This is a genomic window from Pseudoalteromonas sp. SWXJZ10B, assembly GCF_015864475.1.
Taxonomy (GTDB): domain Bacteria; phylum Pseudomonadota; class Gammaproteobacteria; order Enterobacterales; family Alteromonadaceae; genus Pseudoalteromonas; species Pseudoalteromonas arctica.
On record NZ_JADYXD010000007.1, the window covers coordinates 173,015 to 219,842 of the forward strand.

Consider the following 46,828-nt stretch of genomic DNA (forward strand, 5'->3'; position numbering starts at 1 on the left):
TATCCAAATATTAGCTAATAACCACATAAATAACAGTGATTTAAAGCACTAGACTGTGTTTAACAAAAAGCCCCGCAAATGCGAGGCTTTTTAACTTTTAAATAATTAACGTAAAGCCTATTGAGCTTTAGCGCCTTTCATATATTGGAAGAAGTCGCTATCTGGTGAAAGCACCATAACGTCTTGCTTATTTTTAAAAGTCTTTTTGTAAGCCTCAAGCGAACGCACAAAACTAAAGAACTCAGGGTCTTTGTTATACGCGCTTGCATAGATGCCTGCGGCATCAGCATCGCCTTGACCACGTACAGAACGCGCATTACGCTCTGCATCGGCAAGCATTACTGTTACACGACGGTCAACACCCGCACGAATAGTCTCGGCTTTTTCCTGACCTTCAGAACGATGCTCTTTTGCAACAGCAGTACGCTCAGCGCGCATACGTTGGTAAATAGAGCTACTCACTTCTTGTGGTAGGTTGATTTGCTTAACACGTACGTCTAGTACTTCAATACCTAGCTCACGTGCACTTTCAGAAGCTTGTACTAACGCTTCTTCCATCAACTCGCTACGCTCACCTGATACAATTTCACGAATTGTACGTGTACCAAAGTTTGTACGAAGACCATTATTTACTTTTTGTTTAAGTAGCGTTTCAGCATATTGCTTATCGCCACGGGCACGTAAGTAAAAAGCGCTAAAGTCATTAACACGCCATTTTACAAACGAATCAACAATTAAGTCTTTTTTCTCACTAGTAACAAAGCGATCCGGCGCACCATCTAGCGTTTGAATACGTGCATCAATACGACGTACTTGGCTAAAAAATGGCACCTTAAATTGTAGGCCTGGGCCATATACAATCGCTTGATCGTCACTGTCTTTTTGTACTTTACTAAATAACATTACAATTGCTTTTTGCCCTTCAGGTACAACAAATACCGATGAGAAAGACATAACAATGGCAGCTAATAGTATTACTAAACTAAAGTTTTTCATTATGATTATCTCCCATCATTGAAGCGGTCGTTGTTAAAGCGGTCATTGCCACTATTAACAGAGCTATTGCGCGACGTATTTACTTTATTGCGTAAATCTTGAATATCACTAGAGCTTGGAAGTGCAACACGTGTTGCTGTCCCTTGCTTATCCATGATCTTATCAAGTGGTAAATAAAGCATGTTATTACCGCCTTTAACATCAACCAATATTTTAGAACTACTCCCTAACACTTCTTCCATTGCATCAATGTATAAGCGCTCACGAGTAACTTCTTTAGCTGCTTGATATTCAGGTAGTAGCTTTTCAAAACGAGCTACTTCACCTTGTGCTTCTAATGTAATACGCTCTTGGTAACCTTCCGCTTCTTGAGTCATACGCGTTACTTGACCACGAGCACGCGGTTCAATTTCACGAGCATATGCTTCTGCTTCACGAATGAAACGTTCTTCATCTTCTTGTGCAGCAATCGCATCATCAAATGCATCTTTAACTTCAGTTGGCGGACGAGAGTCTTTAAAGTTCACGTCAGTAACAATTAAACCTAAGTTATATGGTTCGATAATCTTATTAAGCTCATCCCATGTATTTTGACGAACAACCTCACGGCCATTAGTTAATACTTGGTCCATTTTTGCATGGCCCACAACGTAACGTAGTGCACTATCTAGTGCTTCTTCTAAGCTACTATCAGCGTTAGTTACGCTAAATTCATAAAGGTATGGGTCAATAACACGGTATTGCACCTGAAACTCAACGCTCACTACGTTTTCGTCTTCAGTAAGCATAAAACCAGAAGCCGATAATGAACGAACTGCTTCAATATCTACTGGGATTACCGTTTCAATAAACGTCATTTTCCAACGCAGACCAGGATCAGCAATTCGGTCATATTTACCAAATTGAAGAACCACACCACGCTCGGCTTCTTTAACCGTATAAATACCACTTAACGCCCATACAATAACGGCGATAATAAGTATGAATGAAATACCGGCTCCGCCAAGTCCACCGCCGCTACCATTGCCGGATTTTTTCCCGCCAAATAAGCCACCGAACTTGTTACTAAACTTGCGGAACACCTCGTCTAAATCAGGTGGGCCTTGATCACGTCCGCCTTTATTATTCCACGGATCTTTGTCATTGCCATTATTACCCGGTTCATTCCAGGCCATAGCTATACTCCATTGTTATCTAAATAAATTAGGAAATTGTGTTAAATCTAACAAATCTACCGCGTTTCTCATACAAAAACCGACATTAAAACGTCAATTTTTAATTACGGTTGATAAAACCAGCAATTTCAGGACCAAATTCTTTAATTAAACGATTCCACTCAACCATTGGCATTCTAACATCTAACAGCCAATTACCTTGCTCATCAAATCGCTCTTCATGTACTGCATTTAAACTAAACAATGCAGCCCTTAGGCGACCATACAATGGCGTAAGAAATAATGTTTCGTTAAACATCTTCTTAGCAAGCAGTTCACTAATAGCCTCACTAAGTAATTCACACCCTTCACCAGTCTGAGCGCTAAGCCATACTCTTATAGGTTGGCCTTCGTCATCTCGATCAATACGTGGGCTTACGTTATCCAGCGCATCAATTTTATTATAAATTAATAGCTGTGGTACTTCATCGGCTTCAATTTCTTTAAGCACCGATTGTACTTGTTCAATATTTTCTTGAAGACGAGAGTCTGCTGCGTCAATTACATGTAACTGTAAATCAGCTTCACGAGTTTCAGTTAGCGTTGCTTTAAAAGCAGCAACTAAGTCGTGCGGTAAATGACGAATAAAGCCCACTGTATCAGCCAAGATAACAGGACCAACATCACCTAATTCAAGCTTACGTAGAGTCGGGTCAAGCGTTGCAAACAACTGATCGGCCGCGTATACATCTGAATTCGTAATTCGATTAAATAATGTAGATTTACCCGCATTGGTATAGCCAACTAACGATACCGTAGGTATTTCGTTACGAGTACGAGCTCGCCTACCTTGTTCGCGTTGCACTGCTACTTTAGCTAAACGCGCACGGATATTTTGAATTCGGGCACGAAGTAATCGTCTATCTGTTTCAAGTTGGGTTTCACCAGGTCCACGTAAACCAATCCCGCCTTTTTGGCGTTCAAGATGGGTCCAGCCCCGAATTAATCGAGTCGACATATGGCGAAGTTGTGCCAATTCAACCTGCAGCTTACCCTCATGGGTACGTGCACGTTGGGCAAAAATATCAAGAATTAGCGTCGTTCTATCAAGCACACGACACTGACAAACACGCTCTAAATTACGCTCTTGTGACGGCCTGAGTTGATGATTGAAAATTACGACATCTGCATTGTGGATTTTGACAATCTCAGCTATTTCTTCTGCTTTACCGGTACCGACGAATAGTTTCGGATGTGGTGCTTGACGGCTGCCTTGCACAACCGCCAAACTACTAACACCAGCAGAAGATACCAACATTTCTAATTCATGAAGATCTTCACGATCCCCTTCTTTAGGTAAGTCGATATGAACTAAAATTGCCTGTTCGCCGGATTCATAGCGGTCAAACAAACATTATGCTCCTAATTAAAAGTTACCAGCTTCTGGTTCTTCAGTGTCTTCACTCCCTTGAACTGCTTGGAAGTTAACTGCGCGAGCAGGGACAACTGTTGAAATTGCATGCTTATAAACCATTTGATTTACGGTGTTCTCTAGTAAAATAACAAATTGGTCAAATGACTGAATTTTGCCTTGTAATTTTATGCCATTTACCAAAAAGATTGATACTGGAATGCGCTCACGTCGTAGTGCATTCAAAAATGGGTCTTGTAACGATTGGCCTTTTGCCATGTTATTGTTCCTTCGTTCTAGGTGTTATTATAATTAAGTGGCTGAACTTATTTGATAAAAAACAATATTCAACTACTACTAGCTTAGCGAACTTACTACACGATGCAAGTTTTCTTCGTCACCCGTTGTTAACCAAGTAACATCAGGCCAGCTACGAAGCCACGTTAACTGACGTTTTGCCAATTGACGTGTTGCTGCGATGCCACGAAAAACCATTTCATCATGGCTTGTTTCACCCGCAAGGTAATCCCACATTTGTCTATAACCAACACAACGAATAGAAGGCATATTGGGGTGTAAATCCTTACGTAGATATAGGGTCGAAACTTCATTTTCAAACCCCTGATCAATCATTATTTTAAACCTTTCTTCAATTCGGCGATGTAATTCGCTACGTTCTTGCGGTGCAATCGCAAATTGATGAAAAGTATAAGGTAAAGCCGGCTGTTTTTGCTTTTGCAACTCAGTCATGGTCTTACCAGTTAACCTGTAAACCTCTAAAGCTCGATTAATTCTTTGTGAGTCATTCTCACTTATTTTTTCGGCTGCTTTTGGGTCAACTTTAACTAATTCTTTATATAAATGAGGCCAGCCAAATTCTTTAGCTTGTGCTTCTAGCTCTGATCTTATTACTGTATCTGCTTCAGGCAAAGGCGATAAACCATCAATTAAAGATTTAAAGTACAACATTGTACCTCCAACCAATACAGGCACTTTACCTTGTCTATGAAATTCGTCAATTTTTTGTACTGCATCGCGCCTAAAATCAGCAACTGAATATGTTTCACTCGGGTCAAGTAAGTCGATCAGATGATGCGGAGCTTTAGCAAGTTCTTCTGCATCGGGTTTTGCAGTACCAATGTTCATATCTTTATACACTAACGCTGAATCAACGCTGATTATTTCTGTATTTAAATGCTCGCACAGTGAGATTGCCAATGCTGTTTTACCAGCAGCAGTTGGACCCATTAAAAATATGACTGGTAAATTACTCAACACTGATACCTTAATCTAATTGCATTAAATAGTGATTTAGCTCTATTTTAACTGCTTTTTCGCGTAAGCGTTCAATAGTTTGCGGATTATTTTGTAAGCGCATTTGTTGCGCTAAAAACACATTGCTTAAATAAAACCGGGGAGGTACACATTTTATCTGCCACTCTAACCAATTCTCTATATTTTCAAGATCTGCTTTACACCCATCAAGTAGCTCACCTATCGCTGTACTTACATCAAGTAAATATAAGCACGCTGGCAATTTTTTAACCATTACAAACTGTTTTTCTATTACGAGTTCAAAACCAAGTAAAGTAAACCACGATTGCTGAGCTTCTATAAGTAAGCAATCTTCTTTTGATAAGTTTACTCTTACGGGCAGCAAAAGGGCTTTCCCTTCTAAACTTCCGGACTCTTTAATTTGATTATGCCAATCATCTACCAATGCATATTTGAAATGTGAGCAATACAATTGCTGCTCAACACTAAATACACACGCACCTTCATTAACACTGATGATTGAAACTGTCTTTAAAACATTATGCGCAGACTCTAACTGGTGTTGTGCTACGGGTATGTTTGCTACATTATCAAAATGCGCAGCGTGTTGCTCACTCACACCTTGATAAAACGCGTTTACATCATGATGGCTCGTACTTGGTGTAGCCCGATATCCCCCATTACCTCCACCAGTTCTAGTGCCTGATGATGAGCTACCAGCACTTCCAGAATAAGAGGGCTGTAATGGCGATTTAGGATAATCAAACACAGCCTCGCTCTGAATATTATTAGCAGTGCTATGCGTTGTTCCCATGAATACTGGCACAGACTCTGTTTCTGTGTTCACAGGTTCGTTACTAAATTCGCCTTGCAGTGGTACTACTACCTGCTTAATGGCTTGCAATATAAAATCATGAATTAAGCGCCCTTGATGAAAGCGCACTTCATGCTTAGCAGGGTGAACATTTACATCAACCTGTCGTGGGTCAATATCAATATAAATAACAAACCCTGGAAGCTCTTGAGTTCCACTTACTTCTTCAAATGCTTGGCGTATAGCATGCAGAATAAGTTTATCGCGCATCATACGATTATTAACATAAGTATACTGAGTCGTATTAGCTGAACCTACAGGCAGTACCCAACCATGCAGCTGTAAGCCACCCTCTCCTGATTGAATATGCAGACCTTGCTCAGCAAAAGCCTTACCTGCAACTTGCGCTACACGTGTAATAGCCTGAGAGGGATCTGTCTTCGCACGATACTGCCTTACTACTTTTTCGTTGTGAGTTAGTGTAATAGAGACATCAAAGCGACTAAGCGCAATACGCTTTATCAACTCATCAATGTGGCTAAATTCAGTCTTTTCGGTGCGTAAAAACTTACGCCTTGCTGGGGTATTAAAAAATAAATCTTTTACTTCAATCGTTGTGCCATCAGGGTGCGCTACAGGCTTTACTTGCACGGCCATATCGCGACCTTCTGCAAATGCTTGCCAGGCTGCTTCTTGCTCTTTAGGTTTTGAGCTCAGCGTTAAACGCGATACAGAGCTAATTGACGCAAGCGCTTCGCCCCTAAAACCAAGTGAACAAATATTTTCAAGGTCATCTAGAGATTTTAATTTACTCGTAGCGTGACGAGAAAGTGCAAGCGTTAGCTCATCTTTACTTATCCCTGAGCCGTTGTCGCGAATACGAATAAGCTTATGACCACCACGCTCTATATCTATTTGAATACGTGTAGCGCCAGCATCTAAACTGTTTTCGACCAACTCTTTTACTACCGACGCTGGGCGCTCTACCACTTCGCCTGCGGCAATTTGGTTAGCTAAACGCGCGGGTAATATTTCAATATTCATTAATTTCCTAACAGATATATTTTAGTGATGATTTAGCTTTGCGGTATATCGAGCTCTTGCCCAATAAATAAAGTATTAGAGCTAAGCTTATTAACTTGTTTTAATTTAGTGACCGTAATGCCATAGCGACTCGCTAACATACTTAAAGACTCACCCGGGCGGACTTTATGCTTTGTTGGATATTGCGATTTTAATTTGGCAAATAAAGAATCATCGGGTGGATTTTTTAAATAATAATTTTTAATTGAAGTAAATATAGCTTTAGCCAAACGCTCTTGATGGTTAGCACTTTTAAGCAGCTTTTCTTCTCGTGGGTTAGATATAAACCCTGTTTCTACTAAAATTGATGGGATATCTGGTGATTTAAGTACAGCAAGACTCGCATGTTGGGGATCTTTTTTATGCAGCTTAGCAACTTTACGTAGCTCTTTAACCACTTCGTCAGCTACGTTTAAGCCGGTTTTCATAGAGTGATCCATCGACATATCAAGTAATGCTTGCGCTAAGTATTTTTCGTTAGCGGCATCTTTCATTACATCCGCAGCGCCACCTAAAAGCTCAGAGTGCTTTTCTTTATCTTCTATCCATTTACCTATCTCTGAATTAGCACGCCTTAACGACAACACCCAAACAGAGGCACCATTTGGTCCCGGGCTCGTAAATGCATCAGCATGAATAGAGACAAAAAAGTCGGCCTTTTTTTCACGAGCACGATTGGTACGCGTATTAAGTTTTACAAAGTAGTCACCGCTTCGTACCATGCGCGAAATCATCCCACGTTCGCCATCAATCATGCGCTCTAAACGTTTTGCAATTTGCAGTGTTACTGTTTTTTCGTACGTGCCAGATGGACCAATTGAACCTGGATCTTCGCCGCCATGACCCGCATCAATTGCAATCACAATATCGCGCTCTTGGCTTAACTGGCGGTTTTTAGCTGCTGTTTGAGCAGGAGAAACAACTGTGGCAGCTTGGCTTTTATTGTATAAATCAACAACGAGCCTGTTTTTATAAGGGCCTGTAGGCGCTAAAGCAAATACAACTGGCTTTACTGGTGCGTTTAATTCAAACACTAACCGAACACTGTGCTTATTTTTAGGTTTTGAGTAGCGTAGCTTGCTCACTATTTGATGTTTTGGTGGTACACCTGGTAGTATTTTTAATTCACTAGTGTTTTCTAAATCAATTACTAAGCGGCTTGGGTTTTTAAGCATGAAATAGCTAAAGTCAGGCTTATCATTTAAATCAAATACCACACGCGTACTATCAGGGGACGGCCATACGCGTACACTATTAATTGTATTTTTGGCCCACAGCGGCAAGCTTATGGTAATAACCATAAGGTAAATAAAGAGTTTAACTACACCTCGGCTCATTTGATAATTACTGCCTTAACTATATTATTATTTGTTATTTAGTTTTTCGACAATTGCTACACCACGCTCACTGGCGCTATTAATAACAATTTTACGTTCGTTACCCATATAGCTTAGAGTAATATCTAAATCAGGCACAGGAATAAATTCACCACCTTTTTCTGGCCACTCAACAACGCAAATTGCATCTGGTGAAAAATAATCGCGTATTCCCATGTATTCTAGTTCTTCAGGGTCACCTAAGCGGTATAAATCAAAATGATAAACATTTGCGCGCTCGAGTTCATAAGGTTCAACAAGTGTATACGTTGGGCTTTTAACTTTGCCTGTATGTCCAAAGCCTTGCACTACACCTCGAGTAAACGTTGTTTTACCAGCGCCTAAATCACCATGTAAATAAATAACCGCACCTTGCTCTATAATATCAGCAACGCAATTACCCATTGCGACCGTGGCTACTTCATCAGTCAAATGAAATTCAAAACTACGCGTCATTACTACCTCAAAAATTCATTCAAAAGCGCATATTTGCTAATCATACCAGAATATTAATTTAAGGCGATAAATTGAGGTTTTAGACATAAAAAAACAGATAAGCTGATAATGAAAGTTGTGTATGGATGTCTATTTTCGATACTTTGAAACTGTATTATTGTAATAAAATAAGGTAAGTGAGTTCTCAGACTAAAAGACTGTAAAAGAAAAGTAACACCACGAATTAGATGACCCCATATTGGCATTAAATTAACTGAGATATGTAAGTTTATTATCTAACTTCTTCTGATTCAGCAGATGGTTCTGCTAGCAAAAAAGTAACTGGTAAATGAAACTCTCACTACTCCCCAAGATAACTTTGTATTTTCAGATAGAAGACTAATCCAGGTGACCCGCTCATCCTAGTTTACTGTTTGCAGGTGCTTTAAAAACAAAAAGCCCCAGCTAATGCCGGGGCTTTTTTACAAAACTAACTTAATTAAAAAATTAAGCTTGTTTTGGACTAGAAATAACGTCTACTAAAGTCCAAGATTTATTCTTAGAAATTGGTGCGCATTCACGGATAGTAACTACGTCACCCGCTTTTGCTGTGTTATTTTCGTCATGTACGTGTAACTTAGTCGTACGTTTAATGAATTTCCCATAGATTGGGTGCTTCACATAACGTGCGATAGCGATAGTGAAAGATTTTTCCATCTTGTCGCTGATTACACGGCCTTGAAGAGTACGAATTTTATCGCTCATTATTGACCTGCCTTCTGGTTAATAACTGTTTTTACACGCGCGATATCGCGGCGTACTGTTCTTAGCGTGTGTGTCTGAGCTAACTGACCAGTGCTAGCTTGCATGCGCATATTAAATTGCTCACGAAGTAGTCCTAGAAGTTCAGCATTAAGCTCTTCTACGCTTTTGTCTTTTAGTTCGCTAGCTTTCATCACATTACCGTCCGAGTTACGAAAGTTGTTTTGAATGGCAATTTACGAGCAGCAAGGTCGAATGCTTCACGAGCAAGCTCTTCTGAAACACCTTCCATTTCGTAAAGTACTTTACCAGGCTGAATTTCAGCAACCCAATATTCAACAGAACCTTTACCTTTACCCATACGAACTTCAAGAGGTTTTTCTGTAATCGGTTTGTCAGGGAAGACACGAATCCAGATTTTACCTTGACGTTTCACGTGACGCGTCATAGCACGACGAGCTGCTTCGATTTGACGAGCAGTCATACGGCCACGGCCAGTTGCTTTCAATCCGAAAGTACCGAAGCTTACTTTGTTACCGTTTTGCGCTAAACCGCGGTTGCGGCCTTTGTGCATTTTACGGAATTTTGTACGTTTTGGCTGTAACATTAGTCGCTACCTCTACTTAGCACTTTTCTTGGCTTTCTTTGGTGCGCGTTTAGCTGGCTTCTCTTGCTCTTGTACTAGTGGTAAACCACCAATAACTTCGCCTTTGAAGATCCAAACTTTAACACCAATGATACCATAAGTGGTTAAGGCTTCAGAAGTTGCGTAATCGATATCAGCACGAAGAGTATGTAGAGGTACACGACCTTCACGATACCATTCTGAACGTGCGATTTCAGCGCCGCCAAGACGACCGCTAACTTCAACTTTAATCCCTTTAGAACCGATGCGCATTGCATTTTGTACCGAACGCTTCATAGCGCGACGGAACATAACACGACGTTCTAGTTGAGAGGCAATGCCGTCTGCTACTAGTTGTGCATCTAGTTCTGGTTTACGTACTTCAGAGATATTAATCTGAGCAGGTACACCAGCGATTTTAGTTACCGCTTGACGTAATTTTTCTACGTCTTCGCCTTTTTTACCGATAACAACACCCGGACGAGCCGTGTGGATTGTTACTCGGATTGATTTTGCTGGACGCTCAATAACGATTTTAGACACAGAAGCCGTTTTCAATTCCTTTGTAAGGAATGTACGAACTTTGTGATCGCCAAAAAGCTGTGCAGAGAAATCTTTTGAACTCGCGTACCAGGTAGAAACCCAAGGTTTAGATATACCTAGGCGAATACCAGTAGGATGAACTTTTTGTCCCATTACTTATACTCCTAGCTATCTGAAACCATAACAGTGATATGGCTTGTACGCTTAAGGATGCGGTCTGCGCGTCCTTTAGCACGAGGCATAATACGTTTCATTGTAGGACCATCGTCCACAAAGATCGTTGTTATACGAAGCTCATCAATGTCAGCACCTTCGTTATGCTCTGCGTTAGCAATAGCAGACTCAAGTACTTTCTTAACTAATACAGCGGCTTTCTTAGGGCTGTACGCCAGGATTTCTAGTGCGCGATCTACAGGTAACCCGCGGATCTGATCTGCAACTAGACGTGCTTTTTGCGCCGAACCAGAGGCGAATTTATGTTTAGCTAATGCTTGCATTTATCTTCCCCTCTTATCGTTTCTTCGCTTTCTTATCCGCAGCATGGCCACGGTAAGTGCGAGTTGGTGCAAATTCACCTAGTTTGTGACCGATCATTTCGTCAGAAACGAAAACTGGTACGTGCTGGCGACCATTATGGACAGCAATGGTCAATCCGATCATGTTAGGTATGATCATTGAACGACGGCTCCAAGTTTTAATTGGCTTTTTCTCACCGCTTTCCAAAGCTTTCTCTACCTTCTTCAGCAAGTGTAGGTCTATAAAAGGACCCTTCTTGAGAGAGCGTGGCATGGCTATTCCTCAATATTACTTAGTACGACGACGTACTATAAATTTATCCGTACGCTTGTTCTTACGCGTCTTCGCACCTTTAGTCGGTTTACCCCATGGAGACACAGGATGACGACCACCAGATGTACGACCTTCACCACCACCGTGTGGGTGATCTACCGGGTTCATGGCAACACCACGAACTGTCGGACGAATACCACGCCAGCGATTTGCACCTGCTTTACCAAGTGAACGAAGCATATGCTCAGCATTGCCTACTTCACCTAGAGTCGCACGACAATCAGATTCAACTTTACGAACTTCGCCTGAACGAAGACGTAATGTTACATATTGACCATCACGAGCAAGGATTTGAACGTATGCACCAGCAGAACGTGCTATTTGAGCACCTTTACCTGGTTTTAATTCTACGTTGTGAACAGTCGAACCTACAGGCATATTACGCATTGGTAATGCATTACCAGGTTTGATTGGTGCATCAACACCAGACTGGATTGCATCGCCAGCTTTTAAGCCTTTAGGTGCGATAATGTAACGACGCTCACCGTCTGCATATAATACAAGAGCGATGTTTGCGCTACGATTTGGATCGTATTCTAAACGTTCAACAGTAGCTGGAATGCCATCTTTAGTACGTTTAAAATCGATTAAACGGTAGTGTTGTTTATGACCACCACCGATATGACGAACCGTAATACGACCATTGTTATTACGACCACCTGATTTAGAGTTTTTCTCTAAAAGTGGTGCGTATGGCTTACCCTTATGTAGATCAGAGTTAACCACTTTAACTAGGTGACGACGGCCCGCAGAAGTAGGCTTACACTTTTGAAGTGCCATAATTCTATCCCCTTATTACTCGGCGCCGCCGACAAAGTCTAGCTCGCTGCCTTCTTTAAGAGTAACGTAAGCTTTCTTCCAGTCGCTACGACGACCGAAACGTGCGCCAGTACGTTTTGTTTTACCCTTAACGTTAAGTGTGCGAACACCAGTTACTTCTACTTCAAAAAGCTTCTCAACTGCTACTTTAATTTCAGCTTTAGTTGCGTCATTTACTACTTTAAAAACAATAGTATTGTTTTCTTCAGCAGCAATTGTGCTTTTTTCAGAGATATGTGGAGCAAGGATCACTTTTAAAAGACGTTCTTCGCGAATCATGCTAGCGCCTCCTCAAGTTGCTTAACAGCAGCGGCTGTAATAAGTACCTTATCGAAAGCAATTAAGCTTACAGGATCGATACCAGCTACATCACGTGTGTCAACCTTATAAAGGTTACGTGCCGATAAGAAAAGATTTTCATCTACTTCTTCAGTCACGATAAGAACATCTTTAAGCTCAAGTTCTTTAAGCTTAGCAACTAGTTCTTTAGTTTTTGGTGCTGCTAGAGCAAAACTTTCAACAACGATTAAACGCTCTTGACGAACTAATTCAGATAAGATGCTTTTAATCGCACCACGGTACATTTTACGGTTTACTTTTTGGCTGTGGTCTTGTGGTTTAGCTGCAAAGCTAACGCCACCTGAACGCCAAATTGGGCTACGGATTGTACCGGCACGTGCACGGCCAGTACCTTTTTGAGCCCATGGTTTTTTACCACCACCGCTTACTTCAGAACGTGTCTTCTGAGCACGAGTACCTTGACGAGCGCCTGCTGCGTATGCAACAACTACTTGATGTACTAATGCTTCGTTAAACTCACGTCCAAAAGTAGCTTCAGAAACTTCAAGACCGCCAGAAGCGTCTTTAATTGCTAATTCCATCACTAAATCTCCAGGACTTATGCTTTAACAGCTGGTTTAACGATAACGTCACCGCCAATAGCTCCAGGTACTGCACCCTTAACTAAAAGCAAATTACGCTCAGCGTCAACGCGAACTAGTTCTAAGTTTTGAGTCGTTACACGCTCAGCACCCATATGACCGGCCATTTTCTTACCTTTAAACACCTTACCAGGTGATTGGTTTTGACCGATTGAACCAGGAGCACGGTGAGATAGAGAGTTACCATGTGTAGCGTCTTGCATGCTGAAATTCCAGCGCTTAACACCACCTTGGAAACCTTTACCTTTAGAAGTACCGGTTACGTCAACCTTGTTGATTTCGTTGAATAATTCAACAGTAAGCTCAGCGCCTACTTCAAAATCGCCTTCACCACCGTTAAGGCGGAATTCCCACAGACCGCGACCCGCTTCAACACCAGCTTTAGCGAAATGACCCGCTTTAGCTTTGTTTACACGACTTGCTTTTTTAGTGCCTGCGGTTACTTGAAGCGCGTTATAACCGTCTGTTGCGTCAGATTTGATCTGAGCAATGCGGTTAGGTGTCGCTTCAATAACTGTCACAGGGATAGATACACCATCTTCAGTGAAGATTCGTGTCATACCCACTTTACGACCGACTAGACCTAATGCCATTTTCCTAAAACCTCTCTAATCTTTCGATTAACCCAGGCTGATTTGAACATCAACACCAGCAGCAAGATCTAAACGCATAAGCGCGTCTACAGTCTTGTCAGTTGGTTCTACGATGTCAATCAGACGTTTATGGGTGCGGATCTCGTACTGATCACGCGCATCTTTATTAACGTGCGGTGAAGTTAGTACAGTAAAACGTTCAAAGCGTGTAGGTAGTGGAATTGGTCCACGTACTTGTGCGCCAGTGCGTTTCGCAGTTTCCACGATTTCTGCCGTTGATTGGTCAATCAAACGGTGGTCAAAAGCTTTTAGGCGAATACGAATGCGTTGATTTGACATTCTTAACCTCAATATAAAGAGCATATAAAAGAGCATAAAAAAACGACCGAAACAATCTTAAAACTTAAGATGCCGGCTGTTTGATTATATCTACGTTGAGTTCCAAATCGGAACTCCTGTTTATTAGCTTGAAATCCAAGCTTAATTTATCCTTTCTAATTCCCAGAGGAATTTTGAAAGCCTGCGTATTATAGAGGTATTGGTGATAAATGCAACAACTATTTAGAAACAATGCAATGGCTGTAAATTTGATTAAATAAGCGCCCATAAATGCTTATTCGCTATACTTGAACTAATAGCTCTACTTGCTAGTCAATAAACAAGTTAACACCTTAATTACGCAAACTAAGTGATTTTTAGATATTATGGTATCCTACTGCGCTAATTTTGCCCTTAATACTCTCAATATGGTGAGTCGATGCGTATTTTTAATTATTGTTTAAATGTTATGTCTGCTGGATTTAGCCGCTTATTTGTGAAAAGCAAAGTGCTGCCAGAAAATCCTATTAAACAGTATGATCTAAACCCTGAGTATCCTACATTTTATATAGTGCGCCTAAATTCGCGATTTGATTTAGCCGCCCTTGCACATGCTTGTAAAAAAAATGGCCTACCTAGTCCAACCGAAGAGCAAGTATTAGGCAACCAAAATTTAGACCGCTTTATTGGCATTAAAAACCCGCCGCCACTGTTTGGTGATGAAGCTAAGCCAACCAATGCTTTAGCTCAAGGTAAGCAAATTATTGAGTACCTCATACAAAGCGGACAGCAAAATGTACAAGTTGTTCCGGTAACTATTTTATGGGGACGCGACCCAGGCAAAGAAAAGCCAGGATTGCGCACTTTAATCACGCACTCCCTAACTCCTAGCTGGTTTAGAAAGATTTTTGTCGTGTTGTTTTCAGGTCGCGATAACTTTATTCGCTTTAGTCAGCCTCTCGACTTATCGCTGTTAGTGAATGAGAAAGCAGACGTAAGTGAATTACCACATAAGTTGTTACGTGTTGCACGTGTACATTTTAAGCGTCAAAAACTTGCAGCTACGGGCCCTAAAATGCCCTCTCGCGAGCAATTATTTAATTCATTATTAGCATCACCTACAATAAAAAAAGCAATTCAAGATGAAGCTAAAGCTAAAAATATCAGTCAAACCGAAGCGCGCCAAAATGCACTTAAGCTACTTGATGAAATAGCGGCTAATTACTCTGAGGCGATGATACGTGTAGCTGAAAGGTTTTTAACCTGGTTGTGGAATAAGCTTTATAACGGTATAGACATTAAACATGCTGAACAAATTCATGAGCTAACCGATAAAGGTCATGAAATTATTTATATGCCTTGTCATCGTAGCCACATGGACTACTTACTGCTTACCTACTCTATTTATCATTTAGGTTTAGTACCACCGCATATTGCTGCGGGTGTAAATCTTAATTTTTTCCCTGCTGGCGGTATATTTAGACGCTCAGGTGCATTTTTTATTCGTCGCTCGTTTGCCGGTAATAAGCTTTACTCAGCCATATTTAAAGAGTATTTAAGCCAGCTATTTATTAAAGGCTACTCTGTTAAGTTTTATACAGAAGGCGGACGAAGCCGCACTGGGCGTTTGCTACCGCCTAAAACCGGCATGCTCTCAATGACCTTACAAGCCATGCTACGCGGAATAGACAGACCTATATCTATTGTTCCTGTGTATATTGGCTATGAGCATGTAATGGAAATTAATACTTATCTTAAAGAACTAGATGGTAAAGATAAAAAAGGCGAATCTATTTTTGGAATTTTTAAGGCAATCAAAAACCTTAAAAACTACGGTCGTGGTAATTTAAACTTTGGTGACCCAATCTCTATAAACCAATATTTAAACGATAACCAACCAGATTGGCGTGATTCAATACACCCAACCGACGTGCAAAAGCCGCAATGGTTAGCGCCACAAGTAACTAAGCTTGCCGACCAAGTGATGGTTAAAATTAATAATGCGGCGGCGCTTAATGCGGTTAACTTACTAGCGATGATATTGCTGGTTAACGATAAACAAGCATTGAGCAAACCAAAGCTATTAGCACAACTTGATTTTTACCTGCGTTTACAACGCGATGCAAGCTATAGCGATAAAGTAACCGCGCCAGACGAAACACCAGAGCAATTACTAACGCATGCATTAAAGCTGAATAAGTTTGAAGTTATCAGTGATGAATTTGGCGAAATTATTACTATTAGCGATAAAGAAAAAGTACTGTTTAATTACTACCGAAACAACATTTTACACTTGTTTGCAGTACCAAGCTTAATTGCACTACATCTATTTAAACAACACAGCACAACTATTGAGCAATGCCAGCAACTTGTAAAAACGTTTTATCCGTTATTTGCTAAAGAATGGTATTTACAGCCTCTTGATGAAAACTACATTACACGTATTTTAGCGAACTTTGCAGATCAAAACTTAATTGAGTTTGATGGTGACAATATTCATATAACAAACGGTAATGACTGCTTAGCTAAGCTAGAGATGCTTGGGCGAGCACTTAGCTTTACTCTGCAACGATACGCTATTGTGATTGGTTTTATTCAAACAAGTGATGGCATTGAAAAAGCTGAGTTAGAGCGAGAAAGCCAAGTGTTAGCGCAACGTTTAGGCACACTGCATGGTATTAAAACACCCGAATTTTTTGACAAAAAAGTACTTGTTAGTTTTATTGAAAACTTGCGTGGTGAATCATTAATAACAGAAGGTGATAAGGGCTTAGTAGGTAGTACACAACTTTGTGAAACCTATGCACACCTTAAAACATTACTGCCAGCACGCGTCTGGCAGTCAATCAGCGATATAGTACAAGATCAGTGTAACTAGCACTATATCTATAAAAGGGGGTTAGCGCTGACGCATAACCCCTTCTTGCATTGTTGAGGCAACCAAGTTGCCTTGGCGATCAAAAAACTGCCCGCGTACCAAACCACACCCATTACTCGCACTTGGACTATCAATTGAATACAAAATCCAATCATCCATTCTAAATGGGCGATGAAACCACATTGCATGATCAATAGTCGCTACTTGCATATTTGGCTGCATAAACGATACACCATGTGGCTGTAATGCAGTTGGCAAAAACTCAAAGTCAGACGCATAAGCAAGTAAATAATTATGAATGCGTTGATCGTCTGGCATTTCACCATTAGCTTTAAACCAAATATGCTTTACCGGCTCCATAGCTTCTGGTTTAAATGGATTATGAAAAGTAACTGGTCGCATTTCAATCGGCATTTCACGCGTAAACTTATTACGGATCACCTCTGGAATATGCGCAGCATTTTCTTGATAAAACTCAAGCGATGAACGCAGGTCTTCAGGTGCGGGTACATCAGGCATTGTTGCTTGATGCGACAAACCATTTTCTTCACCCTGAAACGACGCTGTCATATAAAAAATTGGCTTACCGTACTGAATCGCTTTTACTCGGCGAGTACTAAAGCTCTTTCCATCGCGAATAGTTTCTACATCATAAACAATCGGTTTAGCTGGATCGCCTGGGCGTAAAAAGTAAGAATGTAATGAGTGAACTATACGCCCCTCAGGTAGAGTTTCTTTAGCGGCAGAAAGCGCCTGCCCCATAACTTGACCGCCAAACACAGCACCAAAGCCTAAATCTTGGCTTTGTCCTCGATATAAACCTTGCTCAATTTCTTCAAGTGTTAACAACGACAATAAATCATCTAATACTTGGCTCATTACTTCTTCCTCATTACCCTAGTATCCAAATGATACTATACAATAGTGGGAAGTAAATATTTGTTAGGAATACTGTTATGGCTTACTGGCTATTTAAAACTGAACCCGATGCGTTTTCATTAGATGATTTAAAAAACGCACCAAAACAAACGACTCTTTGGGAAGGCGTGCGTAATTACCAAGCGCGAAACTTCATGCGTGATGGCGTTAAGGTCGGTGATTCAGTGATGATTTACCATTCAAGCTGTAAACACGTAGGTGTAGCGGGTATTGCCGAGGTTACAAAAGAAGCCTACCCAGACCCCACTCAATTTGATTTAAGTAGCGACTATTACGATGCAAAAGCCACCAGCGACAAACCACGCTGGGTTGTTGTTGAAGTTACTTATCAAAGCCATTTAAAAAAATTAATTAGCCTTAAAGATATTAAAGCCAATAATAACATTACTGAAATCGCACTTAAAAAAGGCGGACGACTATCAATAATGCCTGTTACTAAAAATGACTGGGATGAAATAATCAAAATGGCGCAGTAACACCCTCTCGGTTTGACCTAATTTCATTGAGTTTGATATGATCTATGCTGACTTATAGCTGGAGGATTAATGAAATTACTGTATTGGTTAGATGAATGGTTAACTCTCCCGCGCAATGAGCAACAAACTCGATTACCCATGACGGGTAGTGATTTACTCGGCGATGTATTTGTTAAGTATGATTTTGTTGACGTTAATAAGCCCCTGCTTTTTACCTTTTCACCCGCAGGCACTAACGTGCAAGAGCAAGATCTTCACCCTGATTTTGCACCATGGGGTTATCACTTGGCTCAAAAACAAAACGTAAACGTAATCGCTTTTCAGCATTTAGGTAAAAGTAATTGGTTTCGTAATCGTAATTTAATCTTTTTTCTCGAGCAATTATCAACATTACTTACGCCGTTTAATTGTCGATTAGGCTATGGCTTAAGCCGTGGCGGATTTGCTGTTGGCGCTTTTGCTAAACTATTAAAGCTAAACCAAGTACTGTTCTTTCACCCGGTAAGTACTAAAAATAAAGAATTAGTACCCTGGGATGACCGCTCTAGTACCGATATAGCTCAGCAGTTTGACTGGCAACAAGATTATCACGATCTAGATTTAGGAGATGCCCAAGGCTATATTATTTACGATCCTACTAATCGTATAGACCGCATGCACGCCAAGCGCTATAAGCAGTTAACTCACTTGCGAGTATTTGGTATGGGACATGGCACACACGCTACATATTTGAATAAGTTTGGGTTTTATAAGCAAGTAGCCGTTGATTTCATTCAACATCAGCAAATCGATATTGCACAGTTTCGCCTGCAAACCAAAACCTTACGCTTAAAAGAAGATTATTATCAAAGTCTCAATACGGCTAATGCAGACTCCCCCCATCGTTTAGCATTATTGAGTACAGCGCATAAAATTTTAGCTGATGAAAAAGAAGTGTATGTACAAGAGCATCAAGCAAAAATTGATATTCAGCCATTAATAGATGTGGCACTTAAGCACCAAGATGAGCACCCTAATGATGCTATTCAGCTATTAGAAGTCGCCCAGCAACTTCTACCTGACGACCCTCTAATTGAGCATAAACTCAAACAGTTGGAAGAGTAATTATTCCAACTAAAACGGCTATAAAGGCTAACTACTCTATTTAGCCTTTTTCTTTTTGTGCCTATGCTTGGGCACAATGGTAAAGTACATCATTAAACCTAACCAAGAAAATATAATGATTCCCATTAGCCAGCCATTCTTTTCATGACCCTGTGTACGCTTACTGTTGAGTACAATAACGACAGGTAATATGTAAGCACTTAAAACAACAATTAAAAATACAACTTCATTCATTATTTTTCTAGGCTCGACCAGTCTACTTCACTACTTAATACTCGATCTACCGATATATAGTGCAAAATATCGCCTTCACTTACTTTGTAATCTAATGGTGGGTTTAAATCCATATTTTGCGCACTTAAATTATGGGCAACACCTAACAGTATTGCATCATGCTCAAGCTTAAAATGATGAAACAAAGTACCAAACTCCATATCTTTGCAGCCACTTGGTACTTTCAAGCTAAATTGTGTATCGCCGTGCAAAGTAGATAGCAGCTCCTCTTGCACACGGCTCGAACCTGGATCTTGCATTGAGCGTACTAATATCTCAGCTGATTTTGCACTACTACATTCTACATTTTGGCAATGCTCTAACATCATCTCAACTTTAGTTTCATCTAAAAAGTGAGCACTTATATGACAATCATCTTTTACTAAGCGACTTATGCGCAGTGCTGTGGTAAATGTTTGGTCATCATCTTGCCCATCAATAATCACTTTATCGGCACGGCGAATAGCAACACGCTCTAACTCTCCTAAGTTTGTAAAACTGGTTAAACGTGCAAAATCGACGCTTTCGTTAGCTAAAAAAGGATGATCCATTTGCTCGGTTACCGCAAGTAAAATACGACGATCGGTTCGTTTCGTATCTGCCAAAATGTAATCAATCATCTTTTTTGTACGAGTGTCGTGCCAACCAAAAATAATAATATGGTGGTTACTGTGGGCAAAGTTTTTATCACCAGTCATAGCGCGCCTAATTAAGTAAGTAACAGTTTGTCCTGCTTTTCCTAGCAAAACACCAAATAAAGCTAAACCAAATGGAATTTGTATTAATGCTACCACCCAACGACCAAGATCAGTAGTTGGACTAAAGTCACCATATCCCACTGTTGATGTTGTTACTGTGTAATAGTAAAAAAAGGTAGTAAGCGAGGTTAACGCTTTCTCATTCGCTATAAATAGTAAGCTCCATGTTAATAGCATATGAGTCAAAATAGCTAATGCCACTGCTTGCCAACTCAACTGATCTATATGAGCGCGAACAAGTAACGCTAGCCTTTTAAATATCACCGGCATAATACAAAGTCTTCGTTAGTAAATTATCTATAAACAGTACGTTACTGTAAGCGATGCTTTTAAGCAATGTTTAAGCTTTTAACCACAAATATAAGACTAAATGCTGTTTGCCAATGGTGATTTTTCATGATTAATTAGCGTTAAAATAATAACCAAAACAGTTGTGCTTATGCTTAATAAAATAGCCCGCCCTTTTACTAAAATTGTAGAGCGCTATCTTCCCGACCCTTTTATATTTGTAATTTTACTTACAATAATTACTCTTATTAGTGCGAGCTTATTTACAACCGCAACCAACATTGAAGTATTACAAGCGTGGGGAGGTGGATTTTGGAACTTATTAAGTTTTGCTATGCAAATGCTACTAGTGTTAATTACAGGCTACATGTTGGCAAGTACGCCACCTATAAGTAAGTTATTAGAAAAACTAGCAACACTCGCAAATACAGCACCTAAAGCAATTATATTGGTAACGCTTATTTCGCTTTTAGCGAGCTGGATAAATTGGGGATTTGGCTTAGTTATTGGTGCTCTTTTTGCCAAAGCAATTGCTAAACATACTCGTGTAGATTATCGATTATTAGTAGCCAGCGCTTACTCAGGTTTTGTTGTATGGCATGGCGGATTAGCCGGTTCGATTCCTTTAACTATCGCAACCGATAGTCACTTTTCAGAGGCCAGCATTGGTATTATTAGTACAGAGCACACTTTATTTGCGGGCTTTAATATAGCCATATTAGTTGGTTTATTCATTATTATGCCGCTCGTTAATCGCTATATGCTGCCAAGCGAGCAAGAAAGCGTATATATCGACCCAGCTCTTTTACAAGAGACAACACCTAAGCCCACAACAATAACCAGACCCGCCCAACATTTAGAACAAAGTAAACTACTCGGTATGACAATTGGCTTATTAGGTTTGGCATATTTAGGTTATTACTTTTTTATTGCTGGCGGAAACTTAAACCTTAATAGCGTTATTGCCGTATTTTTGTTTTTAGCTATTACGCTGCATCAAACACCCCATAATTTACTTAACAGTTTGCAACAAGCAATTCCAAGCGGGGCTGGCATTGTTATTCAATTTCCTTTTTATGCCGGCATCATGGCGGTAATGGTTGATAGCGGATTAGCACAACAGATATCACGTGGCTTTATTGCCGTTGCAGATGCTGATAGCTTGCCATTTTTTAGTTTTATAAGTGCAGGACTCGTTAATATGTTTGTTCCCTCTGGCGGTGGCCAATGGGCTGTACAAGCACCCATTGTAATACCCGCAGCGCAAGAGCTAGGCGCCGATATATCTCGCGTTGCAATGGCCGTTGCATGGGGTGATGCGTGGACTAATTTAATTCAACCTTTTTGGGCATTACCCGTCCTTGCTATCGCAGGCTTAAAAGCAAAAGATATTATGGGATTTTGTGTTGTGCAGTTATTTGTAACTGGGGTTTTTATATCGCTGGTATTGAGCTTTTATTAAATGTAAACATAATAAAAAGGCGTGTAAAACACAAGCACTGGTCATTTTATGCACTCTCGTTCTGCTGTTGTAGCTCCACCAACCTACCCTCTTTCAGTTGATAGACTTTGCTGGCCATGTTAATGGTTTCTTGGCGATGAGCAATCATAATCCGCGTGATGGGTAAGTGCTGAATTTGTTCACTTATTTTCGCTTCGTTGTCTTTATCTAAATGACTAGTTGCTTCATCCATAAACAACACGCAGGGCGATTGATACAATGAGCGAGCAAGAAGTAAACGCTGTACCTGCCCGCCCGATAAGTTTGATCCCATGTCCCCAACTAATGAGTTATAGCCCATAGTCATTTTGGTAATATCATCATGAATAGCCGCATGACGAGCACACGTCTCTATTTTTAAATAATTCGGCTGTGGGTCAAAAAAACTGATGTTATCAGCGATTGAGCCAGCTAACAGTGTGTCATCCTGCATTACTGCAGCTATTTGTTTGCGGTAGTTTTTAAGGCCAAGCTGAGTAATATCTTTGCCATCAAGCAACACAGTCCCTGAGGTTGGCTGTAATAACCCTAGCATTATTTTCATCAACGTAGTTTTACCCGCACCTGACGGACCCGTAATCGCAATCGAGTCACCGGAATTCAGCGTTAAATTAACATTGTTTAAAATCGGCACTTGCTCTTCACTGTAACTAAAGCAAATATTTTCGAGCGTAAGCTGACCTCTCACTTTACCTTCGTCATCACCTGTATAGGCCATTTCACCGTCACGATTAGCTTCTTGTTTCGTGAGTGCTATATCTGCAATACGGTCTAAGTGTAAGCGCATCATTTTGAATTGAATGATTTGTTCAATTAAGTTGGCAAAGCGGCTGGTTAACTGGTTTTTATAAGCAATAAACGCCAGTACCATACCAATAGACAAGCTATTGCTCATAACTAGTAATGCAGCAAAGTAAATCACTAATACATTTTCAAGGCCAAATAACAGCTTGTTAAATGAATCAAAGCTAATGTTTAAACGCCCTAAACGAATTTCACTGTTTATTACCTCTGCATAACGGTTTTGCCAAATTCCTTGGCGCTGCGATTCATTACCAAACAATTTTATAGTTTGCATACCCCGAATATTTTCTAAAAAGTTCGATTGCTCTTTGGCAGATGATTGAATCATTTCTTCGGTGGCTTGATGTAGTGGACGATACAGCGCTAAACGTACCAAGGTATACAGTACAATTGCACCAACAACTACCGCAGTGAGTTTTAGCGAATAAATTAGCATCATAATCAATACGGTAATGCCCATTACGCCATCGACCAGTGTTTCTACAAACCCTGTAGTTATGCGCTCCCGTATTTGCGCTAATGAGCCAAAGCGCGAGACAATATCGCCAATATGGCGGGACTCAAAATAGTTCATTGGCAAGCGCAATAAGTGCCTGAGCAAATTCACGCCCATTTGCATATTGAGCAAACTCGAAAGCCGTAAAATTAGCCAACTTCGTACCGCATTAGTCACCACTGAAATTATCGCAATCAGAGCAAAACCCATGGCAAGTACCGTTAATAACGATTCATCAAAACTAATGAGTACTTCATCCACCACCCACTGCATATAATAAGGGGTCATCAAAGCAAATAATTGCAATACCAGTGACAACGCAATCAGTTTTATTAGCCCTGCTTTTAAGCCCTTCATTGAGCTCCAAAGTTGGGTAAACTTCATCTGTGCTTGTTCTTGTTTGGCTTCAAACTGACTGGTTGGAGTCAGCTCTAAACAAATACCGGTAAAGTGTTTACTAAACTCATTACTATTTAAACTGCGTTTACCAACAGCTGGGTCGTTTATAGCAAACTTAGTTGAAGATCCTTTACCAGAGACTTTGGTCAATACCACAAAGTGATTCATATCCCAGTGCAATATACACGGCGTTTGCAGTTTATGAACTTCATCAAGCGGGCATTGTAGCGCACGGCTAGCTAGCCCTAAATTATCACCTAGCTCAATCAACTGCTGTAAGTTCATACCCTTTAGATTAGCCGAAAAGCGTTTTCGCATGGCAGGCATATCCAGCTTATGACCGCGATAACATGCCACCATAGCCATTGAGGCAAGGCCGCATTCGGCTATTTCGGATTGGAGAATCACTGGGACTGGTTTTGAGAATGAAAAAGTTATAAGTCCATTTGCAGAGTTCATAATTACCTTAGTCAAACAACATTTTATTAATCAAGCTCATTTTTTGAGAAAATAGCCATTGAATCTAACTTCAGCATAACTCGTATTACTATCGCGGAGACACCCAAAGTACAAGTAATAATCCAAAAATCAACTAGCTCTAAGGCACCATTGAGGCTTAATCTTAAAATAATAAAATTACCTCCCATAAAGAAAACCATAGAGATAAAAATATATAACGCCCATTTTTTATTTTTATATATACCCGTTAGAATAGCTAAAGAAAACCCAAGAGTTACAGTAAAGAAAGCTAGCTCACCGTATGAAATTACATTATCACTAAGCAGCAAATTTACGTCTTTTATAATTACATATACAGACCCTAGGACTATCAAAGAACACATTGCAAAAATTGATACGATCGCGGATAGCTTCATTTTAAATAAAGAAGGGAATAAATCCCCTTCTATCCCCTCTATTATAATTACTCAGCGGCGTTATGATATACTGCAGCTATACCACCTACAATTGCACCAAAACCAGCTCCAATCCCAATTGCAGTAGCCAAACCGCCTGCAGTAATCGACGAGCTAGCATATAGACCAGCAATAATAAAAGGTAGTGGGCCACCATTTATTTCTTGTATTTCATTACTTGTTAATTCTCTCATTGCAAGACCCTCCTATTTTCTAATTGCATTATAAGTTGCTATACCACTAATGATTGCAGCAAAGCTTGCAACTTCTCCATAGACTGCTATTGCTACAAACAGGGGGAATGGACCACCACTTACTTCTTTAAGTTCATTTACATTTAATTCACGCATAATGTTATACTCCATAAATCCGATGCTTTTTAGTTAAGTCATCGGGTTGTTAATATGCTCCCCTTCAATAAAGGTGAGCGATTAATAGGCTAGCTTTAGCTGCTCGCTAAAGTTAACTAAAGCTGGCCGTCTTTTTCGGTTGTTTGCATTTAGCAAACCACCAAAACTTTCAAATTTTTCTTTATTTTATAAAACGCTACACTTAACTTACGCGCCCTTTTAGGCTGTACAGTGGCTCTAGTAACCACTCGATTAATGTGCGCTGCTCCAACATAATATCTGCCTCAAACAACATGCCACTTTTCAACTCAAACGCCTTACCATAGGCCTGCATTTGTTGTTGGCTGAGTGTCGCTCGCAAACGGTACACTGGCTCTTGCAGGGTAATAGGCAGGCGTATTTCATTTGGAGTAATGAGCGCCTTGTCGATGCGGATAATTTTGCTGTTAATAAAACCAAAGCGTTGGTAAGGGAAAGCATCAAAACGCAGGCGCGTATCGTTACCTAGTTGTATAAAGCCTGCTGAACGTGTTGGTAGCAGCAACTCTGCTACTAGCTCTGAGCCTTCGGGAATAATATGCAACAGTGGTTTGGCTTGGGTAAGTGTTTCGCCTTCAACCACTTGAATGCCAGTAACAACACCGCTGTTACTGGCTGTTATGGAATATTGATAGTTACTTTTAATTTGTGTGAGCTGGTTTTGAATATCCGCTTGTTGGCGCTTAAGACTATTTATACGCAAAGTATACTGCTGGGGCACGTTAGCAATATTAAAACTAAGTTGACTTAATTGATTTTCTTGCTGCATAAGCAAGCGCGCTAGGTTTTGTTTTTCTTGCTTAGCATCTAAGAGGGCTTGCTGCTGTTGCTCTCGCTCGATGTTTGATAAAAAGCCATTTTTATTAAGTTGATTAAGGTTGCTTTGTTGGCGGTTAAGTAGCCCTAATTTTTCATCAGCTAGAGCAAGTTGACTTTGTAATGCAGCTTGCTCATTAGTAAGTGCACGTTTTTGCGCGTGCAAGTTAAGTGACTCTTGCTTTTGTAGGGTAAGGTTTTGTGTTATCTCATCATTGAGCAACTGTATTTGCATACTTAGCTGCTCAACAAGCTGGGTACTCAAGGCTATGCCTTGGCTGTTATTTTGCTGCACAATAATGGTCGCCAACGGCTGACCTTTAGTAACGGCATCACCCTCTTGTACAAATAGCAGCTCAATCATACCACCTTGACTAGCAAAGGTTTGGATTATCCCTTTATTGGGTATTAAAAACCCCCGTACTGTTTCCTTGCGGGAATACTCTGCTGTAAATAAAAAGCTTATCACTACAATCGCAATACATACCAAAACAAATACGATAAGTTTTATTGATAGTGGTTGTGCTAGCGTAATCACACCAGTTAAACGCTCACTTTGCTGAGCGACAGCTTCCTTTCTAAATAACATCCAGTTGATCCGCTAAGATTGTTCTAATTTATATTACACTAGAATTCAATTAACAATAAATCAACATAAAAGTCGAAAAATAAAATATTAATGCAAAAAACTAACTTATTTAGTTAGAAAAAATAAAAATACTAGCTCGATAAAATAGTCATCGGCAGGCTCAATATTGGATTTTCCGAATCGGCAAAGTGCATCATTACAGCTACATGCCCAGCTACTACAATTGCATACATAACCGCTGAAAAACCTTGGCCATATTTATCTAGTGGCATTAAATGTGAATAGTGACGGCCTCGCCATTCAAATACAATTTCCAGCGCACCTACAAACAAAAAGAATACCAGTAACATTAAGCCAAATGTGTAGCTCAGCCATAAACCAAACAGTACACCGAGTAAACATACACTTAAACCAATCCATGAACGCATTGAAAAGCTAATACTTTTTAATACATGCCCGCCATCAAGCGGTAAAATAGGTAACAAGTTAAATAAATTTAATAACGCACTAAGAACTGCCACACCTGCAAATATTTCCATCTCGGTGGCGTAATATAAAACGACACCCAGTACCGAGGTAATTAAACCAAATGCGGGTCCCATTAATGATATAACGACATCTTGCCAACGAGTTGTTATTTTGTCGTCACTTACAGCGAGCCCACCTACAAATGGGATTAAGTAAATACCTTTGGTTTTTATGCCAAAGTATTTCATTGCTCGCACATGGCCGTACTCGTGTACGACTAAGCAACCAATTAGCATCAGTGCAAATTCAATACTAAATAACCACGCATAGCCTGCAACAGAAGCCCCCGCAAGCACTACTTTAATGACCTTAGCACTTTTAAAAAGCTTAAAGCCTAATGCAGCCAGGCCTAAAAAGCCTTTTTTAGGTGAGCCATTTGTAGGTGCTGGTAGCGCAAGCTGTGTTGCAAATTGCTCATCCACAAAAAGCGAAATACTTTGCTCTTCCGCCGCTCCAGTATCAATACCAATTACTTTGTTGTCGTAAGTAAACTGATAATAGTTTTCACGAGGGTTATCAAAGGTAATGGCTTGTTGTCCATGAAACACTTGCACAATTTTTTGCCCAGACACCATAAGCGAAAATGGTTGCTCGGCTAAAGTAAGATCTATTCTTATCATAATTAAGACCGTTTAAAATAATGGCGCTAGTATACCTAATCAGCTTAAAAACACGAGTGAAGGTGCTAGGTAACTATTTTCAAAATAAAAGTATTTGATACTGACAAAATAAAAAAACACTACTACTTTTATAGTAACTCCAAGCGATACATTGAAAGGGATAACAGTGGACAAAATAGTGCCTAATATTTTAGTTGTTGACGATTCAAAAGCAATTTTGATCGTTATGGAAGCTATACTTAACGAATTGGGTATGTCTAACACTATAACTACGTGCCTGAATGCAAAAGAAGCTCTTGAAAAAGTAAAAGAAGATGTTAACTACTTTGATGCTGTTTTTACTGATCTCAATATGCCCGAAATGGACGGCATGGAACTAATCCGCCACTTAGGAGAGTTACATTATCAAGGCGGTATTATAATTGTTTCTGAAATGGACCATAAAGTTATTAGCTTAGCTGCCAATCTCGCGAAACAACATAACGCTCACCTCATTGGTAATATTTCAAAGCCAGTGCAACTGTCTCAGGTTAGTAGGTTACTTATTAAAGTGGCGCAATTAAACAGCCACACTTTATTAAAAGAGTCGGCCATTTCAAAAGATGAGCTTATTGATGCATTAAAAAACGATGAAATAACGCCTTTTTACCAACCAAAAATAAACGCTGATAACAATAAAATTGAAAGCGTTGAAGTCTTAGCACGTATTTTATCAAGTAAAGACGGCAATATTATTTTACCTAACCGTTTTATAAACACTGCCGAACAACACAACTTAATTAATCAAATTACATTTTCTCTTTTTGAAAAGGCCACCAGCGAATTCAAAAATATGAAAGCGCAACTAGGTCATGATTTTAAAATGGCATTTAATTTATCGCCAACTCAGCTCGACGACTTAAACTGCCCTAATAAATTACTGCTCATTTTAGAATTAAACCAACTCACGCCTAGTAATATAATTATAGAAATAACAGAACAACATGCACTCTCAAGCCTCATGCAATTAGAAACACTAAACAGATTAAGAATGCATGGCTTTGGTATATCGCTAGACGACTTTGGTGTTGGTTTTACTAATATGAATCAGCTTCGAAATCTTCCTTTTACTGAAATTAAAATAGACCGTTCACTTATTAGCCATATAGAAACAGATTTATTTTCTCAAGTGGTCGTAAGTTCGTTATTTAATATTACGAGTAAAGATAATTTAGACTTAGTAGCAGAAGGTGTTGAACGACCAGAAGAGCTCGTTTATTTAAGGCATTATAGAAGAAAACTAGCCATACAAGGTTTTTTATTTAGCCGCCCTAAACCACAAAACGAATTTATATCTTGGGCTAAAGATTGGCTGAAAACTGATGGCAGCCCCGCTTAAAGCGGTATTAATATTTAATCGGGGCTGGTTAACTAATTATCACCCCGAGTGTGTTTATCTTCTTCACTGACTATATGCGCACTGCTTGCTAAACGTTTGTGCCAACGCTGCCTTGCTACTGCGCGCATATTAGTAGATTGGTCACGCTCATCTACAATCTCTAGCCCCATTAAAGCTTCAATCATATCCTCTAGCGTTACAATACCTTGCACGTCACCGTACTCATCTACAACTAGGCATATATGCGTGCGCTTTGTTAAAAGAGTTTGCAGTAACGACGATACATTTTGAGAACTCGGCACCGTATAAATAGGCTTAATCAATTTGCTAATTTTGTAATCGGTACCTAAACGGTGAAATGCCAGCATAATATCGTTTTTATGCACAAACCCAACAATATCGTCGCTGTCTTTATCAAATACCAATATACGAGAAAATGACGACGAGCCGTGATCGTTTAAATACTGATTTACTGTTAAGTCTTTGTGGATTTTAAAAATTACAGTTCGAGGCGTCATTAAGTCGCATAATTTTGCATGTCTAAAATGCAATAAATTACGAATTATTTCGGACTCATCCTGATGTAATGCACCCGACTCCGTACCTATATCAGCCATTGCCTCTATCTCTTGACGAATATAGTATGCCTCATCGTGCTTTGGACCCATTAAATTTGTTAGCTTTTGTGCAAACCATACAAAAGGCTTTAGCAATATAACTAAAAACCTCAAAGCGTAAGTAACACTTGGCGTTAGAGCTCGCCAGTAATTAGCCCCCAAGGTTTTAGGAATAATTTCAGAAAGAATTAATACGAGGAATGTCATAATGGCTGATGCAATACCTACAGCCGCATCGGAAAACACGACAGCTGCCTGTGCGCCTACCCCAGCAGCACCCGCAGTATGGGCAACCGTATTTAAAGTTAAAATAGCAGCTAAAGGCTGATCTATATTGTTTTTAAGTTTTTCGAGCTGTTTAGCAAGCTCAGGATGATCTTTCCTAAGTGATGCAACATAGCTGGGCGAAATACTTAATAACACAGCCTCCATCACAGAACATAAAAACGAAATAACAATCGCCACTACCATATAAACTATCAGTAAAGTCACTTTCTCTCCTCTATATTGGATATGTGAGCATGGTATCAATACATGCTATATTTGGCCAAACTTCCAATAATAATAGGCATAATAATGAAATTTAGCGCACCATGGTGTCATCAAAATAAGCTATTTAAGTACGCAGCGACTCTTTTGACGCTTAGCAGCTTAAGCTTTGCTGCAATAGCTGCACCATTGGATAAATCAAAAATTCAGTTTATCGGCCCACTTGCCGAAGATATGCAGTTAAAGCCTTTTCAGACACCTCATGGCAGTGCGATTATTAACAACCTATTGCCGCAACTACAAGCAGACTCAGATAGTTTTTCTGTATTTGGGAAAAAACAAAACTGGCAGCCGTTTAATAAAATCAATGCGCTCACTTTAGGTGGGTTACAGGCACTAAAATTTAATATTGAAACTACCCGCTTTACACAAGGTACGCTTACCTTAAAAGGGATTGAGCAAGGTCAGTTATTTATTAATGGCGAACTACAAACAGGCGATAAAAATAGCTATAAGTTAGCTTTAAATAACAGTACTCACTCTATTTTAATAGTAGCCCAACAAGTAGCTAATTGGCACGATGTAATGCTTGATTTTGCACCTAAAAGCGACGTTGATAAAATTACGCTTAGCGCCTCAAAAACAAAACGCTTATCTGCAAAACAATTGTTTGATGCCCCTACAATCAGCCAATTATCACTCGCACCTAATGCTAAGCAGTACGTTACTACTACTCGCACTTATAGCGATAAAACACAAAACCAAGCAAATACAGTTACTGTACTTAAAGATTCAGATAATCAAACGCTTTATCGCTTCGAAGCAGGCCAACCAAGTAACATTATTTGGAGTCCAGATAACCAATATTTAGTGTATTTGTTAAATGGTGAGCTTAAACAACTTAGCCGTAAAAACTTCTCAATAAAAACATTAGCAAACGATTTAGAAGGAGCCAATGGCTTTACCTTTTATAACGACACCAGTCTTTTGTTTAGCTGGTCTAAATCACCTGAGAGCACTAACAGCTTAACCAAGCACTATAAAGGTCTACAAGATCGTTGGTCGTATGCACGTACCACCAGCCAAATTTACATGCTTGATACTAAAAGTGGTTTAACAAAAGCACTTAGCCAAGGTCCTCTTTCTTACAGCCTTGAAGATTCAAATAGTAACCGTGGCAAAATATTAATGAGCCGCCCAGTAATGGCAATGCAAGCATCAACCCACCCTGAAACAGAGTTAGTCGAACTCGATTTAAAATCAAACAAGCTTTCATCGCTTGGTAAATTCAAAACGTTTAATTTAGCTAAATACGCAAATAAAGATATTTATGTAGTTGCAGGCCCTGACTTTAAAAATGGCGCAGGCAGAGCTCTACCAAAAGCAATGCTTGCTAATAACTACGACGGGCAACTTTACCTACTTACTGAAGGCGGTAAAAACGTAAAAGCACTCAGTAAACAATTCGATTCTGCTATTGGCCAACTGCACGTTTTAGAAAACGGCGATGCGCTCATTAAAGCAACAGAGCAAGACACTCAACCACTTTACCTATTTGATTTAAGTAAACAGCGCTTTAAAAAGTTAAATACAGGATTGGATATTGTTGAACAATTTAGTTACTCACACGACCGTAATACCGAAATTTTATTAAGTGGCACTAACGCTTTAGCGCCACAACAGCTAAAGCGCCTTAACGTAAGTAAAAATAAAACAGATTTAATATGGGATTCAAAACCAAGTAGCTATGCAAATACACGACTCCCTACATTAGAAGAGTTTAATTTTAAAAATAAACATGGTGTCGAAATCACTGGCCGCGTTTATATTCCTAGCAACTTAGATAAAACTAAAAAGCACCCGGCGCTCGTGTATTACTACGGCGGCACTTCACCAGTTACGCGTGGTTTTACAGGTCGTTATCCGTTTAACTTATGGGCAGAAAATGGCTACGTTGTTTATGTAGTACAGCCTACTGGCGCAACAGGGTTTGGACAAAAGTTTTCAGCGCAGCATGTTAATGCCTGGGGCGACTACACTGCAGACGATATTATCGAAGGCACGCAAGCCTTTTTAAAGAAATACAACTATGTTGATAGTGAAAAGGTAGGAAATTTAGGGGCATCATACGGTGGCTTCATGACCATGTTATTGGCAACTAAAACCGATATATTTAGTGCTTCAATAGCTCATGCGGGTATTTCTAATATTACCTCGTATTGGGGTGAAGGTTGGTGGGGCTACTTATATTCTGGCGAAGCATCAAAAAATAGCTTTCCGTGGAATAACCCTGAGCTTTACAGCAAGCACAGCCCTGTGTTTCATGCCGACAAAGTAACAACACCTATGCTACTTCTTCATGGTGATAGTGATACCAATGTACCTGTTGGCGAAAGCTTAACAATGTACACTGCGCTTAAACTGCTTAATAAGGACGTAGAGTTAATCGAATACAAAGGCGCCGACCACCAAATTTTTGCACGCGATAAACGATTTGATTGGTGGAACACCATGCTCGCATACTTTGATAAAAAGCTAAAAGATGAACCTCAATGGTGGGACTCAATGTATAAAAATGACTGAGCCTGAACCTTTAAAATAACGACTTAATACAGATTTATTAATAGTAGTATTAATTATTTAGCACCTTTTAATTAGTTTAAAGGTGCTAACCTCATCCTCTAATAACGTCTTATACACCTTTGAAATATTAAGTTACTTAAAACTAATAAACCCCCTTCTCAGCATTTACCTAATGGTGCTACCATACAGAGCTATAAGCATTCAAAATAAAGTACTATGGCTATTAATGTTTTATTGGTTGAAGACGATGAACTACTCGTTAAACGCATCCAAAATCACTTTGCAGATACCGAATTTACAATAGAGGTAGACCCAACTGGCGCTGATGCACTTAACATTGTAAGGCAGCGGGTAAACCTGCGCGGTGCTATATCATTAGCCATAATTGACATTGTTTTGCCAAAGCGTGATGGGCTTCAGCTGGCAAAAGAATTAAACACACTTACCGATATTGGCGTTATTGTATTATCGAGTCGTGACTCCCAAGCCGATCGTATTGCAGGCCTTGCACAAGGTGCTGATGACTATATTTGTAAGCCTGTCGATTTACTTGAGTTAGAACTTCGCATGCGCGCGCTCTATAAGCGTGTTGCCGTTAACCTAGAAGACGACGAAAGCGAAGAATTTATAGAATATGCTGACTTTAAGCTTCACCCCGATAACCGCACACTAATTACTGCTGCGGGCGTTGAGTCACGCTTAACTGAAGCCGAACATAAAGTGCTTATTTGCTTAATTAGTAATGCAGGTAAAGCCACATCCCGTGAAAAAATATCAGAAGAAATAGGCCAGCCCGATTGGAGCCCAAACGATCGTACTGTTGATGTGCTTATTGGTCGTTTACGTAAAAAATTAAATGACGAAAAAGATCAAAAACGTATTGTTACCGTTCGCGGTAAAGGCTATATGCTTTCTATTTAATACTTAGTTAATTGCGCAATAAGGCGCTCAAATGCGCGGTAATTAAGTGCTTCTTTAAGCTCATTTAAACTAATGTTTTCAGCGCCTTTTAAATCACTAATTGTACGCGCCACCTTAATTACTCTATGGTAAGAGCGTGGCGATAAAGATAACTTCTCGCTTGCTCTAGCTAAAAACTGCAACTCTGCTGGCGCCAGTACACAGTGCACACTCATTTCTTTATTATTAAGCCTCGCATTAACCTTACCTTGGCGTTTTAGCTGTAGGTAATAAGCCGCTTCAACTCTTGCTCTAACCTCAGCACTACTTTCCTCTGGCTGAGTACTTTGTAGTTCAACGCTCGTTAGACGAGGCAGTTCTATTTGCAAATCAATACGGTCAATAAAAGGTCCTGATACTCGCGATAAATAACGCATAACTTGATCGGGAGTTGCCCGCTTATCAGTATGGCTCCCTGTTGGGCTTGGATTTAATGCTGTAATAAGCTGAAACTGCGCCGGAAACTCCATTTGCCTTGCTGCACGTGAAATAGTAACCGTGCCGGTCTCCATTGGCTCACGCAGTGAATCAAGCACCTTACGCTCGAACTCCGGTAATTCGTCCAAAAAAAGTACGCCATTATGCGCCAATGAAATTTCACCGGGCTTCGGGTTTGAAGAGCCACCCACTAAAGCAACAGCTGAGCATGTATGATGCGGATTACGAAATGGCCGCTGTCGCCAATTAGTTAAATCTATGGATTGCCCAATAATGGAGTAAAGCGCGGCAGTCGAAATAGCTTCATCGTCCGACATAGTAGGCATTATAGTTGCCATTCGCTGAGCAAGCATTGATTTACCAGTGCCTGGTGGACCTAAAAATAATAAATTATGCCCGCCAGCTGCAGCAATTTCGAGTACTCGCTTTGCACCGGGCTGACCTTTCACATCGCTTAAATCAAGTAAAAAGTCAGGGGCTTGTGTGCAGTCGGGATACTCTATATTTAATGGTAAGGGTTGTTGATTAAGTAAATCCCCCCACACTTCTTGAATAGAGCTTACGGCTTTGCGTTTAACGCCATTAACTAGGCTTGCTAGGCTGTCGTTTGCAATAGGTAAAAAGCAGCAACGATCTTGCTCTTTTGCAGCAAGTACCGAAGGTAAAATAGCGTTTACACCACGCACCTCACCATTAAGAGCAAGCTCACCATAAAACTCGTACTTGTGAATATCAGGACACACTATTTGCCCAGAGGCGACTAAAATACCCACCGCAATAGCAAGATCAAACCGTCCGCCATCTTTTGGCAAATCGGCAGGGGCTAAATTTACAGTTATTCGTTGATCGGGAAAACCAAATTGTGAGTTTTCGAGTGCGCTACGTACTCTATCTTTTGATTCTTTAACGGACGCTTCGGGCAGGCCTACTATATGAAAAGCGGGTAAACCATTTCCTAGGTGAACTTCTACAATAACTTCAGGGGCATTTATACCCACTTGAGCACGAGAAAATATACGAGCTAACGACATTCCTTATCCTAGTAAATGGTGTGATTACACCAGTTTAGTCAGGATATTTAAAAACGTGTAATGTGATTTGCCATTTTATAGCAGCTAAACGAAGTAATAAGGTCATTAACATACCTAATACCATCGCCATTTCGGTTACTAACGAAAAACTAATGCCAAGCGTATAAACAGTGCCACCCGCTATACAGGTAATAGCGTAAAGCTCACCTTTTAATAGCATAGGGATCTCGCGTGCAAGCACATCTCGAATTAATCCACCAAAGCAGCCTGTAATTACAGCCATAATTACCGCTGTCATATCAGGCATACCAACAAGCTGCGCTTTTTGCGCCCCCATTACTGCAAAAAAAGCTAAACCAAACGCATCCGCTGTTTGTAAAATATAATGAGGTATCGGCTTTTGTTTATTTATAAGGCGTGTTGTAACAAATACTGAAGCTAGTATGGCAAAAAAGTAACTTTGATCGTGTAACCAAAACACAGGAACATCTAAAATTAGATCTCGCACTGTACCACCACCAATAGCAGTTACCGTCGCTAAAACTACGACTCCAAAGCCATCCATTTTTTTTTCGTACGCTAGCAAAGTGCCCGACACAGCAAACACCGCAATGCCTATTAAATCAAACCAGTGATAAAGTTCTGTCATGTGATGTGTATTGTTACTTAAAATCTTTTAACCGTTTTAACATAAAATACTCTTTTTTAAAAAATAAGTTATTTGTTAAACGTCACAGATATTAGAGTAAAGTCATTAAATAAAGCAGAATATAAGGTATTTTATCAAACTGCTGACACAAAAAATCACTCGATAAAGAGTGCGATTTTGTTTTAAATTTTTAGATATTTAATTTCAGTGGTTGCGGGAGCTTGAGTTTATAAAAAGCGAACCGACGACCTTCGCTTACTTATGCAGAGTATTTTGCGCAGTAACAGTGGGTTTAAATTTATAAGAATTTATTAAACTGCAGACGTAAAAAATCACTCGATAAAGAGTGCTATTTTATTTTAACTTTTTAGGTATTTAATTTCAGTAGTTGCGGGAGCTTGAGTTTGTAAAAAGCGAACCGACGACCTTCGCTTACTTATGCAGAGTATTTTGCGTAGTAACGGTGAGTTTTATAATTATAGGAATTAATTAAACTGCAGACGCAAAAAATCACTCGATAAAGAGTGCGATTTTGTTTTAGCTTTTTAGGTATTTAATTTCAGTAGTTGCGGGAGCTTGAGTTTGTAAAAAGCGAACCGACGACCTTCGCTTACTTGTGCAAAGTGTTTTGCGCAGTAACGGTGAGTTTTATAATTATAAGAATTTATTAAACTGCAGACGCAAAAAATCACTCGATAAAGAGTGCGATTTTGTTTTAGCTTTTTAGGTATTTAATTTCAGTGGTTGCGGGAGCTTGAGTTTGTAAAAAGCGAACCGACGACCTTCGCTTACTTATGCAGAGTATTTTGCGTAGTAACGGTGAGTTTTATAATTATAGGAATTAATTAAACTGCAGACGCAAAAAATCACTCGATAAAGAGTGCGATTTTGTTTTAGCTTTTTATGTATTTAATTTCAGTGGTTGCGGGAGCCGGATTTGAACCGACGACCTTCGGGTTATGAGCCCGACGAGCTACCAGACTGCTCCATCCCGCGCCTGAAATTTGTAGACTTGTTTAAAGTTGCTTACATTACAACTTGGCTTCCAATTAAAGAATTGGTTGCGGGAGCCGGATTTGAACCGACGACCTTCGGGTTATGAGCCCGACGAGCTACCAGACTGCTCCATCCCGCGCCTGTGTATTTTAAGTCTATCGACTACTTTATTTTATCTCTTAAGCTAGAGTTTACAGTAACCAAATCTTATAAAAAATTGGTTGCGGGAGCCGGATTTGAACCGACGACCTTCGGGTTATGAGCCCGACGAGCTACCAGACTGCTCCATCCCGCGCCTGTAATTTCTTTAAAACATTTTCGTAATATTTACGAGCCTGCCTTGAAGAGAGCGCTACTATATAGGAATAAACATTTAATGCAAGGCCTAAACTAATTAAAGTTGTTCAACCGAACAAAAAGCAATCAAATTGCTATTCTGCGCTCAACCTTTGATGCGGATTAATCATTTTTTGCCATTCCCAGTCTGGATGCCCCATCACTATAAAGTCAGGGTTCTCAGTACTCTCGCGTTGGTTGTACGTTAGCGGGTTAAATTCTGCATCGGTAATACAACCACCGGCTTCTTCAACAATAACTTGTGAAGCACCTGTATCCCACTCTCCCGTTGGACCAATTCTTAAAAAACAATCTGCTTTACCTTCTGCAACAGTACAAGCTTTTAATGAGCACGAGCCAATAGCAATAGTTGTAAACTGACTATTTAAATACTGACTCACCGCTTCTATTTTTTGGCGGCGGCTCACTGCAAGCGTCAAGTTCTCTGGCGGCGCTACAGATATTTGCTTATCAATTGAGTTTTCACGTTTAAAGGCACCATTTTTAGCTGTAGCAAAATAAGTCACACCTTTTGCAGGCCAATGAATAACGCCAAGCACAGGATGATTATTTTCAATCAATGCAATGTTTACTGCAAAGTCGCCACTTTCTAAAATAAATTCGCCTGTACCATCCATCGGATCGAGTAACCAATAACGCTGCCAGTCCTGTCTGTCGGCAAGTGCAGGTATAGGTGTTTCTTCCGACATAATTGGGATATCGGGCGCTAAGACTTTTAATCCAGCAACCAGTACGTCATTTGCTGCTAAGTCAGCTTTGGTAACAGGCGTATTATCTGATTTCTCTTGTTGGCCAATATCGCCTTTTTTATAAATGGCCATAATTGCATCGCCAGCACGCTCAGCTAATTCAATACACGGTTCGATTAATTTATTCATCGGCAGCTCCAGACGCTAAATACTTATCTAATAATAGCAAAGCTGCAACACTGCGTGCTTCGGTAAAATCTTCTTGGTCTAATAATGACTGCCACTGAGTTAATGGCCACTTAACAACAACAAGCGGCTCTGGTTCGTCGCCAATAAGGGTTTGTGGGTATAATTGCTTAGCAAATAAAATATGCATAGTGGCATTAAAGTAACTCGGCGCCATTGTTACTGTTCTTAATGGTTTAAAATACTCAGCACCAAAGCCAATTTCTTCTTTAAGCTCTCTGTTAGCAGCTTGCTCTGGCGTTTCGCCCGGATCGATTAAGCCTTTAGGAAAACCTAACTGGTAATCGTTTGTGCCCGCACAGTATTCACGTACAAGTAGTAATTCGTTGTCTGCACTTAACGGAACAATCATCACTGCTCCCCGGCCACCGCCGCGAATTCGCTCATACTGACGCTCTTCGTTATTAGAAAACTTTAGCTCTAAAGACTCCACAGTAAACAGGCGGCTTTTAGCGACAACATTGTTACTGAGGATTTGTGGTGGTGTTGGGTGCTTTTTCTGTGTCATTGGCGTTAATTTGCTATCATGGCAGTTAGTTCAATAATAAACCTTATAAGTTGAAATTCCTATGTTAAATTGGTCAAAAATCGATACCGTTTTGCTCGACATGGATGGAACATTACTCGATTTACATTACGACAGTCATTTTTGGCTTAACGTTATTCCTGCGCAACACGCATTAGCAAGGGGCATTAGCCTAGATGCAGCTAAAGCAGATATTTTAAAACGCTATCAAGCTGTGAGCGGTCAAATACAGTGGTATTGTTTAGATTATTGGGAGCAGCAATTAAGCTTGCCTATAATGGAGCTTAAACGAGAGTCTCAGCATTTAATTAAAATGCGCGAAGACGTACCTCATTTTTTAACTGAGCTTAAAAAAGCAGGCAAAGAGTTAATTTTACTTACCAACGCCCACCCTGAGAGTGTCATGCTTAAATTTGAGCATACAGCGATTGATAACTACCTAGATGGCGTAGTGTCTACTCATGAATATGGAGTAAGTAAAGAGCAACAAAGTTTGTGGCACCAAGTACAAAAAGACTTAGGGTTTAATAAGCAGCGCACTTTGTTTGTAGATGACAGTGTGCCGGTTTTGAATGCCGCACGAGAATACGGCATTGAGCACTTACTTGCAGTTGCTAACCCAGATAGCCAACAACCACATAACGAAATAGCCGATTACCTAAGTGTTACCGACTATCGTAAGATTATCTAACTCAACTTACGTGACTTAAATTTTTGGGTAACGCGCTTCTAGCCCTTGATATACTAACTTTGCAAAATCTGCATGTTCTGTATCAAGGCTTTTAACTACTTCAACTAAATGCTCGTTATCTTCTTGCCCATTCCATTCTTTAATATAGCTACCATCTTTGTAACCGTGATCTTGGCGGAAAAAGTTTAACGTATTTTTACCTACGTAGCCGCGATATAAATCATCAATATCCATACCTATTTGCGCCATACAGCCGGCAAAAGCACCTGCATTAAACGTTTTATCAGCAACAGCAGACGCCGCTAATATCTCTAGTGTTTGTTTAAAGTCATCAGCTTGTTGAGCATTACTAAGCTCAGTTTCAAGTTGCTTTGCTAAGTCTTCGTAGCTAGTTTCGCCGTCAATTCTAAGCGATAGACCAAAATGAAAAATATCAACCAACTCTAAAATAACTTGTTCAGTATCTGGTGTTTGTTTTTTCCACCATTTCCAACCATGATGATCTAGCATTTCAGCACACTCAACCCAAATAGCGCGGTACCATTCAAACCCTTGAGTAAACCATTGCTCATGTACTTTAGTATTCATGGCGTTTTGCATTTCTAGCATCACTACTAGCTTGTTTAAATTGGCAGACATATCAATTCCTGTCGTTTTGGTTGGCGTAATTTTCGTTGGTGTAATAATACAGATAAAATGCTGATTGTGCATTGCTGTATATTTTTATTAGTGTGCTAGTTATGTTTATCGTGACGTCGTAAACTCATGCCATGAATCAATTAAATCAATGAAATCTTCAAAGCCACAACCACTACTTAAACCATTTTCTTCAAGCGCTAAATCGTCATCTTGATACGCTATTAGGTCTTCGCTGTCTTGATGAAGTGCATGGGCTTCAAATAATGCTTCGTCTTTCGTTAATATTAAATCTATTTCTTGGCCTTTTAGCGTTAGCGGCTCATAGCTTGAACTTACCGATGCAATAAGCGCTTGCACCATGGCTACTTTGTCTTTGCCTATTTCTTCGTTTAGCCAGCGACCAATAATAGCGTGTTCACTGCTTATTTTAATACGTAGCCCACTAATAGGGTCGCGAATAAATTGATATTCCATAGGGTTTGCCTGTAAATCTTTAATTGCGTAATTATATACGTAAACGCCCGTAAACCACAGGACATATAAAGTAAAATAGCGCCACATGGGCGCTATTTTACTCAACTTTAAAACCGTTAACTTCGCGATCTATAACGCGCTGCGTCAATGATCGACCATAAGTAAATAATAGGCACAAGTACAAAGCCTACAAGCACATAAATTAGTGCGTAACTTATTATAATAGCGAGTGCAAAAAATATAGCCGCTAAAATACGCCCTTGCACTAACTGCCCTAAACCAGGAAAAAATATATTACATAATGCTGCAATTACGTTACCGCCAGAACCTTGATCTGCCATACTAACCTCTGTATTTATTTGATTTTATAATTATTTACCTACACACTCTATGCCAATTTATTAAAGCTTACAAATCAAATAGTTAAATTAGTCTAGATTTAGAGAGTTGGTAGATTTTGCTAAAATTAGGTCAAATTAGCAATTATTGTTATCCGTTTACACTTTTTTATTCGCTTAATTAATTAGCAAGTTACTCGTTTTGAACACTATTTTATAAATAGCTGTTTATAAAAACAGTATTTTATTTAGCCTAACAAAAACACCTGTTATACTGCCCACAATATTGATTAAAAAGGCGTAACGATGGACGTTTCACAATTACTCGATGGCTTAAATGACAAACAACGCGATGCCGTTGCAGCCCCACTACAAAACATGCTGGTATTAGCAGGTGCTGGGTCTGGTAAAACACGAGTGTTAGTTCATCGTATTGCGTGGCTTATGCAAGTTGAGCAAGCCTCCGCTTACAGTATTTTTGCAGTTACATTTACTAATAAAGCCGCTAAAGAAATGCGTGGCCGCGTTGAAGAAACACTAAAAGCGCCTGTAGGTGGTATGTGGATTGGTACTTTCCATGGTTTATCGCATCGTATTTTACGTGCTCATCACCGTGAAGCTAATTTACCAGAAGCCTTTCAAATTTTAGACTCTGACGATCAGCTTCGGATGATCAAGCGCTTATTAAAATCGATGAATATTGATGATAAAAAATGGCCCGCTAAGCAATTTGGCTGGTACATAAGCGCCAAAAAAGATGAAGCACTTCGCCCTAAAGATATTCAAGCATACGATATTAATGAGCAAATGATGCTGCGTGTTTATGCCGCCTATCAAGAGGCCTGTGATAGAGCGGGCCTAGTTGATTTTGCTGAAATATTACTACGCAGCTACGAAGTGTTAAAAAATAACCCTACGTTACTGCGTCATTATCAGCAACGCTTTGCGCATATGCTCGTAGACGAGTTCCAAGATACAAATACCATTCAATATGCTTGGTTAAAATTACTTGCTGGCGATACTAACAGCATTATGATTGTAGGCGACGATGACCAAAGCATTTATGGTTGGCGTGGTGCTAAAATCGAAAACATTAAACGTTTTTTAACTGACTTTAGCGCAGAAACCATTCGTCTTGAACAAAACTACCGCTCAACAGCGACTATTTTGAAAGCGTCTAACGCATTAATTCAAAATAACTCAGAACGTATGGGTAAAAGCTTGTGGACCGACGGTAACGACGGCGAGCCAATCTCTATTTATGCAGCATTTAATGAGTTAGACGAAGCACGCTTTGTAAGTAGCAAACTACGAAGCTGGTTAAATGCAGGTAATGCCCTACAAGATGCCGCAATTTTATACCGTAGTAACGCGCAATCTCGTGTACTTGAGGAGGCCATGCTGCAAGAAGGCTTAAAATACCGTATTTATGGTGGTATGCGATTCTTCGAACGACAAGAAATTAAAGATGCGTTGTCGTACTTACGCCTAGTGGGTAATCGTCAAGATGATGCCGCTTTTGAGCGCGTAATTAATACGCCAGCGCGCGGTATTGGCGACAAAACATTGAGCCACATACGCGACTGTGCACGAGCAGAGTCATTACCGCTTTGGTATGCAGCAAAAGCAATTGTAGAGCAACAGCATTTATCTGGCCGTGCCTCTGGTGCAGTAAGTAAGTTTGTAGAACTAGTCGAACAAATAGAAGATAAAATTAGCGATCTAACTTTGCATGAGCAAGCCAAGTACACAATTCAAACCTCAGGCTTGATGGCAATGTACCAAGCTGAAAAAGGTGAAAAAGGCCGTGCTCGCGTAGAAAACTTAGAAGAGCTAATTAGCGCATGTGACCAGTACGAACTTCCTGAAGACGAAGAATACAGCTCGCCTTTACAAGGCTTTTTAGCACATACGTCACTTGAGTCAGGTGAAGGACAAGCAGAAGAGCACGAAGACGCCGTTCAAATGATGACGCTTCACTCAGCTAAAGGCTTAGAGTTTCCGTTAGTGTTTATGGTGGGCGTAGAAGAAGGCATGTTCCCTTCTCAGCAAAGTAACGAAGAGTCTGGTCGTTTGGAAGAAGAGCGCCGCCTTTGTTATGTAGGCATGACACGAGCAATGGATAAGTTATACATTAGCCATGCTGAGAGTCGCCGTTTATACGGGCAAGAAAAATACCATAGCCCATCACGCTTTTTACGCGAAATACCTGAGGACTGCGTTGAAGAAATTCGTATTAAAACACAGGTTTCTCGCCCGCCTGCCGCCGGGCGTTTTAGCGCATCAGTTAGCCATGCCGCATTTGAAGACAGTGGCTTTAACTTAGGGCAACGAGTTTTGCATGCTAAGTTTGGTGTTGGTACCGTACTTAATTACGAAGGCAGTGGCGCGCAATCTCGCGTACAAGTTAACTTTGACGACCTTGGCAGTAAATGGTTAGTAACGGCCTATGCACGATTACAAGCTGTATAAAGCTCACCTAAATGAGTTAGAACAACAACTAGCTGGCGCGTATCATCGTCAGCTAGTGTTGATTACGGGCAGCCCTGCTTGGTGTTATGAATTACTTAACTCATTAATAGATGAAAACAATACACTTGTTGTATCAAAGCAGTGCGCGATTAAAAATTCGTACTGGCCTACTCGCACTCACCAAATTTTAGGGCAAGAATTTGCTCATGCTGTTTACGATGGTTTTAGTGGTTTACACCCTGATAAACTTGCAGCACTTACCGGCACCGTTAAAGCAGGCGGTATACTGTTTTTATTACTGCCCGAATTAAATGATTTAGCCTCTTGGCAAGACCCCTCATTAAGTACAGTGCAATCACACGGTCAGAGTATTGAATACAGTTTATTTAATCAACGTTTCGCGGCTATTATTAAGCAATTACCCGCTTTTCATTTTAGTGAAAAAAATGGCTGTATTAGTAATCTCGTCAGCTCTGTTATGGATAATAAAATTGACTATCTACCACAGCAAAACTGCGTGGAACAAATAGTAAAAGTAGCTAATGGCCGTGCCAACAGACCTTTACTCATTAATGCTGATAGAGGTAGAGGCAAGTCGGCAGCACTTGGCTTAGCTGCCGCAAAATTGACTGATAAAAAAGTAATTATTTGCAGCACTCAGTTTAAAGCGACCCATAGTAGCTTTAAACATTTAGCCAACGAGTTAGACCTGCAATACAACGCTCAACATAAACAGCTCGCCAACTTGCACTACGTTGCACCTGACGCGTTATTAAATGCATTACCTGAGTGCGATTTATTACTCATTGATGAAGCTGCCGCGATCCCTGTACCGTTATTGCTAAAAATGCTAGCTCATTACCCTCGTATAGTCTTTGCAAGTACACTGGTTGGGTATGAGGGCAATGGTAGGGGTTATACCATTCGCTTTAGTAACTATATAAAAGCGCACTATAAAGCCTCTAAAGTTGTAACGCTTGATGAGCCACTGCGTTTTGCTAAACACGATCCCCTCGAGAAGCACATTCGCACCTTGCTTGCACTCGATGCACAATATAAAGAGTTAAGTAGTGAGCAATTAGAGCAGCCAGTTCACAGCGAAATAACTCAGCAATCCCTTGTAAACAATGAGCCTTTACTGCAACAAGTTATTGCCCTGCTTGCATTGGCTCACTATCAAAGTAGTGTAAACGATTTACGCCAACTACTAGACGCACCATCGCAACGAATATTCATCAGCAAAATTAACAATCGATTAGTTGGTGTATGTTTAATCGCAATAGAAGGTGGTTTAAGTGAAGAACTTGCTCTACAGGTTATAAGCGGAGAGCGCCGCCCACAGGGTCATTTAATGGCTCAAACCCTCTCACAACTTAGTTTTAATAATGACTACTTAACACAGTTGAGCGCTCGCGTTGTACGAATAGCGATTGATCCGAGTTCTCACAATATGGGTTTTGGTAAAAAGCTACTTAGCTATTGCGAGTCGCAAGTAAAAAGCCAATGTAGTTGGTTTGGTGCAAGCTTTGGCGCAACAGCGCAGCTACTTAACTTTTGGCAAAAACAAGGGTTTGATACCGTAAAACTGGGTTATCAACGCGATAAAAGCACAGCTGAACATTCAGCGCTTGTGGTTAAATGCTTAAGCAATAAAAGTGCAATTATCCAACCTTTGAAAAAGCAGTTTAAAAACGACTTTTTTTATGCTCTTTTAACACATTTTAAAACACTAGATTGGCAACTTGTAAGTATTTTAATTGAAGGATTTAGCGATGAGTTAGTAAGCCCCGAGACTCGCGAACGATTAGCCTTACTCGTAAACAGTAACTTCACTCAATTTAATATCTCTGCGACTCTCTGGCAGGTAGTGAATCAGTCTCCTTCTTGTATGTCTCAATTAACAGAGTCTGATAAACAACTTTTAATAAAGTTAGTGCTGCAAAATGAATGTAATGAAAAAGTGATTCAACACTTAGGTTTATTAGGAAAAAAGCAGCTTGAGAATCAATTTAAACGTGCCATAAAAAACCTCACTAGTGCCATCTAATAACTCCTAGTTACCTATCTCTATTAAATCTTATCCATCTTTAAGCTATTTATTTAATTTGTTCTATCCTTAAAGCATTAACAGGTAAATTAAGATAAAGGCATGGAATTAATAAACTTTAAAGTGGGCTGCAAAACAATTTCACTTAAAATACTCGATATTTTATTAACAGAGCGCTTTGACAATAATCTAACAACTTTACCCAACAATAATAAAAGCTTTATTGGTGTTAAAGATTATATGGATATACCAACGCCTGTGTTTGATTTAGGTATTATTTTAAATAATATCTCAACCGAACAAAGTAATGCGCATGTACTAAAACAACTAAGAACATGGCAAGAAAAACTATTAAACTGGTTCAATACCCTTCAAAGTAACTTGCTAAATAGCTCGGCTTCTATTTCAAGCAATGATGCAGAACTACAAGATTTTGTTCTGTTTTACAAAGAGTTCAACACCGATAATGAAGACTTAAAACTAACAATGTCTCGACTTAACGAACCTTTCCAATCATTGCTAGAAACGGTAAAAGAAGCTATATCAGCTCATAATCAAAGCGATTATAAACAAGTATCAGCTCTGCTCGAAAAAATTAAGCGTAGTAACCTAATTCAGCTAGAGCGTTTATTCGAATCAGCTAAAGAGCAAATAACCTTAGACTATAAACCTATTATTGTTTTTACCACTAAAGACGGCTTAAACCCACACGTAGGGTTATTGGTAGATAAAGTCGAAGATAATATCGACTATAAAAAAGAAGACATTAAACCACTAGATAAGCTCACTGAGGTTGGTTTTGATCTAGACCCACAAACTAAAAATATGATGCGAGGATTAATCAAGCTTACACAAAAGCACAGTGTATTAATTGATCCAAGCGTAATATTTAAACCAACACAACTAGAAGAATCTGAAAGTGAAGAAACTCAAGCTTACGGACTATTTTAAATAGTCGTGAGATTTGGTTATAAACTTTAGTACTGAAGTAAGGAGCTATTCTACTCGACTTGTACATTTAGATAAATTGGAGAGAAATCGAGTGCGTAATGTTAGTTACTCATATTTCACTTTTCTGCAAACGTAAAAAAGCCCGAATCGTTAGATCCGGGCTCGCTACAATGTGAAGTCGGTGCGCTACGCAGTAGAATGTCATAGTGCCCACAGCAGTAGAAAGTCACGTAGCAAATGCTAATTTATTGGCCGAATGGGGTATTGAGGGTTTTTGTTGTGATTCTAGCGTCGGGAGTCGCTACGCTCGACCTACATGCTAGGTGTTGACGAGTGTACATTAATTGCGCACACTTCACTTTTCTGCAGACGTAAAAAAGCCCGAATCGTTAGATTCGGGCTTTCTACAATTTGAAGCCTGGTAATGTCCTACTTTCACATAGCAAATGCTACACTATCATCGGCGCTGTTTCGTTTCACTACTGAGTTCG

Annotated in this window: 47 protein-coding genes and 3 tRNA genes; 11 read left to right on the forward strand and 39 right to left on the reverse strand. The window is 39.9% G+C overall.

The window, feature by feature from the left end:
- Nucleotides 1–117: 117 nt before the first annotated feature.
- The 19 genes from hflC to rpsJ all read right to left on the reverse strand — a co-directional run bounded on the left by hflC (nucleotide 118) and on the right by rpsJ (nucleotide 14,015).
- On the reverse strand, nucleotides 118–996 hold the full coding sequence (hflC, locus tag I6F54_RS09145; RefSeq protein WP_010554353.1) for a protease modulator HflC: 879 nt from the start codon (nucleotides 994–996) through the stop codon (nucleotides 118–120).
- A gap of 5 nt (nucleotides 997–1,001) precedes the next feature.
- Nucleotides 1,002–2,171, reverse strand: a complete 1,170-nt coding sequence (gene hflK / locus I6F54_RS09150; protein ID WP_010554352.1) for an FtsH protease activity modulator HflK — start codon at nucleotides 2,169–2,171, stop codon at nucleotides 1,002–1,004.
- Between the two features lie 100 nt (nucleotides 2,172–2,271).
- Nucleotides 2,272–3,561, reverse strand: coding sequence for a ribosome rescue GTPase HflX (gene hflX, locus I6F54_RS09155; RefSeq protein WP_007586404.1), 1,290 nt, complete (start codon nucleotides 3,559–3,561; stop codon nucleotides 2,272–2,274).
- Between the two features lie 15 nt (nucleotides 3,562–3,576).
- Nucleotides 3,577–3,840 (reverse strand): RNA chaperone Hfq, encoded by a 264-nt coding sequence (hfq, locus tag I6F54_RS09160; RefSeq protein ID WP_007586402.1) that lies wholly within the window; start codon nucleotides 3,838–3,840, stop codon nucleotides 3,577–3,579.
- A 78-nt stretch (nucleotides 3,841–3,918) separates the two neighbouring features.
- Nucleotides 3,919–4,836 carry a tRNA (adenosine(37)-N6)-dimethylallyltransferase MiaA gene (miaA, locus tag I6F54_RS09165; protein ID WP_007586400.1) on the reverse strand — a complete coding sequence of 306 codons (918 nt, stop codon included), beginning with the start codon at nucleotides 4,834–4,836 and terminating at the stop codon, nucleotides 3,919–3,921.
- 10 nt (nucleotides 4,837–4,846) lie between these two features.
- A complete protein-coding gene (gene mutL / locus I6F54_RS09170; RefSeq protein ID WP_197141005.1) occupies nucleotides 4,847–6,694 on the reverse strand; it encodes a DNA mismatch repair endonuclease MutL in 1,848 nt (615 codons plus the stop codon).
- A 32-nt stretch (nucleotides 6,695–6,726) separates the two neighbouring features.
- On the reverse strand, nucleotides 6,727–8,070 hold the full coding sequence (locus I6F54_RS09175; protein ID WP_165727098.1) for an N-acetylmuramoyl-L-alanine amidase: 1,344 nt from the start codon (nucleotides 8,068–8,070) through the stop codon (nucleotides 6,727–6,729).
- 27 nt (nucleotides 8,071–8,097) lie between these two features.
- Entirely contained in the window at nucleotides 8,098–8,565 is a 468-nt protein-coding gene (gene tsaE / locus I6F54_RS09180) for a tRNA (adenosine(37)-N6)-threonylcarbamoyltransferase complex ATPase subunit type 1 TsaE (protein WP_007586392.1), read from the reverse strand.
- A 486-nt stretch (nucleotides 8,566–9,051) separates the two neighbouring features.
- Nucleotides 9,052–9,309, reverse strand: a complete 258-nt coding sequence (gene rpsQ, locus I6F54_RS09185; protein ID WP_002957888.1) for a 30S ribosomal protein S17 — start codon at nucleotides 9,307–9,309, stop codon at nucleotides 9,052–9,054.
- A complete protein-coding gene (gene rpmC, locus I6F54_RS09190) occupies nucleotides 9,309–9,500 on the reverse strand; it encodes a 50S ribosomal protein L29 (RefSeq protein ID WP_002957889.1) in 192 nt (63 codons plus the stop codon). Before rpmC ends, rpsQ begins: the two co-directional genes overlap by 1 nt.
- Nucleotides 9,500–9,913 (reverse strand): 50S ribosomal protein L16, encoded by a 414-nt coding sequence (gene rplP, locus I6F54_RS09195; protein WP_002957890.1) that lies wholly within the window; start codon nucleotides 9,911–9,913, stop codon nucleotides 9,500–9,502. Before rplP ends, rpmC begins: the two co-directional genes overlap by 1 nt.
- A 12-nt stretch (nucleotides 9,914–9,925) precedes the next feature.
- Nucleotides 9,926–10,627 (reverse strand): 30S ribosomal protein S3, encoded by a 702-nt coding sequence (gene rpsC / locus I6F54_RS09200; protein ID WP_002957891.1) that lies wholly within the window; start codon nucleotides 10,625–10,627, stop codon nucleotides 9,926–9,928.
- 11 nt (nucleotides 10,628–10,638) lie between these two features.
- The gene (gene rplV / locus I6F54_RS09205) at nucleotides 10,639–10,971 is read right to left on the reverse strand and encodes a 50S ribosomal protein L22 (RefSeq protein ID WP_002957892.1); all 333 of its coding nucleotides are present in this window, start codon (nucleotides 10,969–10,971) and stop codon (nucleotides 10,639–10,641) included.
- A 13-nt stretch (nucleotides 10,972–10,984) separates the two neighbouring features.
- Nucleotides 10,985–11,263 (reverse strand): 30S ribosomal protein S19, encoded by a 279-nt coding sequence (gene rpsS, locus I6F54_RS09210; RefSeq protein ID WP_004588689.1) that lies wholly within the window; start codon nucleotides 11,261–11,263, stop codon nucleotides 10,985–10,987.
- 15 nt (nucleotides 11,264–11,278) lie between these two features.
- A complete protein-coding gene (rplB, locus tag I6F54_RS09215; protein WP_002957895.1) occupies nucleotides 11,279–12,103 on the reverse strand; it encodes a 50S ribosomal protein L2 in 825 nt (274 codons plus the stop codon).
- Nucleotides 12,104–12,118: 15 nt separating this feature from the next.
- Nucleotides 12,119–12,421 (reverse strand): 50S ribosomal protein L23, encoded by a 303-nt coding sequence (gene rplW, locus I6F54_RS09220; RefSeq protein ID WP_002957896.1) that lies wholly within the window; start codon nucleotides 12,419–12,421, stop codon nucleotides 12,119–12,121.
- Nucleotides 12,418–13,023 (reverse strand): 50S ribosomal protein L4, encoded by a 606-nt coding sequence (rplD, locus tag I6F54_RS09225; protein WP_002957897.1) that lies wholly within the window; start codon nucleotides 13,021–13,023, stop codon nucleotides 12,418–12,420. Before rplD ends, rplW begins: the two co-directional genes overlap by 4 nt.
- Nucleotides 13,024–13,040: 17 nt before the next feature.
- Nucleotides 13,041–13,676, reverse strand: coding sequence for a 50S ribosomal protein L3 (gene rplC / locus I6F54_RS09230; RefSeq protein ID WP_002957898.1), 636 nt, complete (start codon nucleotides 13,674–13,676; stop codon nucleotides 13,041–13,043).
- 27 nt (nucleotides 13,677–13,703) lie between these two features.
- On the reverse strand, nucleotides 13,704–14,015 hold the full coding sequence (rpsJ, locus tag I6F54_RS09235; protein WP_002957900.1) for a 30S ribosomal protein S10: 312 nt from the start codon (nucleotides 14,013–14,015) through the stop codon (nucleotides 13,704–13,706).
- Between the two features lie 418 nt (nucleotides 14,016–14,433).
- Between rpsJ and plsB the strand changes: the two genes are divergently transcribed.
- On the forward strand, nucleotides 14,434–16,872 hold the full coding sequence (gene plsB, locus I6F54_RS09240; RefSeq protein WP_197119723.1) for a glycerol-3-phosphate 1-O-acyltransferase PlsB: 2,439 nt from the start codon (nucleotides 14,434–14,436) through the stop codon (nucleotides 16,870–16,872).
- A gap of 21 nt (nucleotides 16,873–16,893) precedes the next feature.
- On the opposite strand, the gene tesB is transcribed toward plsB, so the two are convergent.
- Nucleotides 16,894–17,751 carry an acyl-CoA thioesterase II gene (tesB, locus tag I6F54_RS09245; RefSeq protein WP_165740429.1) on the reverse strand — a complete coding sequence of 286 codons (858 nt, stop codon included), beginning with the start codon at nucleotides 17,749–17,751 and terminating at the stop codon, nucleotides 16,894–16,896.
- A gap of 77 nt (nucleotides 17,752–17,828) precedes the next feature.
- Between tesB and I6F54_RS09250 the strand changes: the two genes are divergently transcribed.
- Together I6F54_RS09250 and I6F54_RS09255 are read left to right on the forward strand one after the other, a co-directional pair.
- Nucleotides 17,829–18,287 carry an EVE domain-containing protein gene (locus I6F54_RS09250; protein WP_024592465.1) on the forward strand — a complete coding sequence of 153 codons (459 nt, stop codon included), beginning with the start codon at nucleotides 17,829–17,831 and terminating at the stop codon, nucleotides 18,285–18,287.
- Nucleotides 18,288–18,356: 69 nt separating this feature from the next.
- Nucleotides 18,357–19,391: a hypothetical protein gene (locus tag I6F54_RS09255; protein ID WP_007587047.1), complete on the forward strand. Its 1,035-nt coding sequence runs from the start codon at nucleotides 18,357–18,359 to the stop codon at nucleotides 19,389–19,391.
- 36 nt (nucleotides 19,392–19,427) lie between these two features.
- On the opposite strand, the gene I6F54_RS09260 is transcribed toward I6F54_RS09255, so the two are convergent.
- Together I6F54_RS09260 and I6F54_RS09265 are read right to left on the reverse strand one after the other, a co-directional pair.
- Entirely contained in the window at nucleotides 19,428–19,625 is a 198-nt protein-coding gene (locus I6F54_RS09260; RefSeq protein WP_007587044.1) for a PLDc N-terminal domain-containing protein, read from the reverse strand.
- Nucleotides 19,625–20,692 (reverse strand): potassium channel family protein, encoded by a 1,068-nt coding sequence (locus I6F54_RS09265; RefSeq protein WP_165727094.1) that lies wholly within the window; start codon nucleotides 20,690–20,692, stop codon nucleotides 19,625–19,627. The genes I6F54_RS09260 and I6F54_RS09265 overlap by 1 nt, the downstream gene beginning before the upstream one ends.
- 169 nt (nucleotides 20,693–20,861) lie before the next feature.
- Here I6F54_RS09265 and I6F54_RS09270 point away from each other — a divergent pair, with 169 nt between their 5' ends.
- Nucleotides 20,862–22,172 (forward strand): short-chain fatty acid transporter, encoded by a 1,311-nt coding sequence (locus I6F54_RS09270; RefSeq protein ID WP_165740426.1) that lies wholly within the window; start codon nucleotides 20,862–20,864, stop codon nucleotides 22,170–22,172.
- Between the two features lie 46 nt (nucleotides 22,173–22,218).
- Here the strand turns inward: I6F54_RS09270 and I6F54_RS09275 are convergent, their stop codons facing one another.
- From I6F54_RS09275 to I6F54_RS09300, 6 genes are all read right to left on the reverse strand, one after another.
- Nucleotides 22,219–24,369 (reverse strand): peptidase domain-containing ABC transporter, encoded by a 2,151-nt coding sequence (locus tag I6F54_RS09275; protein ID WP_197141008.1) that lies wholly within the window; start codon nucleotides 24,367–24,369, stop codon nucleotides 22,219–22,221.
- Between the two features lie 26 nt (nucleotides 24,370–24,395).
- Nucleotides 24,396–24,698 carry a hypothetical protein gene (locus I6F54_RS09280; protein ID WP_139047204.1) on the reverse strand — a complete coding sequence of 101 codons (303 nt, stop codon included), beginning with the start codon at nucleotides 24,696–24,698 and terminating at the stop codon, nucleotides 24,396–24,398.
- A gap of 134 nt (nucleotides 24,699–24,832) precedes the next feature.
- Nucleotides 24,833–25,018 (reverse strand): hypothetical protein, encoded by a 186-nt coding sequence (locus I6F54_RS09285; protein ID WP_007587028.1) that lies wholly within the window; start codon nucleotides 25,016–25,018, stop codon nucleotides 24,833–24,835.
- A 12-nt stretch (nucleotides 25,019–25,030) separates the two neighbouring features.
- Nucleotides 25,031–25,174 (reverse strand): class IIb bacteriocin, lactobin A/cerein 7B family, encoded by a 144-nt coding sequence (locus I6F54_RS09290; RefSeq protein ID WP_007587027.1) that lies wholly within the window; start codon nucleotides 25,172–25,174, stop codon nucleotides 25,031–25,033.
- 202 nt (nucleotides 25,175–25,376) lie between these two features.
- Nucleotides 25,377–26,618, reverse strand: a complete 1,242-nt coding sequence (locus tag I6F54_RS09295) for an HlyD family efflux transporter periplasmic adaptor subunit (protein ID WP_197141012.1) — start codon at nucleotides 26,616–26,618, stop codon at nucleotides 25,377–25,379.
- A gap of 131 nt (nucleotides 26,619–26,749) precedes the next feature.
- Nucleotides 26,750–27,766: a metalloprotease gene (locus tag I6F54_RS09300; protein ID WP_165727092.1), complete on the reverse strand. Its 1,017-nt coding sequence runs from the start codon at nucleotides 27,764–27,766 to the stop codon at nucleotides 26,750–26,752.
- A gap of 166 nt (nucleotides 27,767–27,932) precedes the next feature.
- On the opposite strand from I6F54_RS09300, the gene I6F54_RS09305 reads away from it, so the two are divergent.
- The gene (locus tag I6F54_RS09305; protein WP_197141022.1) at nucleotides 27,933–29,144 is read left to right on the forward strand and encodes an EAL domain-containing response regulator; all 1,212 of its coding nucleotides are present in this window, start codon (nucleotides 27,933–27,935) and stop codon (nucleotides 29,142–29,144) included.
- A 32-nt stretch (nucleotides 29,145–29,176) separates the two neighbouring features.
- Here the strand turns inward: I6F54_RS09305 and I6F54_RS09310 are convergent, their stop codons facing one another.
- The gene (locus I6F54_RS09310) at nucleotides 29,177–30,253 is read right to left on the reverse strand and encodes a hemolysin family protein (RefSeq protein WP_007587021.1); all 1,077 of its coding nucleotides are present in this window, start codon (nucleotides 30,251–30,253) and stop codon (nucleotides 29,177–29,179) included.
- Between the two features lie 84 nt (nucleotides 30,254–30,337).
- On the opposite strand from I6F54_RS09310, the gene I6F54_RS09315 reads away from it, so the two are divergent.
- Both I6F54_RS09315 and I6F54_RS09320 read left to right on the forward strand, forming a co-directional pair.
- A complete protein-coding gene (locus I6F54_RS09315) occupies nucleotides 30,338–32,833 on the forward strand; it encodes an alpha/beta hydrolase family protein (RefSeq protein ID WP_197141026.1) in 2,496 nt (831 codons plus the stop codon).
- A 216-nt stretch (nucleotides 32,834–33,049) separates the two neighbouring features.
- A complete protein-coding gene (locus I6F54_RS09320) occupies nucleotides 33,050–33,754 on the forward strand; it encodes a response regulator transcription factor (RefSeq protein WP_002957913.1) in 705 nt (234 codons plus the stop codon).
- On the opposite strand, the gene I6F54_RS09325 is transcribed toward I6F54_RS09320, so the two are convergent.
- The 7 genes from I6F54_RS09325 to nudE form a co-directional block, all read right to left on the reverse strand.
- A complete protein-coding gene (locus I6F54_RS09325) occupies nucleotides 33,751–35,262 on the reverse strand; it encodes a YifB family Mg chelatase-like AAA ATPase (protein WP_165727089.1) in 1,512 nt (503 codons plus the stop codon). The genes I6F54_RS09320 and I6F54_RS09325 overlap by 4 nt on opposite strands.
- 34 nt (nucleotides 35,263–35,296) lie before the next feature.
- Nucleotides 35,297–35,911, reverse strand: coding sequence for a trimeric intracellular cation channel family protein (locus I6F54_RS09330; protein WP_007587018.1), 615 nt, complete (start codon nucleotides 35,909–35,911; stop codon nucleotides 35,297–35,299).
- A gap of 919 nt (nucleotides 35,912–36,830) precedes the next feature.
- A tRNA-Met gene (locus tag I6F54_RS09335) sits at nucleotides 36,831–36,907 on the reverse strand.
- 62 nt (nucleotides 36,908–36,969) lie between these two features.
- Nucleotides 36,970–37,046: transfer RNA gene (locus tag I6F54_RS09340), tRNA-Met, on the reverse strand.
- A 79-nt stretch (nucleotides 37,047–37,125) separates the two neighbouring features.
- Nucleotides 37,126–37,202 (reverse strand) — tRNA-Met (locus I6F54_RS09345).
- A gap of 136 nt (nucleotides 37,203–37,338) precedes the next feature.
- Nucleotides 37,339–38,142 carry a 3'(2'),5'-bisphosphate nucleotidase CysQ gene (cysQ, locus tag I6F54_RS09350; protein ID WP_007586545.1) on the reverse strand — a complete coding sequence of 268 codons (804 nt, stop codon included), beginning with the start codon at nucleotides 38,140–38,142 and terminating at the stop codon, nucleotides 37,339–37,341.
- Nucleotides 38,135–38,707, reverse strand: a complete 573-nt coding sequence (gene nudE / locus I6F54_RS09355; protein ID WP_007586548.1) for an ADP compounds hydrolase NudE — start codon at nucleotides 38,705–38,707, stop codon at nucleotides 38,135–38,137. The genes cysQ and nudE overlap by 8 nt, the downstream gene beginning before the upstream one ends.
- Before the next feature lie 61 nt (nucleotides 38,708–38,768).
- Between nudE and yrfG the strand changes: the two genes are divergently transcribed.
- Complete coding sequence (gene yrfG / locus I6F54_RS09360) at nucleotides 38,769–39,416, forward strand: GMP/IMP nucleotidase (protein ID WP_007378908.1); 648 nt, start codon at nucleotides 38,769–38,771, stop codon at nucleotides 39,414–39,416.
- A 15-nt stretch (nucleotides 39,417–39,431) separates the two neighbouring features.
- Here yrfG and I6F54_RS09365 read toward each other — a convergent pair whose 3' ends face one another.
- The 3 genes from I6F54_RS09365 to I6F54_RS09375 all read right to left on the reverse strand — a co-directional run bounded on the left by I6F54_RS09365 (nucleotide 39,432) and on the right by I6F54_RS09375 (nucleotide 40,870).
- The gene (locus I6F54_RS09365) at nucleotides 39,432–40,055 is read right to left on the reverse strand and encodes a dUTP diphosphatase (protein ID WP_165726845.1); all 624 of its coding nucleotides are present in this window, start codon (nucleotides 40,053–40,055) and stop codon (nucleotides 39,432–39,434) included.
- A 105-nt stretch (nucleotides 40,056–40,160) separates the two neighbouring features.
- Nucleotides 40,161–40,529 (reverse strand): YacL family protein, encoded by a 369-nt coding sequence (locus tag I6F54_RS09370; protein WP_024592461.1) that lies wholly within the window; start codon nucleotides 40,527–40,529, stop codon nucleotides 40,161–40,163.
- A 116-nt stretch (nucleotides 40,530–40,645) separates the two neighbouring features.
- Nucleotides 40,646–40,870 (reverse strand): hypothetical protein, encoded by a 225-nt coding sequence (locus I6F54_RS09375; RefSeq protein WP_002963009.1) that lies wholly within the window; start codon nucleotides 40,868–40,870, stop codon nucleotides 40,646–40,648.
- A 303-nt stretch (nucleotides 40,871–41,173) separates the two neighbouring features.
- Between I6F54_RS09375 and uvrD the strand changes: the two genes are divergently transcribed.
- From uvrD to I6F54_RS09390, 3 genes are all read left to right on the forward strand, one after another.
- The gene (uvrD, locus tag I6F54_RS09380; RefSeq protein WP_007586555.1) at nucleotides 41,174–43,339 is read left to right on the forward strand and encodes a DNA helicase II; all 2,166 of its coding nucleotides are present in this window, start codon (nucleotides 41,174–41,176) and stop codon (nucleotides 43,337–43,339) included.
- The gene (locus I6F54_RS09385; protein WP_197141028.1) at nucleotides 43,317–45,386 is read left to right on the forward strand and encodes a GNAT family N-acetyltransferase; all 2,070 of its coding nucleotides are present in this window, start codon (nucleotides 43,317–43,319) and stop codon (nucleotides 45,384–45,386) included. The genes uvrD and I6F54_RS09385 overlap by 23 nt, the downstream gene beginning before the upstream one ends.
- A gap of 102 nt (nucleotides 45,387–45,488) precedes the next feature.
- On the forward strand, nucleotides 45,489–46,337 hold the full coding sequence (locus I6F54_RS09390) for a chemotaxis protein (protein WP_165727087.1): 849 nt from the start codon (nucleotides 45,489–45,491) through the stop codon (nucleotides 46,335–46,337).
- The last annotated feature ends 491 nt before the right edge of the window (nucleotides 46,338–46,828 follow it).

Bases quoted from the DNA above. Each gene is read 5' to 3' on its own strand.
- tsaE (WP_007586392.1), bottom strand. From the start codon at position 8,565: ATGACGCGTAGTTTTGAATTTCATTTGACTGATGAAGTAGCCACGGTC.
- I6F54_RS09275 (WP_197141008.1), bottom strand. From the start codon at position 24,369: ATGAACTCTGCAAATGGACTTATAACTTTTTCATTCTCAAAACCAGTC.
- plsB (WP_197119723.1), top strand. From the start codon at position 14,434: ATGCGTATTTTTAATTATTGTTTAAATGTTATGTCTGCTGGATTTAGC.
- yrfG (WP_007378908.1), top strand. From the start codon at position 38,769: ATGTTAAATTGGTCAAAAATCGATACCGTTTTGCTCGACATGGATGGA.
- I6F54_RS09390 (WP_165727087.1), top strand. From the start codon at position 45,489: ATGGAATTAATAAACTTTAAAGTGGGCTGCAAAACAATTTCACTTAAA.
- I6F54_RS09320 (WP_002957913.1), top strand. From the start codon at position 33,050: ATGGCTATTAATGTTTTATTGGTTGAAGACGATGAACTACTCGTTAAA.
- I6F54_RS09375 (WP_002963009.1), bottom strand. From the start codon at position 40,870: ATGGCAGATCAAGGTTCTGGCGGTAACGTAATTGCAGCATTATGTAAT.
- hfq (WP_007586402.1), bottom strand. From the start codon at position 3,840: ATGGCAAAAGGCCAATCGTTACAAGACCCATTTTTGAATGCACTACGA.
- rpsQ (WP_002957888.1), bottom strand. From the start codon at position 9,309: ATGAGCGATAAAATTCGTACTCTTCAAGGCCGTGTAATCAGCGACAAG.
- hflK (WP_010554352.1), bottom strand. From the start codon at position 2,171: ATGGCCTGGAATGAACCGGGTAATAATGGCAATGACAAAGATCCGTGG.
- rpsS (WP_004588689.1), bottom strand. From the start codon at position 11,263: ATGCCACGCTCTCTCAAGAAGGGTCCTTTTATAGACCTACACTTGCTG.
- I6F54_RS09265 (WP_165727094.1), bottom strand. From the start codon at position 20,692: ATGCCGGTGATATTTAAAAGGCTAGCGTTACTTGTTCGCGCTCATATA.
- I6F54_RS09330 (WP_007587018.1), bottom strand. From the start codon at position 35,911: ATGACAGAACTTTATCACTGGTTTGATTTAATAGGCATTGCGGTGTTT.
- rplB (WP_002957895.1), bottom strand. From the start codon at position 12,103: ATGGCACTTCAAAAGTGTAAGCCTACTTCTGCGGGCCGTCGTCACCTA.
- rpsJ (WP_002957900.1), bottom strand. From the start codon at position 14,015: ATGTCAAATCAACGCATTCGTATTCGCCTAAAAGCTTTTGACCACCGT.
- I6F54_RS09385 (WP_197141028.1), top strand. From the start codon at position 43,317: ATGCACGATTACAAGCTGTATAAAGCTCACCTAAATGAGTTAGAACAA.
- I6F54_RS09300 (WP_165727092.1), bottom strand. From the start codon at position 27,766: ATGATAAGAATAGATCTTACTTTAGCCGAGCAACCATTTTCGCTTATG.
- I6F54_RS09175 (WP_165727098.1), bottom strand. From the start codon at position 8,070: ATGAGCCGAGGTGTAGTTAAACTCTTTATTTACCTTATGGTTATTACC.
- hflC (WP_010554353.1), bottom strand. From the start codon at position 996: ATGAAAAACTTTAGTTTAGTAATACTATTAGCTGCCATTGTTATGTCT.
- tesB (WP_165740429.1), bottom strand. From the start codon at position 17,751: ATGAGCCAAGTATTAGATGATTTATTGTCGTTGTTAACACTTGAAGAA.
- I6F54_RS09250 (WP_024592465.1), top strand. From the start codon at position 17,829: ATGGCTTACTGGCTATTTAAAACTGAACCCGATGCGTTTTCATTAGAT.
- I6F54_RS09255 (WP_007587047.1), top strand. From the start codon at position 18,357: ATGAAATTACTGTATTGGTTAGATGAATGGTTAACTCTCCCGCGCAAT.
- I6F54_RS09295 (WP_197141012.1), bottom strand. From the start codon at position 26,618: ATGTTATTTAGAAAGGAAGCTGTCGCTCAGCAAAGTGAGCGTTTAACT.
- nudE (WP_007586548.1), bottom strand. From the start codon at position 38,707: ATGACACAGAAAAAGCACCCAACACCACCACAAATCCTCAGTAACAAT.
- cysQ (WP_007586545.1), bottom strand. From the start codon at position 38,142: ATGAATAAATTAATCGAACCGTGTATTGAATTAGCTGAGCGTGCTGGC.
- uvrD (WP_007586555.1), top strand. From the start codon at position 41,174: ATGGACGTTTCACAATTACTCGATGGCTTAAATGACAAACAACGCGAT.
- rpmC (WP_002957889.1), bottom strand. From the start codon at position 9,500: ATGAAAGCTAGCGAACTAAAAGACAAAAGCGTAGAAGAGCTTAATGCT.
- rplC (WP_002957898.1), bottom strand. From the start codon at position 13,676: ATGGCATTAGGTCTAGTCGGTCGTAAAGTGGGTATGACACGAATCTTC.
- I6F54_RS09315 (WP_197141026.1), top strand. From the start codon at position 30,338: ATGAAATTTAGCGCACCATGGTGTCATCAAAATAAGCTATTTAAGTAC.
- rpsC (WP_002957891.1), bottom strand. From the start codon at position 10,627: ATGGGACAAAAAGTTCATCCTACTGGTATTCGCCTAGGTATATCTAAA.
- I6F54_RS09285 (WP_007587028.1), bottom strand. From the start codon at position 25,018: ATGAGAGAATTAACAAGTAATGAAATACAAGAAATAAATGGTGGCCCA.
- I6F54_RS09370 (WP_024592461.1), bottom strand. From the start codon at position 40,529: ATGGAATATCAATTTATTCGCGACCCTATTAGTGGGCTACGTATTAAA.
- rplP (WP_002957890.1), bottom strand. From the start codon at position 9,913: ATGTTACAGCCAAAACGTACAAAATTCCGTAAAATGCACAAAGGCCGC.
- I6F54_RS09270 (WP_165740426.1), top strand. From the start codon at position 20,862: ATGCTTAATAAAATAGCCCGCCCTTTTACTAAAATTGTAGAGCGCTAT.
- rplW (WP_002957896.1), bottom strand. From the start codon at position 12,421: ATGATTCGCGAAGAACGTCTTTTAAAAGTGATCCTTGCTCCACATATC.
- I6F54_RS09290 (WP_007587027.1), bottom strand. From the start codon at position 25,174: ATGCGTGAATTAAATGTAAATGAACTTAAAGAAGTAAGTGGTGGTCCA.
- I6F54_RS09325 (WP_165727089.1), bottom strand. From the start codon at position 35,262: ATGTCGTTAGCTCGTATATTTTCTCGTGCTCAAGTGGGTATAAATGCC.
- mutL (WP_197141005.1), bottom strand. From the start codon at position 6,694: ATGAATATTGAAATATTACCCGCGCGTTTAGCTAACCAAATTGCCGCA.
- I6F54_RS09260 (WP_007587044.1), bottom strand. From the start codon at position 19,625: ATGAATGAAGTTGTATTTTTAATTGTTGTTTTAAGTGCTTACATATTA.
- rplD (WP_002957897.1), bottom strand. From the start codon at position 13,023: ATGGAATTAGCAATTAAAGACGCTTCTGGCGGTCTTGAAGTTTCTGAA.
- I6F54_RS09365 (WP_165726845.1), bottom strand. From the start codon at position 40,055: ATGTCTGCCAATTTAAACAAGCTAGTAGTGATGCTAGAAATGCAAAAC.
- rplV (WP_002957892.1), bottom strand. From the start codon at position 10,971: ATGCAAGCATTAGCTAAACATAAATTCGCCTCTGGTTCGGCGCAAAAA.